The 46047-nt window shown below is 41.8% G+C and carries 36 protein-coding genes; 22 read left to right on the forward strand and 14 right to left on the reverse strand.

All coding sequences use genetic code 11. The features are described from left to right. Nucleotides 1-208: 208 nt before the first annotated feature. A complete protein-coding gene (locus G1O98_RS13435; RefSeq protein ID WP_163929268.1) occupies nucleotides 209-1180 on the reverse strand; it encodes an SGNH/GDSL hydrolase family protein in 972 nt (323 codons plus the stop codon). 357 nt (nucleotides 1181-1537) lie between these two features. Between G1O98_RS13435 and G1O98_RS13440 the strand changes: the two genes are divergently transcribed. The 3 genes from G1O98_RS13440 (at nucleotide 1538) to G1O98_RS13450 (ending at nucleotide 4506) form a co-directional block, all read left to right on the forward strand. Further along, entirely contained in the window at nucleotides 1538-2890 is a 1353-nt protein-coding gene (locus G1O98_RS13440; protein ID WP_163929269.1) for an OB-fold nucleic acid binding domain-containing protein, read from the forward strand. 201 nt (nucleotides 2891-3091) lie between these two features. Beyond that, nucleotides 3092-3688: a hypothetical protein gene (locus tag G1O98_RS13445; protein ID WP_163929270.1), complete on the forward strand. Its 597-nt coding sequence runs from the start codon at nucleotides 3092-3094 to the stop codon at nucleotides 3686-3688. A gap of 287 nt (nucleotides 3689-3975) precedes the next feature. Then, nucleotides 3976-4506 (forward strand): hypothetical protein, encoded by a 531-nt coding sequence (locus tag G1O98_RS13450; RefSeq protein WP_163929271.1) that lies wholly within the window; start codon nucleotides 3976-3978, stop codon nucleotides 4504-4506. A 447-nt stretch (nucleotides 4507-4953) separates the two neighbouring features. On the opposite strand, the gene G1O98_RS13455 is transcribed toward G1O98_RS13450, so the two are convergent. After that, on the reverse strand, nucleotides 4954-6693 hold the full coding sequence (locus G1O98_RS13455; protein WP_163929272.1) for an ABC transporter permease subunit: 1740 nt from the start codon (nucleotides 6691-6693) through the stop codon (nucleotides 4954-4956). A 57-nt stretch (nucleotides 6694-6750) separates the two neighbouring features. Continuing rightward, nucleotides 6751-8076: a nitrate/sulfonate/bicarbonate ABC transporter ATP-binding protein gene (locus tag G1O98_RS13460; protein WP_163929273.1), complete on the reverse strand. Its 1326-nt coding sequence runs from the start codon at nucleotides 8074-8076 to the stop codon at nucleotides 6751-6753. Between the two features lie 617 nt (nucleotides 8077-8693). Between G1O98_RS13460 and G1O98_RS13465 the strand changes: the two genes are divergently transcribed. Continuing rightward, the gene (locus G1O98_RS13465) at nucleotides 8694-9062 is read left to right on the forward strand and encodes a pentapeptide repeat-containing protein (RefSeq protein WP_114085344.1); all 369 of its coding nucleotides are present in this window, start codon (nucleotides 8694-8696) and stop codon (nucleotides 9060-9062) included. A gap of 367 nt (nucleotides 9063-9429) precedes the next feature. Here G1O98_RS13465 and G1O98_RS13470 read toward each other — a convergent pair whose 3' ends face one another. Continuing rightward, nucleotides 9430-10446 carry a LysR substrate-binding domain-containing protein gene (locus G1O98_RS13470; RefSeq protein WP_163929274.1) on the reverse strand — a complete coding sequence of 339 codons (1017 nt, stop codon included), beginning with the start codon at nucleotides 10444-10446 and terminating at the stop codon, nucleotides 9430-9432. 207 nt (nucleotides 10447-10653) lie between these two features. Here G1O98_RS13470 and G1O98_RS13475 point away from each other — a divergent pair, with 207 nt between their 5' ends. From G1O98_RS13475 to G1O98_RS13485, 3 genes are all read left to right on the forward strand, one after another. Beyond that, complete coding sequence (locus tag G1O98_RS13475) at nucleotides 10654-11364, forward strand: cadmium resistance transporter (protein WP_163929275.1); 711 nt, start codon at nucleotides 10654-10656, stop codon at nucleotides 11362-11364. A 79-nt stretch (nucleotides 11365-11443) separates the two neighbouring features. Continuing rightward, nucleotides 11444-12106, forward strand: coding sequence for a hypothetical protein (locus G1O98_RS13480; protein ID WP_163929276.1), 663 nt, complete (start codon nucleotides 11444-11446; stop codon nucleotides 12104-12106). Between the two features lie 232 nt (nucleotides 12107-12338). After that, complete coding sequence (locus G1O98_RS13485; protein WP_322745175.1) at nucleotides 12339-12896, forward strand: DUF202 domain-containing protein; 558 nt, start codon at nucleotides 12339-12341, stop codon at nucleotides 12894-12896. A 42-nt stretch (nucleotides 12897-12938) separates the two neighbouring features. On the opposite strand, the gene G1O98_RS13490 is transcribed toward G1O98_RS13485, so the two are convergent. Together G1O98_RS13490 and G1O98_RS13495 are read right to left on the reverse strand one after the other, a co-directional pair. Then, complete coding sequence (locus tag G1O98_RS13490; protein ID WP_163929277.1) at nucleotides 12939-13661, reverse strand: class I SAM-dependent methyltransferase; 723 nt, start codon at nucleotides 13659-13661, stop codon at nucleotides 12939-12941. Between the two features lie 196 nt (nucleotides 13662-13857). Beyond that, nucleotides 13858-14691 carry a mobilization protein gene (locus G1O98_RS13495; protein WP_228058012.1) on the reverse strand — a complete coding sequence of 278 codons (834 nt, stop codon included), beginning with the start codon at nucleotides 14689-14691 and terminating at the stop codon, nucleotides 13858-13860. 206 nt (nucleotides 14692-14897) lie between these two features. Here G1O98_RS13495 and G1O98_RS13500 point away from each other — a divergent pair, with 206 nt between their 5' ends. Together G1O98_RS13500 and G1O98_RS13505 are read left to right on the forward strand one after the other, a co-directional pair. Beyond that, complete coding sequence (locus G1O98_RS13500) at nucleotides 14898-15224, forward strand: hypothetical protein (RefSeq protein ID WP_163929278.1); 327 nt, start codon at nucleotides 14898-14900, stop codon at nucleotides 15222-15224. A gap of 219 nt (nucleotides 15225-15443) precedes the next feature. Then, nucleotides 15444-19205 (forward strand): tetratricopeptide repeat protein, encoded by a 3762-nt coding sequence (locus G1O98_RS13505; RefSeq protein ID WP_163929279.1) that lies wholly within the window; start codon nucleotides 15444-15446, stop codon nucleotides 19203-19205. Between the two features lie 380 nt (nucleotides 19206-19585). Here the strand turns inward: G1O98_RS13505 and G1O98_RS13510 are convergent, their stop codons facing one another. The 3 genes from G1O98_RS13510 to G1O98_RS13520 all read right to left on the reverse strand — a co-directional run bounded on the left by G1O98_RS13510 (nucleotide 19586) and on the right by G1O98_RS13520 (nucleotide 22504). Then, nucleotides 19586-20302 (reverse strand): pirin family protein, encoded by a 717-nt coding sequence (locus G1O98_RS13510; RefSeq protein WP_163929280.1) that lies wholly within the window; start codon nucleotides 20300-20302, stop codon nucleotides 19586-19588. A 394-nt stretch (nucleotides 20303-20696) separates the two neighbouring features. Further along, a complete protein-coding gene (gene dps / locus G1O98_RS13515; RefSeq protein ID WP_163929281.1) occupies nucleotides 20697-21269 on the reverse strand; it encodes a DNA starvation/stationary phase protection protein Dps in 573 nt (190 codons plus the stop codon). Between the two features lie 182 nt (nucleotides 21270-21451). Continuing rightward, nucleotides 21452-22504 carry an aldo/keto reductase gene (locus G1O98_RS13520; protein ID WP_163929296.1) on the reverse strand — a complete coding sequence of 351 codons (1053 nt, stop codon included), beginning with the start codon at nucleotides 22502-22504 and terminating at the stop codon, nucleotides 21452-21454. A 184-nt stretch (nucleotides 22505-22688) separates the two neighbouring features. Between G1O98_RS13520 and G1O98_RS13525 the strand changes: the two genes are divergently transcribed. Beyond that, on the forward strand, nucleotides 22689-22862 hold the full coding sequence (locus tag G1O98_RS13525; protein ID WP_163929282.1) for a hypothetical protein: 174 nt from the start codon (nucleotides 22689-22691) through the stop codon (nucleotides 22860-22862). A 247-nt stretch (nucleotides 22863-23109) separates the two neighbouring features. Continuing rightward, a complete protein-coding gene (locus G1O98_RS13530; protein ID WP_012411948.1) occupies nucleotides 23110-23517 on the forward strand; it encodes a DCC1-like thiol-disulfide oxidoreductase family protein in 408 nt (135 codons plus the stop codon). 64 nt (nucleotides 23518-23581) lie between these two features. On the opposite strand, the gene G1O98_RS13535 is transcribed toward G1O98_RS13530, so the two are convergent. Then, on the reverse strand, nucleotides 23582-23785 hold the full coding sequence (locus G1O98_RS13535; RefSeq protein ID WP_163929283.1) for a hypothetical protein: 204 nt from the start codon (nucleotides 23783-23785) through the stop codon (nucleotides 23582-23584). A 25-nt stretch (nucleotides 23786-23810) separates the two neighbouring features. Between G1O98_RS13535 and treZ the strand changes: the two genes are divergently transcribed. The 3 genes from treZ (at nucleotide 23811) to G1O98_RS13550 (ending at nucleotide 30706) form a co-directional block, all read left to right on the forward strand. Then, complete coding sequence (gene treZ / locus G1O98_RS13540) at nucleotides 23811-25658, forward strand: malto-oligosyltrehalose trehalohydrolase (protein ID WP_163929284.1); 1848 nt, start codon at nucleotides 23811-23813, stop codon at nucleotides 25656-25658. Nucleotides 25659-26041: 383 nt separating this feature from the next. Beyond that, nucleotides 26042-28840: a malto-oligosyltrehalose synthase gene (gene treY, locus G1O98_RS13545; RefSeq protein ID WP_163929285.1), complete on the forward strand. Its 2799-nt coding sequence runs from the start codon at nucleotides 26042-26044 to the stop codon at nucleotides 28838-28840. 348 nt (nucleotides 28841-29188) lie between these two features. Further along, nucleotides 29189-30706 carry a trehalase family glycosidase gene (locus G1O98_RS13550; protein ID WP_163929286.1) on the forward strand — a complete coding sequence of 506 codons (1518 nt, stop codon included), beginning with the start codon at nucleotides 29189-29191 and terminating at the stop codon, nucleotides 30704-30706. Nucleotides 30707-30887: 181 nt separating this feature from the next. Here the strand turns inward: G1O98_RS13550 and G1O98_RS38750 are convergent, their stop codons facing one another. Further along, entirely contained in the window at nucleotides 30888-31040 is a 153-nt protein-coding gene (locus G1O98_RS38750; protein WP_167306193.1) for a hypothetical protein, read from the reverse strand. A 456-nt stretch (nucleotides 31041-31496) separates the two neighbouring features. Here G1O98_RS38750 and G1O98_RS13555 point away from each other — a divergent pair, with 456 nt between their 5' ends. From G1O98_RS13555 to G1O98_RS13585, 7 genes are all read left to right on the forward strand, one after another. Beyond that, the gene (locus G1O98_RS13555) at nucleotides 31497-32912 is read left to right on the forward strand and encodes a nicotinate phosphoribosyltransferase (RefSeq protein WP_163929287.1); all 1416 of its coding nucleotides are present in this window, start codon (nucleotides 31497-31499) and stop codon (nucleotides 32910-32912) included. A 4-nt stretch (nucleotides 32913-32916) separates the two neighbouring features. Continuing rightward, on the forward strand, nucleotides 32917-33516 hold the full coding sequence (locus G1O98_RS13560) for a nicotinate-nucleotide adenylyltransferase (protein ID WP_163929297.1): 600 nt from the start codon (nucleotides 32917-32919) through the stop codon (nucleotides 33514-33516). Continuing rightward, nucleotides 33477-34223 (forward strand): NUDIX domain-containing protein, encoded by a 747-nt coding sequence (locus G1O98_RS13565; RefSeq protein WP_163929288.1) that lies wholly within the window; start codon nucleotides 33477-33479, stop codon nucleotides 34221-34223. Before G1O98_RS13560 ends, G1O98_RS13565 begins: the two co-directional genes overlap by 40 nt. A 252-nt stretch (nucleotides 34224-34475) precedes the next feature. Beyond that, a complete protein-coding gene (locus G1O98_RS13570) occupies nucleotides 34476-36194 on the forward strand; it encodes an NAD+ synthase (RefSeq protein ID WP_163929298.1) in 1719 nt (572 codons plus the stop codon). Between the two features lie 265 nt (nucleotides 36195-36459). After that, nucleotides 36460-37203, forward strand: a complete 744-nt coding sequence (locus G1O98_RS13575; RefSeq protein WP_163929289.1) for a toll/interleukin-1 receptor domain-containing protein — start codon at nucleotides 36460-36462, stop codon at nucleotides 37201-37203. A 37-nt stretch (nucleotides 37204-37240) separates the two neighbouring features. Then, nucleotides 37241-39256: a tetratricopeptide repeat protein gene (locus tag G1O98_RS13580; RefSeq protein WP_163929290.1), complete on the forward strand. Its 2016-nt coding sequence runs from the start codon at nucleotides 37241-37243 to the stop codon at nucleotides 39254-39256. Nucleotides 39257-39286: 30 nt separating this feature from the next. Next, nucleotides 39287-39595 (forward strand): hypothetical protein, encoded by a 309-nt coding sequence (locus G1O98_RS13585; RefSeq protein WP_163929291.1) that lies wholly within the window; start codon nucleotides 39287-39289, stop codon nucleotides 39593-39595. Between the two features lie 257 nt (nucleotides 39596-39852). Here G1O98_RS13585 and G1O98_RS13590 read toward each other — a convergent pair whose 3' ends face one another. Then, complete coding sequence (locus G1O98_RS13590) at nucleotides 39853-42927, reverse strand: COR domain-containing protein (RefSeq protein WP_163929292.1); 3075 nt, start codon at nucleotides 42925-42927, stop codon at nucleotides 39853-39855. Nucleotides 42928-43318: 391 nt separating this feature from the next. On the opposite strand from G1O98_RS13590, the gene G1O98_RS13595 reads away from it, so the two are divergent. Further along, a complete protein-coding gene (locus G1O98_RS13595) occupies nucleotides 43319-44227 on the forward strand; it encodes a peptidoglycan-binding protein (RefSeq protein ID WP_163929293.1) in 909 nt (302 codons plus the stop codon). Nucleotides 44228-44261: 34 nt separating this feature from the next. Here G1O98_RS13595 and hemJ read toward each other — a convergent pair whose 3' ends face one another. Both hemJ and G1O98_RS13605 read right to left on the reverse strand, forming a co-directional pair. Then, on the reverse strand, nucleotides 44262-44843 hold the full coding sequence (gene hemJ, locus G1O98_RS13600) for a protoporphyrinogen oxidase HemJ (RefSeq protein WP_114085322.1): 582 nt from the start codon (nucleotides 44841-44843) through the stop codon (nucleotides 44262-44264). A gap of 188 nt (nucleotides 44844-45031) precedes the next feature. Beyond that, a complete protein-coding gene (locus G1O98_RS13605; RefSeq protein WP_163929294.1) occupies nucleotides 45032-45883 on the reverse strand; it encodes an alpha/beta fold hydrolase in 852 nt (283 codons plus the stop codon). Nucleotides 45884-46047 lie beyond the last annotated feature (164 nt).

Here is a 46047-nt window from a genome sequence, read left to right on the forward strand (position 1 = left end):
TATTTTTTTGAGATTTAAGGTTAAGTCTTATTTGGATGGCTAGTATTCAAATTGTAGAAGATTGTCTGATTTAATTTAAATTAATAATTATTTCAACTATAAGAGTTACCACTCTATTAAGATAATGAGTACTAAACAAGCTATATAAATTAGTTTTCATGAGTGGAAAATCACTCAATACGAATATTTTCTGGTAGGATTGACGACTTTAGTAGGTCTGAGTAATTGGTATCTGCCTTAGTATTTCTAAAAGTGATCGCTCCAAAACTTCGCTGACAACTTTATTACCTTGCAAATTGAGGTGAATGTGATCGTGATACAAATCTTGCGGGTTGTTCGTTGAATTGAATATCGGTAAAAAGTCTACATAGTTAATTTGCTGGGCTTTAGTAAAATCGCTCAAGCGTTGGCGGGCTTTAATTTCGTAATCGCGGGGGCCTGGTTCAGCAATTTCTCGCAGTAAGGGAGTCATAACTAGTAAAAATTGGCTGTTGCTTTGGCGAGTCAGGGCTTGAATTTTGCCGATCGCTTCCAAATTAATCCCGACGCGATCGCCTGCTTCATTTTGCACCGCTTTCATTTCAGGAATTGGCTTCTGCTTGACGATATAACGTTGCCACACTTCCGCTAATGCTAGGGGAGGTTTACTATCGGGATAGTTGCGATCGCGTCCTACCGGTAAAGAAGTGGGAGGAGTAGCAAACAAATCATCGGTATTAATTAATAACACTACTGCTTGCGCGTTGAAATTGCTAAATTTCTCTAAATAAGCTAACTCGTTCCTTGGCCCCCAAGAGTTAGCTGAAGCATTCAGTACTTCCACTTTCTGATAATTACGATGAGTGGATGATGCTAAAGAACGCATAATGATCGCCGATATTGTATTAGTCTGATCTGTCCACCAACCACCATTCGCAATAGAATCCCCTAACAGTAAAACTCGCAACGTAGAAGGTGCGGGTGTTTTATTGATCGCACTACCTCGCATAGAATACTCATTAATTTCAATGCGATTACCAAAACGACGGGTACGCTGGTTAGGAGCCAATAAATAGCCAATCTGCTCATCACCAATGTAAATTAGGGGATTACCAAAGCCAAAGAGCGATCGCAGTCCGATCTCGACTATCATAAATAATCCCAGAACTACCGCCAAAATTACGATCAGCGCCACTTTCACCTACCCACACCCTTTAATACTGTGTTGCTTCTCAACGATACTAACTGACGCATTCGGCATTGGAAAGAGGTATAGGGGCAAGGTGTAGAAGGAAAAACTTTCTTTGTTCCCCTGATTTAATCCACTCTTCTAGCACCTGAATTAAGGTGATTAATATGTATTGGAATCTGTTTATAAGCTTTAAAAACAGCAATTACATGGCTATTAACTGTTTACCTAATATGTCTACTTTTGTGTAAGAGTATAGCAGTGTTTTCTAGTGATATAATTTTATATTACCAGTATTACTATGACTACAATTTTTATCATTTTATCAATTAATTAATTTTGCAAATTTTTTTTCGGGGGTAAGGTAGGATGATCAAAATAGCCACACGTAAATATTTAGGTAAACAAAATGTCTATGACATTGGAGTTGAGCGTGACCATAATTTTGCACTCAAAAATGGCTTTATAGCTTCTAATTGTTTCAATAAATCCCATTCGACCGCCTATGCTTATGTAACTTATCAAACAGCATATTTAAAAGCTAATTATCCATTGGAATATATGGCAGCCCTGTTAACGGCTAACAGTGGCGATACCGATAAGGTACAGAGATATATTACTAACTGTACAAACATGGGTATTTCCATAGATCCGCCAGATATTAATCGTTCTGGTGTTGATTTTACGCCGACATTGGGGAAGATTCTGTTTGGCTTTTCAGCGGTGCGTAATGTGGGACAGAATGCGATCGCCTGTATTTTAGAAGCGAGAAATGAGACAGGAGAGTTTAAATCTCTCGCTGATTTTTGCGATCGCGTGGATTTACGTGCTGTTAACCGTCGGACTCTAGAATCGCTGATTTACTGTGGAGCCTTTGACAAAATTGAATCCAACCGCCAACAGTTAATTAATGACTCAGAATTAGTGTATGATTGGGCACAATCTCGCGCCAAAGACAGAGCTAGTGGACAAGGAAATCTCTTTGACTTATTAGGCGATGGATTTTCTTCTACTCAGAATAAAAGAGCAAATAATGCCTTTGAAACTGCTCCTAAATCTAAACCTGTGACAGATTTGCCCCCACAGAAAAAGTTGCAGATGGAGAAAGAATTATTAGGTTTTTATGTATCAGACCATCCACTGAAATCTTTACGGCAAATAGCACCACTTTTAACTCCAATTAACCTTTCGCAATTGGGAGAGCAAAGGGAAGACACAAGGCTTTGTGCAGTTGTGATGTTAAATAACGTCAAAAAAGTGGTGACAAAGAAAGGCGATCAGATGGCCATTTTGCAAATAGAAGACCTAACCACACAATCAGAAGCTGTAGTTTTTCCTAAAACTTATGAACGCATTAGTTCCTTACTTCAAGTTGATACAAGATTGATTATTTGGGGGAAAGTAGACCGACGCGACGAGCAAACTCAATTTATTGTTGAAGATGCAGAGCCAGTGGAAACAGTACAAATGGTAATGGTAGAGTTAAATCCCCAGCAAGCAGGTGATATGGAAAAACTACATCTCTTGAAAACAATTTTGCAAGAGCATTCAGTAGACAAAGAAAAGGCAAAAATGCCAGTTATTGGAATTATCCAAACTGAAAAGTCTCGGAAACTTGTTCGCTTGGGTTGGCAGTTTTCCGTACAAGATTCAAGAATAACCGTCCAAGCTTTGCAAAATGCTAGTTTTCCTGCTCATATCAAATCGCTCACTGGTAGCTAATACCAGAAGTGAAAAATCTACTAATACTCAAAAGCATCTGAAAAATTAGTTTTATGAACTGTCAACAGTAAATTACCTTAAGTATTCAGGGTTAAAAGCGTTTTTTTAGTTACTTATGCGGATGATAATTTCCTTGAGGGAGTGGTATCTTTTTATGCTAATACCCTTAAGGCTGCGACCGGGGGAAGGAGTTAAAACTTGATGAGCGTAAATGAGCTACATAAATTTGTTTCATACTGTAAAAGGATTCAACCCCAAACTCACGAGGACATTCAAAAGTTTTTTGAAGGAGTGATCTTATTTCCTTATGATAAGGAACTTCTACTGCAAGCTTATTTATTTTTGAATATTAAAGAGTTGTTTCCCTCGTGCGCTGAATTGCTGTTATTTGAAAAATCTCCAATTTCAGATTATACAGATTTAGGAAAGTGTGATTTTGTCTACCTAACTTTTAAAGGTAGCCTGTATTTAATTGAAACTAAGTTTATTGATACGGAAGCAACAGGAGCTACAGAAAGAAAAAGAAGAAATAAACACAGAAATAAGGTATTTGAGCAAGTTATTACTTTAAAAGGCCGATTTAGTGAATATTGGAATATGAGGATAGAACAATTAGAGTGTGGGGTTTTCACAACAGATCCAGAAGTTGCTTGGCGAGGAAATGGTGTGAACGTCACATCTAAATCAATATCTATAGATCAGCTCGAAAAATGGCGAAGAAGTTATCACACTAGTGAAAGATTTTTATCTCATCAAGATGCGCCAAAATTTGAGGGAAAGGTTAATTTGAAAAGTTAAGCCTTGACTGAAGAGGCAAGATGTAAAGCAAGAATCCCATAGGATTTTAGCCGTGGAAATTTCAAATCGCCTAAGCTAAGTAGTCAGATAGAATTAATTCCCCAATGTCATTGCAAAGAGAAGCGAAGGCTCACAATGACTATAAATATTTCTGTCCGACTACTTATCGATTAAATTTGCCAGATAGTTAAGAGCAATTTCACCTTTGTCAAATCATCAGCAACCATAGCCCGGAAAACGTGTCAGATTACTTGAATAAGTACCAAAAGTCTGACAGGAAGATACTAATGAGAATTTGGGCTGCTACTGCTGTGCTAGCTTCCTCTTGGCTAATATCTGGGGTTATATGTTCTGAGCCAATCAACGCTACTTCTGTTGTGGTAGAAAATGCCATAGCATCCCCTGCGCCAACAAATACAAAACAGATTACTGTTAGCAAAGCTGAGTTTGGGCTGAAGAGAGTTGACTCCAAAGGTAACGTTACCATTTTCCAGACAACAAGAGTGCCACTTCAGCAGGGAAACGCCTACGGGTGGCGGATTAAACTCAAAGACTACCAAGGTGAAGTAAAATGGCGCGAAGTATTGTGTTTACCAAAACCTCCAGAAACTTGGGGTACAGATAGCGGTGAAGACTTCTCAATGTCACCAGACGGGATGACATCTGTGACACGGCGCACACAGTCGGCTCCAGAGGGTGTAATTGAGAATTTTTGGACAATTACTCCTGGCGATCCGGTTGGTAAGCATAGGATAGAAGTCTATATTGATGACCGTTTGATAAGTACTTTCGAGTTTGAAACTATCCCAGTTAAGTAAATGTAAGCTTTTCCACATTTAACTTGCATAAGTGGGGCGCTCATGTTGACCATCCCACAGAGTTTGATTTAATTCGATTATGTGAATTAAGTGTTTTTCAGCTAAAAAGAAGAGGCTTGCTCTGAGAGGATGTTTTAAAAATCCTCTTATCGGTATCAAAAGTTCTAGATCCCTCTAAATCCCCCTTAAAAAGCAATACAGTTCAGTTAAGCATTTCTTTCTTCTCTTTGCGTCCTACCCTGCGGGAAGCCACTTCTCTACGAGACGCTCCGCGAACGTGTCTATGCGTCCTTGGCGGTAGCCTGCGGCAAGCCGCTCCGCGTCTACGTTAAAAAAATTGACTTTGACAAAGAGCTTTAGCCTTAACTGAACCGTATTGCCTTAAAAAGAGGGACTTTGATTCCCGTTCTACCCTAACTCTAGGGCTGAAGCGCTGACTACAAACCTTTAAACCAATAATTGATATTTCTCTTGAGCTAGGTTGTAAAGAGGTCGCCAAACTAAACGATTGGTCAACACTACTAACAGAGACATGATCGCTGTCGAAGCTAATAATAGTGAGAAATTGCCTGTCGCGGTAGCGTGAGAAATCGTTGCCCCTAACCCAGAAGTACTAATTACTCGCCCTTGAAATGTAACGTACTCACTGACGATACTGGCATTCCAAGCGCCACCAACGGCGCTAATAATTCCTGTAATTAGGTAGGGGAAGATTGCAGGTAAAATTAAGGTTCGCCAACGTTGCAAACGTGAGAGTTTATACACCGAAGCTGCTTCGATCAGGTCTGAGGGAATCGACTGTGCCCCAGCAATGACATTAAACAGGATATACCACATTGTCCCTAGCATCATCAGAGCGATCGCACCAATCTGCAAACCGCCAGCGATGCGGGTTAAACCTAGCAGCAGCACCGGAAATAAGGCTGTTGCTGGCACAGAAGCGGCGATTTGTACCAATGGTTGCAATACTTGAGCCAACCGTCGATTGCGACCAATTGCTACTCCCACGGGTACAGTCCACAACAATGATAATATCAAAGCAATTATTACCCGCAACGCCGTTAACATAGCGCCTTTCATCACCTGTTGCCAATCATCCCAGCCTAGAGTCCGTAATAGTAGCACGGCTTCCCAAGTACCCCATAGGACAATTAAGCTGAAGCCACTAACAAATATCCAATTTAAAAAACTCGGCAAGTTGAGGTTGCCTTTGGCATTTATAGGTACTGAACGCACGGGAAACGACCGAATTAAACTGTCGTCTAAGGCTGTTTGTAATGGCTGAAAAACGCGATCGCTAATTGCGCGTAAAGTAGGCGATCGCCTGAAAGTATCCAATATCCACGATTGGGGTGCATTTTCAGTTTCAATCATCTCTAACTTAAATCTCTCTGCCCAAGCAATCAGTGGCCGCCACACAAAAAAATCAGTTGCCACAATGATCGCAATCAGTAACCCCAAGCCCCAAAATATCGCTTTAAAGTCTCCTTTGTTGGCTGCTGTGCCTAAAAAAGAGCCTAATCCTGGTAAACGAAAATCTTTATTCCCTAAAGTAAATGACTCAATGGCAATTAAAAAAAACCAACCTCCAGCCACCGACATTACACTATTCCATACCAAACCAATCACACCAGATGGTAACTCTAGTGTCCAAAAGCGTTGCCAAGGATTAAGCCGATAAACCCTTGATGCTTCTAGTAATTCTCGCGGAATACTTTGAAGAGATTGGTAAAAACTAAAAGTCATATTCCAGGTCATGCCAGTAAAAATTAGCAAAATGGCTGCTAGTTCTACACCAATTCTCTGACCCGGAAACAGGGAAATCAAAGCTAGTACCACACCTGGTAAAAAAGACAATACTGGAATCGATTGCAGAATATCCAACATCGGAATTAAAATCCGTTCTGCCATTCGAGAGCGATAAGCAGTATAAGCATACAAGAGGGTAAAAATTAGGGATAAAAAGTAAGCCAGTCCCATACGAATCAAGGTTTGGGCTGTATATCCTGGCAAAGCATTGATGTTTGTAGAAATTGTGAGTTCAGGTTCAAAAGTACCGGTAAATTTAGAAGCAGTTCTAATAATTGCCACAATGAAAGATAAAATTACCAGAATCAGCAATCCATCTTGCCAAGTCCAATTGCTACGTCCTAGAGTTTTATTAGCAGGAGTAAGAGGTCGAGTCATATAACTAGAGGGTAGGGGCAGATCAGAGGAGAATAACAAATGACTAATGACTAATGACTAATGACTAACAACAACTTGCTCTAAAAATATTTGTCCTGATGGCTCATCGTAGCCGTATATTTCGGCATAACGACCCCAATCTACGACGGTTTTTAATTGTCGTTCGGCTTCTTCTGGGCTAAAGTGACTTTCTAGGATATCTAAAACCAGTTCTTCTGGAATGCGTTGATTATTTTTAGCTTCGAGAAGACGGTAAATTTGCTGTACCAAGCGAATATTAGCTAAGAGTTGCGATCGCATGATTTGTTTGCGTTCATCAATATCACCATTGATAAATTCCTGGCCGACTGGTTTCAAGCTAATATCGCCTTCTGCAAGTTCTACAAAATCCATTAATTTTGCAGCTTCTACAATGGGCAAAATATCATCTACTTCTAATTGCAATTCTTGGGCCAGGCGATATAAGTCTTTTTCTTGACGATCTTCTAAAAGTTCCAAAAGACCGGCAATGGAACCAGTTCGCACAGATGGTAAAGACTGATATTTTGCTGGTGGGCTTGCAGGTTCTACAGAGGTAGTCGTTGGTAGCTCAATTTTTTCTAATTCGGGGTTGGTGATAATTGTATAAACCCGATCTACCAAGGCTTGAAAACTTGGATGTTTGCGATCGCGGTAATGGGGTAAAGTCACAGGTAAGTCAGCCCGAATTCTTCCCGGATTGCGTCCGAGAACAATAATTCGATCCGCCATAATTACCGCTTCTTCAATCCCGTGGGTGACAATGAGAATAGCTTGGGTGGGTATGCGACGTTCTAACCATAAATCTAATAATTCAAACCGCAAGTTTTCTGCCGTTAGCACATCTAATGCCGAAAATGGCTCATCCATACATAATAGTTCTGGTTCTACGGCCAAAGCCCTAGCAAATCCAACTCGCTGACGCATTCCCCCAGAAAGTTCTTTGGGATAGGCATTTTCAAACCCATCCAAACCAATAATATCAATCATTCGTAGCGCCTTTTGCCGTCGAGAATCTGGCGCTTCTCCTTTTGCTTTTAAACCTAGTTCCACATTCTCTAGTACAGTTAACCAAGGATAAAGGGCAAAACTTTGAAAAACAATTGCTACCCCAGGATTTAAACCAATTAAGGGACGGTTATGATATACGACTTCACCTTGACTAGGAGGAATTAACCCAGCAACTATCCGCATTAAAGTAGATTTCCCTGAACCGGAAGGCCCTAGCAGTGCAACGATCTCCCCTGGACGTAACTCAAGATTGATATTTTCTAGGATGACAATCTGTTGACCGTTGGGCTGCTGATAAGATTTGCTGACATTTTTTAGGACGATCAGCTGTTCGGTTGCTGTTTTAAATACCATAACTCTTTCTGTAAGAAAATAATTAAATATAATCTCATGTTGAGGTTATTTTACAGTTAAAGCAGACTAAAAATATTTGATTCTGACATTTGAACTGTACTCTAGCCTAACGAATCGTTTGCATAGTCATGAAATTAGCTACAAGATGGCTAAATGACCCGCTAATCCTAACAGGAGTCAGAAATCATAATTTCGAAAGTATTTAATATGATTGCTATATTGATTTTATGAAATTTTATCTTGATTGTTTGATGATCTTGGCTCAGAATTTATTACGATAAATCTATTAATTGCAGCAATATAATAATTGCATACCCAAATATTAAAAGGAAGAAATTACTATAACTGGTTCTATAAAACTCATATTTGATTTCTGAAAACATTCAGTACAACTGAAAGAAGCTTCTTGCTTATTGCCTCTTACCTCCTACGCAAATAATTATGGCTACGCTCCCGTGAGGGATACAGAAATAAAAGCGGATTGCCATATTAGATATGTGCATTTGAGTAAATTGGATGAATTGCAGATATTAAATAAACAACCTCTATTATGGCGGTTACAATAGAAGCACCTTATATATTAGAGATATAAATCTGATGCTTGTTGGGTGGCGATCGTGAATATAGAAGAATTAAAAAGGCGTTTTGCCGCAGGGGAAAGATATTTTCCAGCCGTCAACTTGAGTAGGAACAGGCTGATTGGAGTCTATTTGCCTGGAATAAATCTATGGGGATCTGACTTGAGTGGAGCTAACCTAGCTAAAGCTAAACTCTGGGGAGCAGATTTGAGTAGAGCTAACTTAGCTAAAGCGAATTTGACTAGAGCTAATTTGAGCGGTGTCAAACTGAATGAAGCCAATCTCCGGGGAGCCAAACTTAACTATGCCAAGTTATATGGAGCGAATCTGACTGGCGCTTACTACGATGAAAGCACTCGGTTTTCTAGAGGTTTTGACCCCATTAGTAGAAATATGCGGAAGGTGTGAGTTCCACCAACCTCTCCCTGCTTTGAACTTTCGTTCAAGTCTGTCCCTCTCTGAGTTGGCTACGGTGTACATACAAGTCTTTAAAAGCTTTTGATCTCCCCCACTCCCTTAAAAAAAAGGGGGCAAGAATCTCTCAAAGTCCTCCAATTTATCGGAGGATTTAGGAGGATCTACAACATTTTGGTTTTGTAGAGAGATGTGTGTACACCGTAGCTCCGAGCCGGAGAGGGACAGTTTTGTAAAGCAATTAGCATCTGAATGCTTAAAAACCGCAGAGACGCTGAGAACGCAGAGGGAAAGGAAAGAGGAATAATTCCGATACAAAAGGATTTGATATTACTAGATGAGCAGTGGAAATGATGTTATTTCAAATAAGTGATGTTGATATATGTTGATGTGAGCCATCTGACATAGATGAGATCAACATTTGTTCAAAGACTTTGGAAAGAGCAGTTTGAAAACGCTGACGATGCTTGAGTTTGAAAAAAGGTCGAACTATTTCTGCGTAGGTGTAGCCCGCACTTCGGCTGCGCTCACTGGCCCCCGTAGGCATCGCACCGTTACCGTCTCTATTATCAATGACTCGAATTGCTCGTAGAGTTCCCAGTTGTATTTCTTTTTTTACCATCAACTCAGAAATTCCGATCGCACCAACACCATCTTCGATCGCTGCTTTTGTCATCTCTCCGCTGTTGAATACTAAAATTACATCCAGTTCACTGAGATTGATTTCCCAATTTTGTAAGGCTTCCTCAAACCTTTGCTGGGTTCCAGAACCTGGTTCGCGCATCACCCAAGGGGTTTTAGTCAATTGGCTTAAGTCAATTTCTCCCCACTCAAACCAAGGGTGTTTTTGACCTACTACTATTTGTAAGCGATCGCTGCCCACTATTTCATACTCTAGAGTATTCTGGAGTGCTGGCTTCACATCTCCTTCTACCAAACCTAAATCAAACTGTCCTGTGGCTGTTCCTAGACAAATCTCTTCTGTATTGGCAAGGCTACAGTTAATCTGAATACCGGGATACCGGCTCTTAAACTCACTAATCTTACTTGGTAGCCAGTAGTTACCAATTGTCAGACTTGATCCTAATTTCAATTCACCCCGTTGCAGATTGTTCAATTCTCGCAATCCCCGTTCAGTCAAGGAAACTTGATCGAGAATTTTCTGCGCTTCCACTTGCAGTAATTTACCTGCCTCAGCAATCTCAATATGGCGACCAATCCGATGGAACAGTTTCACACCATATTCTTGCTCTAAATTGTGGATCGCTGCACTGACGGCAGGTTGTGTAATATAAAGCTCTTCTGCTGCGCGAGTAAAGTGTAAGTGCTGTGCCACAGCCAGAAAGATTTTTAGCTGCTCAAGGGTCATTCCTGCCATTTATGGTATCCCTACAACTTGGTGTCAAAAATTTAATCACTTTCATTTATCATTTTGACAAACAAAAGCATTTGATTCTATCGTTTAGTTTCACTAAAGTATAAATCAAAGCTTTTTACTTAGTCATTTGCCATTAGTCATTTGTCGTTTGTAAATGGCCAATGATTAATGCCCAATTGCCAAGCATCAAAATAAGGACTTCCAAAAATGAGCGGTTTAGTAACTGCAATTACCACAGGGATCACGGCATTCACTGCCACCAACATCGATGATATTGTGATTCTGACGTTGCTTTTTTCACAAATAAATAAAACGTTCCGCAGTCGTCACATCCTTGCTGGTCAGTATCTCGGCTTTGCTGCATTGATAGTTGCTAGCCTTCCTGGGTTTTTCGGTGGACTAATTATACCGCAGGACTGGATTAGACTACTTGGTTTAATGCCAATAATCATTGGTGTGAGTGGTTTACTAAAACGCGAAGAGGATTCACCAGAGGAAGGTGCAGAAGAAACCGAGCCATCTTGTCCCTCTATAGTTAGGAGTTTTTTCTCTCCCCAAACTTGCAACGTCGCTGCGATCGCCTTTGCCAATGGTAGTGATAATATCAGCGTCTACGTGCCTCTGTTTGCCAATTCGGAATTAGATAGTCTGCTAATTATACTCAGTGTATTCTTTTCGCTAGTGGGCGTATGGTGTTATACCGCTTATAAGTTGACCTACTTGCCTGCGATCGCAAATTTTTTAACTGAAAATGGCAACACTTTTGTACCTTGTATCTTGATTGGTTTGGGCGTGTTTATTGTCACAGAAAACGTAACCTGGACTCTTTTATCTGTAGTTTCTAGTTATATATTCTCATTAATCTTAGGTTTCAATACTCAATCTTCGAGTGAAGAACAAGAAAAGTTAAGTATCTAGAAAGATGTGCATCATGAATTTTCTTACCAAAATGAAATTAAAACTACAAAATATCTTCCCCATCAACAGGAATCAAAACATGAAAGTCTGGAAATCTCTGCTAATTGTCTTAATGATTTTCGCCAATCTAGCCTTCGCTCAACCTTCTTTTGCTGATAGACCAAAGTTTAGCAAAAACCCTGATTATATCGAAGTCACTAAAGCTCTTAACGAACTGTCTCAAACAAAAGATGCCCAAACTCAAGTTGAAGGTCTGACACCAGAAGAAATTCAAAAGAGAACCGAGGAATTAACATTGCAAAAATATGCTTTAGAGACGGGAATTAACTGGGGTAAATGCGAAAACCAAACAGGTAATACCATAGCAGTATACGGTAAAAGACCAAATGATGAAGACAATGAAGATGCCATATACGACAATGGTTTGTATTTTCTAGCTAATGGTCAGTCCACTAAAGATAACTGGGATTGTGATGGCATCTATCTACCGAATGATATCAAGGTAGCAAACTTTACTTCTAGTCCGAATGGGCAAGGTGAAGAATTGACAGGGCCTGCGGCTTTGAAGATCCTTGATGGAACTCAGTTGGTGATTAAGAGTAATCCAGATACTGGTGCGATTGAATTAAATGTTCCGACTGTGAAAGTTCTTAACAGCAATAAAGCTAACTGGTTTATCCCAGATATATCGCAGGCTATCATAGATACACGAGTTCCTAATGCACCTATTAAGAAGTCTTGAAATCTAACTGTATAGTCTACTTTTGAATGATTGTTCTCAACTTCAACAGAGTAACAGCCAAAATTAGAGAAAAAACCTGACTTACACTGGTGAAAAATCTCTCTAATTATTGGCTGTTTTTTATGACATCTTATTACTTATAACTGCTCTGTACCATCAATTACAAATTCTGAATTATTCAGTCAGGCTTGTTTTATTTCTATATCTGCATTAAAATATATTTTGAAAAAATATGTACAATCACAATAGGCATATTTCAGTAGCGCAACTATTGTGCTGGGTGCAAGTCATCTGGAAAGAGATTTCCTACTACCTCCGCATTTTTTTGAGAAGAGCCGCTTTGGGGATAAGGGTGTTATTGATGCAGTTAAAATTGAAATCTACAGAAGAAGATAAAGATCAAAAAAAGCCAGGACGACTCAATCCTTCTCGAATCCGAGATCACTTGGCAAATGAGCGTACCTACCTGGCTTGGATGCGGACAGGGATTGCTCTTTTAGGTTTTGGGGTGGTAATTGTGCGTTTGCGTGCCTTCCAAGTGCCTTTGATGCCGCGTCCTGGCAACGGCTGGAAGTTAGGTTTAGTCTTTTCGTTGGTGGGTTTGATTACGGTGTGGCTCTCAACTAGTCACTATTTCGCTGTCCGTCGTGATATCGAAGAAGATACTTATGAACCGACAGACAGATGGGTGTTGCTTTTCAGTCTCGCTGTGATGATTCTCGGAACTGGGGTAATCTATTTTGTTTTTACAACTTCTTTAGATCCATCAAGTCCACTTATCCCGGAATGATGACTAAGTAGATAGGCAGAATTAACGCCTAGCTACTTATTTTCAAAACCGCACTTTGTACATTTGGAATAATTCCCCTGGTTTTTGTGTGACTATTTTAGCGCCAGCAGCCTTAATAGCTTTTTCCCACTCAGCTACAGGCTCTAAAAACACCTCAGCCCCCAAATAAGTTTCTAAAACTGCCCAATCTTCTGCTAAAGGCTGTTCTGGGTTGAGGATGTCGAATACAAAATGTCCGCCTGGTTTTAAGACTCGCTTAACTTCTGCTAGTACTGCATTCCAATATTCCAGTGGAAAATAACAGCTAAATCCTGTGGCGATCGCTAGGTCAAACTGCTCTGGTGAATAGTTTAACTGATGAGCTGCTCCCAACTCAACACCTTTGAACAGCTTAGAATTCAACTGCGGCCCACGAGAGTTAAGGGTATCGCGTGCCACATTACTAATTTCTTGCCCATGAAAAAATGCTTGCCAATCCCGCCAAGGATAGATTAAAAAGCTGATACCACAGCCAATATCTAAACAGTGCTGGTTTTTTTGAGGTTGAGCAATTTCCCAAAAAGGGGAAGCAATTCTCCCTGAAAAACTACCTCCAATCCACTCACGGAATATCGGCATCGCCTGGACTTCGGTTGGAAGTTCAAAGGTTTCACGTTGATACTCTCGGTTAAAACGATAGGCTATTTGGCCTAATCTTTCGTCCCAGTTGCTTGATTTGGCTGAAGTAAAGAGATTTTGGAACTGCGAATCAGACTTTTTGGACATTAGATTTTTGCTACTCTTTCTAAGAATTGTAGTCAAATTTGTTTTGTGATCGCCTCCGGTGGGCGGGTACGCCATCGCATACCCATCCAATCTCCTGCTGGGGTTTGTCCTAAGTCATTGGTCATTAGTACCAATGAGTAATGACTAATGACCAATGAGTAATGACTAATGACTAATGACTAATGACTAACGAATGCTATTCAACTTTTTCATACCAGATACCTACTTTCTCAAAAGCACCATAAGCAAGCTTGAGAAAATTCACTACTCTCTGTTTTCCAATTACTCCAAATTCTTTATACTCTCTAGCCTCTGCAAAAGTCAGGCGATTTTGGTCAATTATGTTTCTTTCTCTGTATGCTAACTTGGGAAAATCTATAACTTTTATCTGATATTTATTGACTGTGTTCTGAAAGTTGGAGTCTAACTCTAGATGCTCCCAATCATCACACAGCCCCAAATTCCTCACCAGAATATGAGGGATTTTTTCGCCGTAAGTATTCACTGACTGAGTAAACAGGTTGATGCTGTCGTATCCTCCTGTTGATACAAACCATTTACAAAACATCACTCCTTGCGAACTTCCTAGTTCAAGTAATTGATTAGATTCAATCCACCCTTGTACTGCTCTATGCGATTGTGCAGCTAAATTCACAATTACTGGCCTCTCTATGGCCCACTCAAATATTCTATCTGCCTTATTTGCCTGTCGTTCGTTCTCACTAAACACAGCATACTTACATATTTCCTTATATACCCCTGCCACATCTGGATTCGATCTATCTGTCTCCACTGGTACAAATGGGATTCTCTTATCCAGACAATACTGAATCATTGTCCTGGCAAAGAGAGATTTTCCTACCCCGCCTTTTTCACCATCTACAAAATGAATCGTCGGCATTACAGCCACCTCTAATAACTTATTAAAGCCTGATACATCTTTCCCAAAATAAGAACTTTTTGGCCGTTGCCGCCTAGTTGTTTTGGTGGTTTTATGAGAAAGTATAACCGTGATTTGGATATATTCCAACAGTCTCATTTTACACAGGTAAAGTCTGTCTACGCGGACTAAAACAAAACAAGGGGCTTAAGCCTCTTGTTGTAAGTTGATTGAGAACTAAAAACGTAAAATTTACCTTTTCAGACATTCTTTACGACAAGAATTAGGAATTTTTAGAAGAAATTGCCTTGGGATGTTGTTTAAAATAAGCCTGGAGTTACTTGCAGATCAACACTATGGCAGAAATTCAGTTGGCGATCGCGGGAGAAGATGCGATTGCAGCAACAGAGGCGCTTTTGGCAATTCCTGGTATATCTGGTAACTATGCAGTGAGTTCAGATACACCGGAAAGAGAAGGAGTAACCGCAACAGTTGCTACCATCGTTGGTATTGTTGGGGGTGCGATCGCCATTGCTGAACAAATCCGCAAGTGGTATCAAGAGTATAAAGCTAAACAGTCTGGTAAAAGAATTGAAAAGGTGTTGATTGTCGGGCGCAATGGTAGGCGACTCCTTTTAGAGGATGCAACCCTGGAAGAGATTCGCCAAATTTTAGAATCGTAGAGACGCGATTCATCGCGTCTGTTGTTACGGAATTAGGGGTGGTAGACTCAATACTGCACGCTTTGTGCATTTTTAACTCGGAATTGGGTTTTGGGAAAAGGTTAAAGGGTAAAGGTTAAAGGTTTTTTCTTTCCCCTTTCCCCTTCCCCTTTTCCCCAAAATCCGACAAGTATTGGGTGGTAGACTTGGGGTAAATACTGAAGTCTCAAGATTGAGAACGTGCAAACCCTCCACCTCGACCTCAAGCCAGTTGATGAGAATTACGTAGAGCTACGTTACTTTATTGATAATCCAAACAAGTATGAAAGGCGATCGCTTCCTCTATCAGAAATCGCCGACTTGATTAAGTTGGCGGAACGAGATTATTATGTCTCGTTTTTCCCAGAGGATTATACGATAACTGGACGGCGGTTGTATAACTGGTTGGATGGGAGCGATCGCTGGTTGCAACCCTTGCTAGATAGGTATCGGCAGGAGGGGATTGTGTTAGCGATAACTTCGTTAAGCTCCGCTAACGCTGTAACAGAAAAACTCGCTCATCTGCCTTGGGAAGTGTTGCACGATGGCAATGGTTTTTTAGTGCAGCGTGTCCCGGCTATTGTCCCGGTGCGGTGGGTGTCGGATAGCACGGTAAAAAAATTGACCATTGAAGGGGAACCAGAAAACCAAGCGCTGCAAGTTTTGTTTATGGCGACTTCGCCGTTGAATGTCGAGCCTGTGCTGGATTTTGAGGGAGAGGAAGCACGGATTTTAGAGGCGACAAAGCGGCAACCTTTAGCGCTGACGGTGGAAGAAAGCGGCTGTTTGTCGGAGTTGGGTTATTTAGTTGATGGTTACGACAGGGATTATTTTGATGTTTTACACCTGACGGGTCATGCTACTTTACAAGATGGGCAACCCCGCTTTATTACAGAAACGGCAACAGGTGAAGCTTTCTATGCCAGTGCTGGGGATATTGCCCAAGAATTACAATTTCGATTGCCTAACCTCATTTTCCTCTCTGGTTGTCGCACTGGGCAAGCTGGTAATGGCGGTTCTGTGTCGTCAATGGCTGAAGAATTGCTGAAATCTGGTGCAAAAGCGGTTTTGGGTTGGGGTCAAAATGTTTTAGATGCTGATGCTACAGCCGCAGCTGCCGCATTATATGAGGAATTATCAGCCGGAAAGCAAATCATTGAGGCTGTTGCTTGTACTTATCAAGCATTAATTAAGAACAAAGCGCGGGATTGGCATTTATTGCGGCTTTATGCAGCAGGCAATTTACCGAGTTCATTAGTTACGCCTTTGCGGACTCGTGGACGGAAACCAGCGCCACTGCATTCTGTTTCTACCCAGTTTTTAGATCCTGCGGGTAAGGTAAAAGTCCCAACGCGAGAGAGTTTTGTTGGTCGTCGTCGTCAATTGCAAAATTGTTTGCGGGTGCTGAGTCAATCAACCGATGAAGTTGGGGTGTTGATTCATGGCATGGGCGGTTTGGGTAAAAGTAGTTTAGCAGCTAGGCTTTGTGACAGACTGCCCAATTTTGAGCGTGTTGTCTGGGTGGGGCGAATCGATGAAGCTAGTTTGGTGAATCGCTTAACAGAAAAGTTGGATGACAACGAACAACGCAAAAGCTTACAAAATTACGATGAAGAATTGAGATTTCGGTTGCGGCGAGTTTTTCAGCAGTTGCATGAAGAAGCGAAGCCGTTTTTGTTGGTGCTGGATGACTTTGAAGTGAATTTAGAACCTCGCGATCAGAATTATGTCTTGCAATCAGAAGCAGCAGAGGTAATGAAAGCTTTAGTTTGGGCAATTAGAGAAAATTCCACTTCCCACCGCATCATTATTACCTGCCGTTACGATTTTGAATTTACCCAGTTGCAGCATTTCTATAAACAGCCGTTGGAGGGGATGCGAGGCGCAGATTTGCGAAAAAAGTGTAATCTCCTCACAGCCTTTAGTGTTAAATCTCAGGTGGATGAGGCGTTAAAATCCCAGGCGCAGAAGTTAGCAGATGGTAATCCCCGCTTGCTGGAATGGTTGGATAAGATTCTGCAAAATAAAACTGTTGATGTGGCAACAATTTTGAATCGGTTAGCAGCAGATCCGGTGGAGTTGCGAGAGCTAGTTTTGGCAGAGACGTTGCTGGAACAGATGGATACAACCATGCGGGAGATGTTGTCACGGGGTTTGGTGTTTGAGTTGCCAGTACCGAGGGAAGCTTTAGCCGCAGTTTGTGATAGCATCGCCAATTTGGAACATTATATTAGTCGAGCAGTGGCGTTGGGACTGTTGGAAGTAAGCCATGATGAGGCGTTACGAGTGCCGCGCATTTTGCCAGTGCAGTTACCGGAAGATGGGGAAGTTTTGCATAAGCAAGCGGCTGAGGTGTTGTATCGCCTTTGGTGGGAAGAAGTAGATAGGGCAGAATTGCGTTGGATTGCAAAAATTCCAATGATATTTGATTATCCTTTCGACTGGGCAAAAGTTCCACAAAGTACAAGAGATGAAAGAGTTTTAGAAATTCATCGGTTAGCTTTGCAAGGACACGAAGAAATGATCGGGGTAAAAACCGGCTTGGCTATAGCAAAGCTAGGGAATTATCGTAACCAATGGCAAAAAGTGGTCAAAACTTGTGAAGATACTTTAAGAATTACTGAAGATTATCGTCTATTTAATAATTTAACTATAGCAGAGCAACGCCTTGGTAATGTTGATAAAGCACTTGAAAGCTGTCATAAAGCCCTAGAATTATGCCCACCAGAAGATGAAGAAGAAAAAGCTTCAATACTTAGTAATTTAGCAAGTATAAAAGCTATGCAGCACAACTTTGATGAAGCAATTTACCTTTATAAAAAAGTATTAGAATTTAATATAAACAGAGATGATATTGGAGAGATAGCAACTCAATTAAATAATATTGGTACTATCAAATTCAATCAAGGAAAACTTGATGAAGCACTCGACCTATATCAACAGACTCTTAGACTTGATAACCCTATTATGACTCCTGACTTCAAGTCAACAGTCCTGAACAATATCGCAAATATATATAGCCAACAAGGGCTACTGGATAAAGCACTCGTTTTTCTGGAGCAATCTTTAAAACTCAGCCAGAGTATTGGTAATACTGATGTACAAGCCTCAGCCTTACATGCAATGGGGCGTATCTATGATATGCAGGGTAAATTTGAAGAGGCAATTATCATTCTTTATGAATCTCTTAAACTCAAACAATGTAATGGTGACATTGAGGGCAAAGCAGCGACTTTATCGACGTTAGGTCAAATTTTGGCAGAAGAGCAAGAAGACTTTACAAATGGTTTGGCATATTTGGAAGAATCATTTGAGATTTACAAAAAACTTAAATCTCCCAATAAAGTACAAGAGATTAGAAGGATTATTACTTCAGTTCAGCAACAGCAAGCCATAGCCTTACACAATAGAGCATTAACTAAAATTCAGCAGGGGTATTTTGATGAAGCTATCATACTCTTTAGACAATCACTTACACTTACAGAATGTATTGATGATATGTATAACAACGCAAATACATTGGGAATGTTAGGGCAGCTATTGGCAGATGCAAAAAGAGACTTTCCCACAGGTCTGGATTATTTGCACAAATCCCTGGATATATTGCAGCGTCTCGAATCACCCAATGCCAAAATAACAACTCAAATCATCTTTAGAATACAGCGTAAACAGGCATTATCCTTGTACAAGAGAGCAAAAATAGAATTGGAACAAGAGCAACCTGAAAAAGCGATCACTCTGCTTCAAAAATCTCTTGCCATCACAAAACAAATCAGTGATTTCCAAGGTCAGGCAATAACGTTATGGTGCTTAGGACACATAGCAGAACAACAAGGGAATTACAATGAAGCACTAGATTATTTGCAGCCAGCTTTTGAGATATTGCAGCGTATCCAATCTCCTGATGCTGAGGAAGTTCGGCAATTGGTAGTGAGAGTGCAAGGTTTAATTCGTAATTCGTAGTTCGTAATTAAGAAATTTAGAATTTAATTCGGCTTTTTAAGTTGGCATCTGTGGTCTATTTTGAAGAATTTCTGTAAGCGATCGCCCCTTTTGCGTTCAGCTGACTCATCCACGAGTCTTTGATACTCATCCACGAGTCTTTGATACTCGTCGGCGAGTCTTTGATACTCGCGGTAGAGTCTTTGATACTCGCGGGAGAGTCTTTAATACTCGTTGGCGAGTCTTTAATACTCGTGCGGGAGCCTTTGATACTCGTTCAGCAGTTTTTTAGACTTGTGGCTTAATTGTCGGAGATTGCGATCGCCATAATTCACCCCAAAGCACATTATATTCTCTGTTAAAGGCTCATCTAAATGAGCCTTTAACAGAGAAAAGAGATATTAGCCTAAATCGAAAAGCAAGATTTCGCCGCCGATGTTGGTGCTAATTTCTAGCTGTTCTTCACCATTGATTTGCACACCATCGCCGGCTCTGAGTTCTTCTCCATTTAAATCGACTATACCTTGGGCTATTTGTAACCAGGCATAGCGATCGCTTTTGACTTGATAATTGACAACATCGCCTGACTCTAAAACAGATGTGTATAACTCAACATCTTGGTGAATTGTCACAGCACCATCGCGCCCATCTTTAGAGGCAATTAAGCGGAGTTTACCGCGCTTTTCTTCGAGAGGAAAAGCTTTTTGTTCATATCTTGGCGTTATTCCTTCTCGATCGGGAAGAATCCAGATTTGCAGTAAGTGCAGTGGTTCAGTTGGTGAAGGATTAAATTCGCTGTGGCTGATTCCAGTTCCAGCGCTCATAATTTGGGCATCACCGGGGCGAATTACCGAACCAGTACCCAAGCTGTCTTTATGCTCTACAGCACCTTCTAAGACATAAGTGAGGATTTCCATATCACGATGGCTGTGGGTAGGGAATCCCGCACCAGGGGCGATGCGATCGTCATTAATCACGCGCAGAGAGCGAAATCCCATACGGTTGGGATCGTAAAAACTACCGAAAGAAAATGTGTGATAGCTATCGAGCCAGCCCATTTTCGCGTGACCACGGGCATTGCGATCGTGAATTAAGTGGGTAATTGTATTTTGAGACATAAATTTACCTCTTTGTTAATGAGTATTTAGTTAGGAACGACTCAATTTTGAATTTTAGATTTTAGACTTTCCTGCGGAACGCTACGCGTTAGCGAAGCTTTCGCTTTAGCGATACGCTCACTGAACGATTTTAGATTGCAGGAAAAATCTAAAGTTGGGATTTGAAATCAAAATGGAATTAGCATACTTTTTCACTCACCTAATAACTTCTTAAAGTTTAAGTATTAATTTTAATGGCTCGCTTGTTGAAGATATTGGTGAATTTCCTGACTTCGTTTTGAACTATTTCAATAGTAAGGTATATACATATAAATGAAAAGTACGCACTTAAAAGTGACGTACTTACCAAAAAGATACTATTAGATTTAAGAAAGACTACTTTTCTCAGAAGTGCTTATTTTACAGCAGCAGGAATCTTTTGAGTTTTAGTAGTACCAGCGTTACCATTCTCTTCTTTGATTTCTGCTATTTGTAGATGAGCTTCTAAGAACCAGAGTCGTTTGTCAATAGTACGAGAAATTTCGGTGTAAAGATCGGCGGTATCGAGGTCGTTTAATTCATCAGTCTTTGCGATCGCTTCTCTAATATGTTTCGCATAGAGTGCAAAGCGATCTGCTAAGGCTGTCACATGATCTTTACCATCCAAAATATCTAAGGGATATTCTGGCAAAATTGAATTACTAGCTGCGGCGCGGGCTGTTCCGAAAGCGTATCCGCCTAAAGCTGTGACGCGTTCAGCTACTAAATCGATGTATCCTTCCAATTCCCCAGCAAGTTCATCAAATAATAGATGTAGCTGATAGAAGTCAGTTCCTTTAACATTCCAATGCGCTTGCTTTGCTTGGGTTTTTAAATCCGAAGTAGCTGCTAAGGTTTGGTTGAGAAGTACCACGATTTGAACTCTCGCTTTGGCGGGAATGTCAATGCGGGTAGGGTACAAACGTGATGTAATGCTGTTGTCGCTCATGGGTCTACGTTGTTAATGCCTTTTAAATCTAACTTTACAGATATTGGCTGGTTGTGCGAAACTCTCTGACGATGGATTGTATTAATGCCTGAATGTGTTACTGTTTAAGGCTTTATACCATTTGAAATTTTAGATTTTGGATTGAGACTTTTTTCTGTGAAAAGTGAAGTTAAAAATGATATTTAGATGTGATGGTTTTCTATGGTATTAAATGTACCACCGAAAAGGCGATCGCGAATTACATCATTCTGCAAAAAGTCATGGGGAAAACCCAGTTCAATTTTGCTAACTTCATCTAAGCGTTGCAGATGTTCGGGCGAAAGGCTGACATCTAAAGAAGCTAAGTTATCTTGAAACTGTGTTAATTTACGTGCCCCAATTATGGGAATAATCACACCACTTTGAGCTAGTAACCAAGCTAATGCTACCTGTGAGGGTGTGTGGCCAATTTCTGCTGCAACTTCACTAACAACTTGAGCGATCGCTAAATTCCGTTCTGAAATACTTCCTAAGCCTGGATTTGTTAATCGTCCTTGTTCATCGCCTGCTTGAGGAGGCTGATTATACTTACCTGTTAGCACACCGCCACCCAAGGGCGACCAAGGCGTTACCGCCAAATCAAAAGCTTTAGCCATCGGTAGCAAATCACGTTCTGGTGTTCGCTGAATTAAACTATACTCAATTTGAAGCGCGACAAACTGCGTCCATCCTTGAAACTGAGCAATAGTATTTGCTTGAGAAACGATCCAAGCTGGTGCGTCAGAAATGCCAATGTAAAGTACTTTACCTTGACGAACTACATCATCAAGCGATCGCAAGACTTCTTCAATAGGTGTTGTAAAATCCCAAGCGTGTAACCAAAATAAATCAATGTAATCGGTGTTCAGCCGTTTCAGGCTACCTTCCAAAGACTGAATTAAATTCTTGCGATGGTTTCCACTGGCGTTAGGGTCGCCCTTTTTGTCATTCATCTGCAAGGGAAAGGAATATTTTGTCGCAACTACAAAGCGTTCTCGTTCTTTTGCGATCAACTCACCGACAATTTTTTCACTACTACCATCGGTATAACCGTTGGCGGTGTCAATGAAATTTCCCCCTGCTTCTGTATATGTATCAAAGATTTTACGACTTTCGTCAACAGATGCACCCCAACCCCAATCTTCACCAAAGGTCATGGTTCCCAAGGAGAGTTCAGAGACTCTTAATCCGCTTTTGCCTAAGAGTTTGTATCTCATGAATATTTTCTCTTTAACGAAAAAACAACGCGAATACCATTCCAAAGGCATCATAACAAAGGTTGTCATTTGTCCTTTGTCATTGGTCATTAGTAAGGGCTTTAAGCCTCTTTACGTTTTGTAATATACTTGGGTTTTTTCGCGCTAACTTAACTTTAGCGAAGCAAAAGCGATCGCTTACATTGTGAATGCATTAGCCCGCTTTGTGAATGCATTAGCCCGCTTTGTAAATGCACTAGTCCGCTTTGTGAATGCGATCGCCTGCATTGTGAATGCACTAGCCCGCTTTGTAAATGCGATCGCTTGCATTGTGAATGCATTAGCCTGCTTTGTTAATGCGCTATTAGAGGTTGTTTGAAAAGTTTTAGGCGAATAGGGCGAATAGAATGATGCCTCCGGCACGCCAAGGGCGAACGCTACTACACAAACTAAGTCCATCTCCGTGGACTAAGAGAAAATCAATGGTTTTAACCCACGGAGGTGGGTTTTGACTGTGTAGCCGTGACTTCCAATCGCCTGGTGAGTAATAAATTAGACTTTTTAAACAACCTCTTACTGAGGCAAGAGCGATCGCTACAGTTTTCTACGCTAAAATAATTATTTTTATGAACTACTATGTAATCTACGACGGAAATTGTAATCTCTGCGTTACTTTAGTGCAATTGCTAGAAACCTTAGACAAGGGAAAGTTATTTCGCTATGCTCCGATGCAAGATGAGCAGACACTTTTACAGTGGGGAATTACAGCCCAAGATTGTGAACAGGGGATGATTTTAATTGATGGCAATGAACCTCAGAGACGTTGGCAAGGTAGTAACGCAGCTGAAGAAATTGGGCGATTATTGCCAGTAGGAAGTGTATTTGTAGACGCTTATCGAGCCTTACCGGGGATGAAATGGGCAGGCGATCGCTTTTACGAACAAATTCGCGATAACCGCTACACCATATTTGGTAAGCGTTCTAATACTTATGAGTCGTCTTATTGTGTAGATGGTAGCTGCAAACCAATTTAAACCGCGACAAGCAAAAGACGCGATCCATCGCGTCTTTGCAATCTAAAATTTTTATCAAGAAACCTTAACCGAACAGTATTGCGCTGCCTCTTTCACAACTAAATTTATCATTAGACAGAATTTGTCCTGTAAAAAATCCGCCTCCAGGTGCTAGCAAAAAGTCTGGTAGACGAACCATTATGCTATCTGGCGTGTTTGTAAACATTGTGCAATCAATGTTGTGATCGCCTCCGGTGGGCGGGTACGCCATCGCACGACAATTCGGCACAACATACTGACGGGAGGGATACTGCGTGAGAATTGGTGCTAACTACTTGGGTAATGGAGAATGTGAATTTACAGTTTGGTCGCCGCTATTAGATAGCGTCACTGTAAAAACTTTGACACCACAGGAGCAGGTTATTCCCCTCAAGCCTCAGTCTGAGGGATATTGGCACGCGAAAGTAAATGATGTGTATCCAGGCACGCTTTATCGGTATGTCTTGAATGGCCAAGACGCTTTTGCCGATCCCGCGTCGCAGTATCAACCTGAAGGAGTGCATGGCCCGTCTCAAATTGTCGATCATCAGTTTGAGTGGACTGATGAAGGGTGGACTGGTATCCCTGTGGAGTCGATGATTTTTTACGAACTCCATGTTGGTACTTTCACACCTGAAGGAACTTTCACCGCCATCATTTCTCGTCTACCGGAACTTAGGGAACTGGGAATTAATGCGATAGAAATCATGCCCATTTCCCAGTTTCCGGGAGACACCCATATAGAAGCGTCTCTGGCATACCGCAACTGGGGCTATGATGGCGTTTACCCTTTTGCCGTCCAAAATTCCTACGGTAGCCCAGCCGAACTGAAGCAACTGGTAAATGCTTGCCACCAACACAATATCGCTGTGGTGTTGGATGTGGTGTATAACCACTTTGGGCCAGAAGGCAACTATATGAGTCAGTTCGCCCCCTACTTTACTAAAACCTATAAAACGCCGTGGGGCGATGCGATGAATTTCGATGATGCCCATAGTCAGGGTGTGCGAAATTATTTTGTCGAAAATGCGCTTTACTGGTTGCGCGAGTTCCACATTGATGCGTTGCGGCTTGATGCTATTCAAGCAATTTACGATTTAGGAGCAAAGCATTTTCTTTGGGAACTGGCGGAAGCAGTTCATCATTTTTCACAACAAGGGCAAAAATGGAAACGCCATTTAATTGCTGAAAGTGACTTGAATAATCCGCAAATCATTCGTCCAGCAGAATTAGGTGGATATGGTCTTGATGCCCAATGGAGTGATGATTTTCACCATTCATTGCACGCACTCTTGACAGGCGATCGCCAAGGATATTATCAAGATTTTGGGCAAACAGCTCAGTTGGCAAAAGCTTATGAACATACTTTTGTCTACGATTGGAAGTATGCACCACACCGCAAGCGATTTCATGGCATATCTTGCCGCGATCGCAATTTATCACAGTTTGCAGTCTGCATTCAGAATCACGATCAAATCGGCAATCAAATGAAAGGAGAACGCCTCACTCAGAGGATCTCTTTTGAAGGATTGAAGTTAGCTGCTGGCGCTGTGCTGCTTTCACCCTACTTACCCCTGTTATTTATGGGTGAGGAGTATGGAGAAACTGCACCCTTCATTTATTTTGTCAGTCACTCCGATCCCGATTTAATTCAAGCAGTTCGAGCCGGACGCAAAGAAGAATTTGAAGCATTTCACTATGCAGACGATCCCCCAGATCCCGAATCGGCAGAAACTTTCCTAAAGTCTAAACTCAATTGGCAATTACGCCATGAAGGAAATCACAAAGTTCTGTGGGATTGGTATCGTCAGTTAATTAATTTACGCAAGACGCATCCAGCACTTTTAAATCAAGACCGCAATTTCATCGAAGCGACTAGCGATGAAGACAAGCAGTTAGTTATTGTGCGTCGTTGGTGTGAATCAAGTGAACTAATATTTGTGATGAATTTTAATTCGTCTCCAGTCACAATAACTCTGCCGTTTAAGCATAATGCTAATAAATTGTTAGACTCTGCTGATACCTCATGGTCTGGGCCTGGTTCTGAAACAGATGAACATCTGTCTATGGGAAAAGAAGTGAAATTGCAACCTACTAGTTTAGTACTGTATGAAAAAGGATGAGGGGGAGAGTTAGAACTTCAAGTTTCAGCCTCATAACCTCAACGTTCGAGCAAAAAGGTTCAACGTTCAAGTAAAAAGGTTCAACGTTCAAGTAAAAAGACTCAACGTCCGAGTAAAAAGACTCAACGTCCGAGTAAAAAGGTTCAACGTCCGAGTAAAAAGACTCAACGTCCGAGTAAAAAGGCTCAACATTCGAGCTAAAAGGTTCAAATTCCCCCACCTGTCAATAGGTTTCAGATAAGATCCCCCCGCCTGCGGCGACCCCCTTAAAAAGGGGGTAAAGATCAGGAAAAGCTCCCCTTTTTAAGGGGGGTTGGGGGGATCTTCCAAAGACAAACACGTTAACCGAACCGTATCGCCCCATCTCTTATCACAACAAACTCATGCGAATTCCTACCGCAACTTATCGAATTCAGTTTACACCCCAGTTTGGCTTTGACAATGCTAAAGCGATCGCGGCTTATCTAGCAGATTTGGGTATTTCTGATTTATATGCTTCCCCCATTTTCAAGGCACGATCTGGGAGTACCCACGGTTACGATATAGTAGATGCCACTCAACTTAACCCAGAACTGGGAACTAATGAATCTTTTGATGAATTAGTTAGCGAAGTCCAATCCCTTGGTATGGGTTGGTTACAAGATATAGTGCCCAACCACATGGCCTATAGCAGCGAAAACGATTATTTGATGGACATACTGGAACACGGCCCAGATTCCAGCTATACTGACTACTTCGATCTTTCTTGGAATGCTCCCTTTGGCGATCGCCAAGAGCGAATTCTTGCTCCTTTGCTGGGAGATTTCTACGGTGCATCCCTAGAAAACGGACACATTCAACTACAATACGAACAAAACGGTTTAACCGTAAATTATTACAGCTTAAAACTGCCGCTACGATTAGAGTCTTATACAAAATTTATTACCCATAATCTGGGCAAACTCACACGCACACTCGGACGCAATCACCCCGATTTTATTAAACTATTGGGTATTTTGTATATTCTCAAAAGTGTGCCTTCAGAAGTTGCTGGAAAACAGCGACAAGACCAAATTGCATTTATTAAAGGATTAGTTTGGGAACTTTACACCACAAATGATGCTATCCGCGAGTTCATTGACGAAAATATCCAAACTTTCAACGGAGAACCAGGTAATTCAGAGAGCTTTAACTTGTTAGATGAATTACTCAACGATCAATTTTACCGTCTCGCTTTCTGGAAAGTTGGGGCGGAAGAAATGAACTATCGCCGTTTCTTTACTGTCAACGAACTGATTTCCGTTAAAGTTGAAGAAGTGCGGGTTTTTAATAATACCCATAGCCTCATTCAAAAGCTGGTTGAGGAGGGCAAATTTACAGGCTTACGCATCGATCATATTGATGGACTCTATAACCCAATCCAGTATCTACAAAGGCTCCGAGAAAAGACGGGAGATGTTTATATTACGGTCGAGAAGATTTTAGAAATAACCGAAGACCTGCCGGAAAACTGGGAAATTGAAGGTACATCGGGATATGACTTTCTTAATTATGTAAATGGGGTATTTTGTCAAACAGAAAATGAATCATCCTTCGATAAAATTTATCAAAACTTTATTGGTTCCAGAGTAGATTATTCATCGGTAGTGAAGGATAAAAAGCACCTGATACTAGAAAAGAATTTAGCGGGTGATATTGACAATTTGGCTCTTTTGTTAAAGAACATTTCCAGCAAATACCGCTATGGCAATGACTTTACCCTGAATGGCTTGAAAAGAGCGATCGCAGAAGTTTTAACTCTGTTCCCGATTTACCGCACCTATATTACACCAGATGGGATTGGGGATAGCGATCGCGCTACTATTCAAGAAGTAATTCGCCAAGCCAAAGAACAAACGCCCTTGTTGCAGCATGAACTGACCTTTATTGAAAAGTTAATGGTGCTAGATTTTGATAATTCTCTGACTCAAACAGAACGCGAACAGTGGATATATTTTGTCTTGCGGATGCAGCAATATAGCGGCCCGCTAATGGCCAAAGGTGTAGAAGACACCACATTATATGTTTACAATCGGTTGCTATCGTTAAATGAAGTCGGGGGAAATCCCGGTCACTTTGGTATCGATTTAGCCAAATTTCATGCCTTTAATAAACAGCACCAAGCAACCTGGCCTCACACAATGAACACCACAGCTACCCACGACACCAAACGCGGCGAAGATGTGAGGGCTAGATTGAATGTATTGTCAGAAATCCCTAATGAATGGGATCAGCAGGTAAATACCTGGAGTGCTATTAATCGAGGAAGTCGCAGTCATCGCCACGGGTTTGCTATGCCCGATCGCAACGATGAGTATTTTCTCTATCAAACCCTAGTAGGGGCGTTTCCCTTTGCAGAACAGGAACACGCATCCTTCGTGGAACGGGTGAAGGATTATATAATTAAGGCAATTCGAGAAGCGAAAGTGCATACAGCATGGTTGCGACCTGATAGCGAGTATGAAGAAGCCTGTACTTCCTTCATTGAAAAGGTACTAGACCCTTCTATCTCCAAAGAATTTCTAGAAGCCTTTCGTCCCTTTCAGCAGCGAATTGCAGAGTATGGTATCTTCAATTCCCTTTCTCAAACTCTGCTGAAGATTACCGCACCCGGCGTACCCGATTTATACCAAGGAACAGAACTTTGGGAACTCAGCCTAGTCGATCCAGACAATCGCCGTCCCGTAGATTTTGAACAGCGACGTACCTACTTAAACGACATCCGCGAACAAGCCAAAACAGATATTCTCGGACTAATTCAGGAGTTGCTAAACGATAAAACAGATGGCAAAATCAAACTGTTTTTAACGGCTCAATTACTCAAAGCCAGAACAAACTATGTCTCCTTATTCCAGGATGGCGACTATCTGCCCTTAGAAGTTCAGGGAACTTACGCCAATCACATAATCGCCTTTGCACGGCAAGAAGGGAATCAAACAGCGATCGCGATCGCGCCTCGCTTTTTAACCAGCCTCATCCAGCCTGGAGACAACCCCTTGGGTGAGTCAGTTTGGCAAGATACTCACCTACAATTACCCTCTGGAACTTCCCCCACCTGGACAAACGTTTTAACTGAACAACCTTTACAGGCTACAGAAACCCTATCTATCGGATCTGCCCTTGCCCATTTTCCAGTTGCTCTGTTAGTTAGTAGTGCAGAATGAATCTGTTTTACGTCTGACAATTTAGCAGTCCACGAAAAACCTAACCCCCAACTCGTCGCGGGAAGGGGGAAAATTTAAAGTCTTTCTCCTTCTAGGCTACGGTGTACATACAAGTCCTATTACCCCCCTCAATCCCCCCTTATAAAGGGGGGAAGCCGGAAATCTAGTTCCCTCCCCCCTTATAAAGGGGTTAGGGTGGGGTAAAACCTTGGTTAATCAGCTATTTCAGGCTTGTGTGTACACGGTAGCCTTCTAGGAGAGACGTTTTCCAGATACCGTAAAAACTCCGCGTCCCTCTGCGTTAAAAAAATTCCTCCAAAACTCCTCAACACCCCGCCAAATTAAATTATGACCACTCCCCCACAACTTAGTACCACGCAGATAAACAAAGTGCGCTTCCATATCAAAAAAACGTGGAAAACCTTAACGCGATCGCACGAACACCTATTACAATCTGCCAAAGATACCAAACTAGACCACAAAACCGACACTCCCTGGATTGTCTACATTTCCCCCTTAGAAGATTATCCCAACATTCAGCGTGTGTTAGAGCGATCGCTATATCCCAAAGATATGCAACAGCTACAAATTCGCACTTTGCCGTCAGAAGTGGAAGCGATTAAAGAGCATGGCTTACTATACCTACCAGGCCCTTATGTCGTACCAGGTGGTCGATTTAACGAAATGTATGGCTGGGACAGCTACTTTATATTACTGGGACTTTTGCACGATGAAGAATGGGATCTAGCGCAAAGCCAGGTAGACCAATTATTGTACCAGGTAAAGCATTACGGTACTATCCTCAATGCTAACCGAACTTATATGCTGTCGCGATCGCAACCTCCAGTCCTCAGCATGATGGTTTTAGCACTATTCCAGCACACCCAGGATGAAGAGTGGTTGAGGACAACCGTACCACTGCTAGAACAATTTTACTATTACTGGGTAGTACCGCCCCATTTGAATCCCGGAACCGGCTTATCCAGATTTTATGCCTTTGGCGAAGGCCCCGCGCCAGAAGTAGTGTTCTCTGAGCGAGATGAGGAGGGAAAAAGCCACTACGATCGCGTCAAGGAATATTACCAAACCTTTGACGTTGAAGATTACGACGTTAATCTTTACTACGATCGGGAAAATGACAAACTGACCCACCTATTTTACAAGGGCGATCGCACCATGCGCGAGTCCGGTTTTGATATCACCAACCGATTTGGCCCCTTCAGCGCTGATATCCTCCACTACGCTCCTGTGTGCCTCAACAGTTTGCTGTATCAGGTAGAACAAGACTTGGCGCAAATTAACGCTGTTTTGGGGAACGAACAACTAGAAAAACAATGGCGCGATCGCGGCGAATATCGGCGTGATCGGATCGATCAATTTCTCTGGAATGAAGAACGAGGACTCTATTGCGACTATCACTTCCAGAGTGGAAAACGCCGTTGCTACGAATTTGCAACCACATTCTATCCCCTATGGCTGGGAATTTCTTCTCAAGCCCAAGCCCAGCGTGTCGTGGAAAATCTCTCTTTGTTTGAAGCCCCAGGCGGAATTCTTACCAGTACTCATATCACCGGGAACCAGTGGGATGCTCCCTTCGGTTGGGCACCATTGACATTCATTGCTGTCCAGGGACTTCACCGTTACGGGTTTCATACAGAAGGCGATCGCATTGCTAACAAATTCCTGGCTATGGTAATTAAAGAATTCGAGCGTCACAACACCTTAGTTGAGAAATATGATGTTGAACGCTGTTCTGCCAACGTTTCTGACGAAATTTCCTTTGGATATAGTTCTAACGAAGTTGGCTTCGGCTGGACAAATGGAGTCATCCTGGAACTTTTAGCAGGCGGTGGGAAAAAAGTTTAAATAAAAAGGCGTGAGTTTTTTCCTCACGCTTTTATCTGTATTTATTTAAAATGGTAAAACCTGTTAGCCAAAAAGCCACATTAATTCAACTAGATCAAGATATTAGAGATATAAAACACCGATAATAAGTAGTGCGGGCATCTTGCCCGCTCCTATCAGCAGAGATTTTTATATTCAGCACCTAATTATTATCATCTTTACGCTTATCGTAAGGTTCACCTGTAAAAGGTTGTACGCCTGTAGCAGGATAAGCGTCATCATTCGGCCCAAAAATCCGCATTGCAGCTTCAGAAATATACTTGGTTATGTTTGCAATGATGTTGGAAATAGCCATGATATTTGACTCCTTATTTTCGATCGAGTCGCTATATTAAGTGATAGCTATACTTTAATGCTGATATTCTTCGGTGGCTCATGTTCTCAATATATTGAGATTATATGCAATGTTTATTCAGATAACTTCGCAATACTTTAGCTTGTCAGAAAGCCAAACTTTTCTCATTAATTGTAATTGTAACTTAGCCTTTTTTCAACCCCAGTCTGGGAAAGAGGTTCGTAAACAAACTTGCCCTACAGGATCTTATTTCTTTTCATTAGCCGCCTTATCCTATTAACATTATTACTAGCTATTACTATTAAAAAACATTAAGTATTCTATGAAGTTAGTATTAATTTGCCGATAAATCTATTGGTATACGGCAATCTCAGAAAATATACTTGCCGGGAGTTGACATTATTTATGGTAAATATTACCATAAATAAAAGAAGCATCTTGTAAGGAAGCTCTTGCATGACAACTTTGCCAGATTTGGACTATGTATATAAACAGCAAAGCCAGCAGAACCAGGAACTAAACCTCTCGGCTGATGACTACAGCTTGCTGACCGACCTTTACCAGTTGACGATGGCAGCTTGTTACACAGGCGAAGGTATTGAACAACGACGGGCCAGCTTTGAGTTGTCTGTCAGAAGATTACCAGAGGGTTTTGGTTATTTAATTGCAATGGGGCTGACGCAGGCATTGGAATATTTAGCCAAAATCCGCTTTAGTTCCGCGCAAATTGCGGCATTAAAGGCAACGGGAATTTTCGCTCATGCAGGCGATCGCTTTTGGTCACTTTTAGCTGAGGGGAAATTTACTGGTGATGTTTGGGCAGTACCAGAAGGGACAGCTGTGTTTGCCAATCAACCACTGTTACGAGTGGAAGCACCCCTTTGGCAAGCGCAATTAGTAGAAACTTACCTTTTAAATACGATTAATTACCAGACTTTGATTGCCACAAAGGCAGCACGCTTGCGGGATGTAGCGGGGGAATCAGCAACACTTTTAGAATTTGGCACAAGACGAGCATTTAGCCCCCAAGGGTCTTTGTGGGCGGCGCGGGCGGCTTTGGCGGGTGGTTTAGATTCCACCTCAAATGTGTTAGCAGCGCTACAACTGGGACAACAGCCAAGTGGTACGATGGCGCACGCCCTGGTGATGGCATTGTCAGCAATAGAAGGCACTGAAGAACAAGCCTTTAGTGCATTTCATCGATATTTTCCGGGTGCGCCGTTGCTGATTGATACTTACGATACCGTTGCTGCTGCCCAGCGCTTGGCTGAAAAAGTAAGTTCCGGGGAAATGCAATTAACAGGAGTGAGATTGGACTCAGGAGATTTAGTTACCTTATCAAAGCAGGTGCGATCGCTCCTTCCCGGTGTACCAATTTTTGCCAGTGGCGACTTGGATGAGTGGGAAATTGCCAGATTAAAAGCTGCTGGGGCTGAAATTGATGGTTACGGATTGGGAACCAGATTAGTTACAGGTTCGCCTGTAAATGGAGTCTATAAACTTGTAGACATTGATGGTATCCCAGTGATGAAGCAGTCAAGTGGTAAAGTTACTTATCCAGGGCGCAAGCAGATTTTTCGTTCATTTACGGGAGGTAAGTTAAAAGCAGACAGGTTGGGACTCTTAGGTGAAATTCCTTTGGATGAAGAGCCTTTGTTGCAATTGGTAGTGCAGGAGGGTCAACGGGTGCAACCGTTAGAGTCTTTGGCAACAATTCGTCAACGTACCACAGCCTCAGTTGCCAGTTTGCCACAACAAACACGGCTTTTGGATCATCCTGTGGCTGTAGATGTGGAAATTTCTGAGGGGTTACGGGTGTTGACTGAAGAGACTAAGAAACGAACCGCCAAGGACGCCAAGGACGCAAAGTAAGATGATGAGAGTTGCTTTGTTTGGTACTAGTGCCGATCCACCAACTGCGGGACATCAAAAAATTCTGAGTTGGTTGTCTGAGCGTTATGATTGGGTAGCGGTTTGGGCGGCGGATAATCCGTTTAAGTCTCATCAAACACCCTTAGAACATCGGGCGGCAATGTTGCGACTGTTAATTGCGGATATAGACGCGCCAAGGCACAATATTGCTTTGGAACAAGAATTAAGTAGCTTCAGAACACTGGAAACAGTAGAAAAAGCCAAGCTTACTTGGGGTGAAGACGCTGAATTGACGTTGATTATTGGTTCAGATTTACTGAGTCAGCTACCACGTTGGTATCACATTGAAGATTTGTTACAGCAAGTGCAACTACTTATTGTACCGCGACCCGGATATGCCATAGATGAGTCTAGTTCAGAGGTAGTACAAAAGCTGGGAGGGAAAATTGCGATCGCTAGTCTGATCGGTCTAGATGTTTCCTCAACAGCGTACCGCGAACATGGAGATTCTCAAGCCCTCACAGCCCCTGTAGTTGCCTATATTAATCGAGAGCATTTGTACGAATGCCAGGACGTTCACCAAAAAAGATACCAACTCCGTTAAACCAACAACCTTTGGCCGATTTCAAGGTTGGTGTTGATAATGTAATTTTTTCTGTAGATACTGTACAAAATCGGCTGTTAGTTCTACTCGTAATGCGACAGCAAGAACCATTTCTAAATCATTGGAGTCTTCCCGGTACTTTAGTGCGTCCCGGAGAGTCTTTAGAAGATGCCGCTTATCGAATTATGGCGGAAAAAATTAAGGTCAACAATCTCTACTTAGAACAACTCTATACATTTGGCGGGCCAAATCGCGATCCACGGGAAGCAACTGATAGTTATGGTGTGCGTTATTTATCAGTTAGTTACTTTGCCCTAGTGCGATTTGAGGAAGCCGAATTGATTGCCGATCGCATGACTGGCATCGCTTGGTATCCAGTAAAACAAGTGCCGCAATTAGCTTTTGACCATAATGAAATTTTGGCTTATGGACACAGGCGATTGCGAAATAAATTAGAGTATAGCCCGGTGGCTTTTGAAGTCTTACCAGAAATGTTCACCTTGAATGATTTATATCAGTTATACGCCACAGTTTTAGGTGATAACTTTTCCGATTATTCTAATTTTCGGGCGCGTCTACTCAAGTTAGGTTTTTTATGCGATACCGGAATTAAGGTATCACGAGGTGCTGGTCGTCCGGCTAGTTTGTATAAGTTTGACGCGGAAGCTTTTGCTCCCTTAAAAGATAAGCCTTTGGTGTTTATTTAACCAATCACTTTACAAAGTCCAAATTCCTGTAATACCTTTCGGTTAAGATCCCCCCGCCTGCGGCGACCCCCTTAAAAAGGGAGTAGAAGAGGATTATAAGCCACTTTTTTTAAGGAGGTTCGGGGGATATTCAAAATATTAAAACGTTAACCGAACCGTATTGCAAAGTCAAAAGTCATAACTGACTCTTGACAAATGATATAGGCGCTTCGCCTTCCCGCAGGGTATGACCAATGACTAATGACAAATAATATGAAAATTGCGATCGCTCAAATTAATCCTACTATTGGTGATTTGCTTTTAAATGCTCAAAAAATCCTAGAGGCGGCACAACGCGCAGCATCTAGCGGTGCGCGTTTGTTGTTGACACCAGAACTTTCTTTATGTGGCTATCCACCACGAGATTTATTACTAAATCCTAGTTTTGTGGAAGCGATGGGCATCACTTTACAAAACTTGGCTCAAGATTTGCCACCAAATTTAGCTGTGTTGGTAGGAACTGTTGAACCGAACCCCAATGCACATATTAGTGGCGGTAAAACCTTATTTAACAGCATGGCTTTGTTAGAGAATGGCCAGGTTAAGCAAGTTTTTCACAAACGACTTTTGCCTACTTACGATGTATTTGATGAACGTCGCTATTTTGAACCAGGTTTGCAAGCTAATTATTTTACTTTAGATAATATCGATATTGGTGTAACTATTTGCGAAGATTTATGGAATGATGAGGAATTTTGGGGCAAACGGAGTTACGCAGTAAATCCAATTGCTGACTTAGCAATTCTCGGTGTAGATTTGATTGTCAATTTGTCTGCTTCTCCCTACACAGTCGGCAAGCAACAGTTTCGAGAAACAATGCTCAGTCATAGTGCAGTGCGTTTTCAACAACCGATTATTTATGCTAATCAAGTTGGCGGAAATGACGATCTAATTTTTGATGGGCGGAGTTTTGCATTGAATCGTCAAGGTGAAATTATGTCTCGCGCCTGTGGCTTTGATACCGATTTAATGGTAGTTGAATTTGATGAGGTACAAAGCGATTTACTATTGGGTTCTGTAGCACCTGTTTATGAATCAGAAGATGAAGAAATTTGGCAAGCTTTGGTTTTAGGAGTGCGAGATTATGCTCGTAAGTGTCGCTTTTCTAAAGTAGTTTTGGGTTTAAGTGGCGGGATTGACTCGGCAATAGTAGCTGCGATCGCCACGGCTGCACTTGGTAAAGAAAATGTCCTTGGTGTCCTCATGCCTTCCCCTTATAGTTCGGAGCATTCCATTAGTGATGCTTTGGCATTAGCTGAAAATTTGGGGATTAAGACTAATCTTTTACCAATTGGCGAGTTAATGCAAGGCTTCGATCAAACTTTAGGCGATTTGTTTGCGGGTACTGAGTTTGGACTGGCTGAAGAGAATATCCAATCTCGGATTCGCGGTAATTTATTAATGGCGATCGCTAATAAATTTGGCTATCTGCTTTTATCTACAGGTAACAAGTCAGAAATGGCTGTTGGTTACTGTACTCTTTACGGCGATATGAATGGCGGGTTAGCGGTAATTGCAGATGTTCCTAAAACCCGTGTGTATTCACTTTGTCATTGGTTAAATCGCAACAATGAAATCATCCCGCAAAACGTTTTGACTAAAGCACCCAGCGCCGAACTCAAACCAGGTCAAGTAGATCAAGACTCTCTGCCGCCTTACGAAATTTTGGACGATATTTTGCAACGCCTGGTTCACAACCACCAATCAGCAGTACAGATTGTTGCAGCCGGTCACGATGCGGTGATTGTAGATAGAGTAATCCAAATGGTGGCGCGGGCTGAATTTAAACGGCGACAAGCACCCCCCGGCTTAAAAATCACCGATCGCGCCTTTGGAACTGGTTGGCGAATGCCAATTGCTAGTAACTGGGTAGGTGTTAAAAAGGCTTACCAGGCTAAAACTACAGCTACACCTAACCTTAGTTTGTTGTGATGGACAAGATGCTCATCCGCAAATCAAGTAATTAGTTATCAAACCTCTCTCTGCCTTGAACTTTTATTAAAACCTGTCCCTTTCCGCATCGGAGAGGGACAGGTTTTGCGTTGTAAAACCTCTTAGTGATCTTTTTATTAAGAGGATTAGGAAAACACTATATAACTGTCGAATTCACTTTAAATAAATAATCTGTATTTGGGCTTTTATTTTGCGAAAATTAACTTACTCCTATACAGCTATTTAATTAAGTAGATTCAAGAATATGTCTAATCCAGTTAAAGTATTTTTTTCCTACTCCCACAAAGATGAAGCGTTGCGAGACGAGTTGGCAACTCATCTCAGCATGATGAAACGTCAAGGAGTTATTGAAGCTTGGCATGATCGCGAAATCACTGCTGGTAGTGAATGGGCAAATGCGATCGATGACAATCTTGAACTTGCAAATATCATTCTGCTGTTAGTGAGTGCTAACTTTCTGGCTTCAGATTATTGCTACGACAAAGAAATGACACGGGCAATGGAGCGACACGAAACGCGAGAAGCTCGTGTAATTCCAATTATTCTCAAGCCGTCAGACTGGGATGGTGCGCCTTTTGGGAAACTGCAAGCACTCCCTAAAAATGCTAAACCTGTGACAACCTGGCCAGACCAAGATGAGGCTTTTTTAAATGTCGCTCAAGGAATTCGCAGAGTAGTTGAAGACATTGCTAAATCTAAACCTTCTTCCTCAAATGCTTCTGGAACTACTACACCAGAGACTTCTAGCGCTGCTGCAACTAGTGGGGGTTTAACTGAACGCCAGCGTCGCCGATTCGAGCAAGAACGGGATTCATTGCAACAACAATATGACCAACAGAGCGAGAAATTAAGTCGGTTACGCCAAGCTTACTCCATTGAAACCGATGTATCTACAAAGCTGAAGCTAGAAGTGCAAATTCAGCAAACCCAAACTGAACAGAGTAAATTAGATCAGCAGCTTGAGGAAATCGAGCAAAAGCTTTTGTAGTTTTCTTTTAAACCAGCCAGCGTCTTGCCATATCACTATGACATCTATTGAAGTTTTTATTTCTTATCACCAAAAAGATGAAGAACTGCGCGAAGAGTTAGAGAAGCATTTAGCGACTTTGCTGCGGGAACAAACTATTACCAGTTGGCACAAGCGCGAAATTATTGCTGGGCAAGAGTTTCAAGATGAAATTAATAAATACCTCAAACGGGCTGGGCTAATTCTACTGTTAGTGAGTCCAGATTTTATTGCTTCAGACTATCACTGGACAGTTGAAGTTACACGAGCCTTAGAACAAAATGCCGCAGGTAAGGCTCGTGTGATTCCGGTATTGCTACGCCATGCAGATTGGGACAATCCTCCCATTGATAAATTGTCACCCCTGCCTAGTAATCGCAAACCGATAAAAAGCTGGAATGACCGAGATGAAGCTTTCTTAGAAGTTGTCAAGGGAATTCGGCAAGAGGTAGCGCGATTAGTTGCTAGCTCGAATTACTCACCTCCCAAAGACAGTTCAGCAAACCAAAAGCCTCTTGCTCTCAAACCCGCAGCAGATAATGCTCCATCTCAGCCTGGTAATCAAATTGAAACTGACTTAACCCTAGAACTCCCTCTGAGTATTGTTGAATTGACATACGGTACAGAAAAGAAGATTGCACTGGATGATGGCTCAATTACTGTGACTGTTCCATCTGGTTTTAGTCCTGCTAAGAAGTTGCGGATTCGAGGTAAAGGTAAACTTAACCCGATAACCAATCAACGAGGAGATTTGTATCTAAAGGTTGTCAGTGTTCAAAATGTAGAGGCATCGCTGGAGGACTATCAGCAAAAGTTGCGACGATATGAGCAAGAATTAATCAAAGTCCTGCAATGGGAGTATCCACTCAGAGACCATAGCCGTGAAGGACTAAAGAATTATCAGCACATCTTAAAACTCAGCGATGATGATGTAACTCTGCTTGAGGAGCAAGTCACTGCACAAGAGCAAGAAAAGCGTCAAGATAAAGTCACCAGCCTGATTAATAAAGCAGATCATTTACGCGAAGCCAAAAAGTTCGAGGAAGCAGCCGTCAAGTACAAAGCAGCCCTCCGTCTTTACCCGAACTCTGTACTCGCTCACAATAACCTGGGGTTAGCGCTGTCCGAGCAAGGGAAGTTGTCAGAAGCGATCGCCGCCTACCAACAAGCTCTGCGCCTCGACCCAAACTATGCAATTGCTCACAATAACCTGGGGACTGTGCTGTCCGAGCAAGGGAAGTTGTCAGAAGCGATCGCTGCCTACCAACAAGCCCTGCGCCTCGACCCAAACCTTGCAGCCGCTCACTGTAACCTGGGGACTGTGCTGTCCAAGCAAGGGAAGTTGGAACAAGCGATCGCCGCCTACCAAAGAGCTTTGCAAATCGACCCAAACGATGCAACCGCTCACAATAACCTGGGTTTTGCACTGTACGAACAAGGGAAGTTGGAACAAGCGATCGCCGCCTACCAAAGAGCTTTGCAAATCGACCCAAACGATGCAAACGCTCACTATAACCTGGGTTTTGCACTGTACGAACAAGGGAAGTTGGAACAAGCGATCGCTGAACTAAAAATAGCTGTTAGCCTCGAATCTAGCAATACTCTGTTTCGCCACAACTTAGAGTTTGTTAGGAATAAGAAGAATAAGGACGATGCAATAGAGCAAAATAACCTGGGGTTGGCGCTGTACAATCAAGACAAACTGGAAGAAGCAATTGTTAAGTATCGCCAGGCTCTCAGCTTTGACCCCAACCTTTCAAATGCTCACAATAACTTGGGGCTAGCGCTGTCCGAGCAAGGGAAGTTGTCAGAAGCGATCGCCTGCTACCAAAGAGCTTTGCACCTCGACCCAAATAATGCATATGCTCACAATAACCTGGGGCTGGCGCTGAAAGCTCAAGGGAAACTAGAACAAGCGATCGCCGAACTGGAAATAGCTGTTAGCCTCGATCCTAGTAGTACTCTTTTTCGTAAAAACTTAGAGATTTATAGAAATGAGAAGAAGGGTTTTCGAGGACGTTTTTTTGGTGGATAGAATATTCTCAGTTTTATTCATCTCAACGGTTTGCATTCAACTGTTGTTGATGATGCGATCGCTTCACCTCAAAGCTTCATCATTCCACCTCTGAACTCGAAGCTTGCACCTTTGAACACGAGTTGTCGAGTTAAAAGGGCGATCGCTCTACCTCTGAACTCGGAAGTTGCACCTTTTTACATGAACTGTCGAGCAAAAAGGGCGATCGCTCCACCTCTGAACTCGGAAGTTGCGCCTTTTTACACCAACTGTCGAGCAAAAAGGGCGATCATTACACCTCTGAACTCGAAGCTTGCACCTTTGAACATGAGTTGTCGAGTTAAAAGAGCGATCGCTTAACCTTTAACCCTCGCAGTTGCGTCTTTTATCCTCGCAGTTGCGCCTTTTATCCTCGGACTTGCGCCTTTTATCCTCGAACTTGCGCCTTTTAAGTAGTCGGACAAAAATATTTACTGTCATTGCGAGCAAAGCGAAGCAATCGCAAGGGCTGGGATTGCTTCGCTTCGCTCTCTACGAGACGCTACGCGAACGCAATGACATTGTGTGTTGCGATCTGAGACATTGATCTACCTAAAAACATTACCAGTAGGCTATTTTTACTCATCTAAACGCTGTGCGATCGCATTCAGCAATTCCTCAAAGTCTGATTTGCTGTGAATATCAGGGGTGAGCGTGTTCATATCTTTTAGCAGGTTAGTGAGTTCTGCGATCGCATTGCGAATCTCTGTGTATTGGTCAATTTCTTCACGAAATCCCTGCAAATTAGCTGCACCAACTTCTCTCATACCTTCGTCTAATTCTTTAATTTCGTCTTCCCAATGCTTAATATATTTAAGTCTGGCAACAGGTTTATAAATTTGGGCATCCGCTAACACAATCGGGAAAATTCGATCATAAAATTTACCATTTTTAGCAATTTGTACTAGCTCAAACATACAATTGGGAGATTTTAAATACTTGTCACTAATAACTGCGATCGCACATTTACCGCGTCCAATCCGTTCCATGAAGGCTTTAATCAGTCCTTTGTAGCCCAAATCGCGTTTATCTCGGATAATTTTGATTCCTTTTGCCTGCAAAGTCTCATCCAGTTGATTGACAAATTGCTCACTTTCTCCACCCCAAGCATAAGAGATGAAAATTTCCTTCTCGAATTCCATTGCAGATTGACTATTAATGATGGGTTTTTCTTCTTGGTTGCTATCTCGTAACCGATGTGTCAATGATTCATCTCGCTTTCGTTCTAGTTCATTTTGCAACTGTGCAACCTGGGGGTTGAGTTCCCCATCTGGTCTATCGGATTGGAACATGACATCATCAATTAGCCTGCGGACATTTACCATTTGACGGCTTTTCCTACATTGAATCAGGTAAGCACCATCATCTAGGAACTCACGCAGTTCGTTCAGAGGATAACTATAAAGAGTTTGGCTACCTTCACATTTTTTGCAGTTACAAGGAACTAGGGTTTGATATTGCAAACGTTCATAAGAGTTGTGGATTTTTTCGAGTTCATGGGTGATTACAGCCATCAATTCTTTTTTGCGATTTCCGGCTACACGAATTTTAATTTCCCGTTGATTGTAGTTTTCAATGATTTCAGCACAAGTTTGGTCTTTGTTGAGAACAACACCGTTTTTCCAAACGAGTTTTTGCTCTTCAATCCAAGGGTGCGTTTCGACAATAAAACGGGTGAGGATGCCTTTGGGCATGAATGTATAGGTGTAGCGCAGGATAAGGTTATTGCAATCGTCCCAGGTATAATCAGCTTTTTCAATAGAGAGCAATTGCGGCGCAATATAGGTGTTACAATGACCGGGAATTTCGTAGCAAAGCTTAAACCGCATCATTAATTGCAGGAGTTCATCGTGCATTTCAGCATATTCGCCGTCTTGCCAAATATCTTTGAGGTTTTCTTTGGTAAAACAACCTAGCTTTTGTTTGACAGTTTGACTGTCCAAAACTTTGTAAACGGCAGTTGTCCCCCATTTCGGTTTGAGGATAACGTAGTGTTTAAGTGTAGAATCGTCTTGAAAATGGAGGCAAACGCCGAGGTCATGTAAATAGCTACTCAAGCGCAGCATATCTTTACGGTCAGTTAAATTATTGACTCGGCAAAGGGTACAGTATTCTTCAAAGCTGATGTAATTTCGGGAATCATTCTCTAGAGCGGCTCTGACTCTTACCCAGAGTTTTGGTAGAGGTGTACCAACATGGTCAAGATTGCTGATGTATAGCTGAATAGCGTCTTTAATCTGGGCTAAACCGCGATTAGTATCTAAATTGGTTGCCAGTATTTTCTCCAGATTGCTGAATTCTCCTCGTAACTGGCCCCCATCGACTTCGCATCGACGATCTTGTTTTTCGTTTTTGATGATGATAACTGGACTCTTGTCGCTCAAGAGTTCGACAACTTTCAGCCACCAATAAAAGTCAGTGTTTTCTTTGCGGGTATCGGCAACTAAGGCATATAGAGAACGCTTGCTGAGGAAAAACTGATGGGTTTGATGGTAGATTTCCTGACCGCCAAAATCCCAGATGTTGACGCGAAAATCTTTGCCATTGGGCAGTGTAAAGTCCCACCGGATGACTTCAATGCCTTCCGTTGATTCCTCATCTGGCTGGAGTTTGTAGGTTTCATCTGCAATTTTCTTGGCTAAAGAGGTTTTACCCGCTCCTCCTTCACCAATAATCAAGAATTTTGCTTCGTAGAAGGGTTCGGTTTCGGCTGGATCTTGCACCCGGAAATAGAAATCGAGAATTTCATTCACATCACCCGAATCTTGATATAAACTCTTCGACCCCAAAATCTCTGGTGGAATAGGGAGTGGATTTCTACGAAGATCCAGCTTTTTTAGGTTTGACAGTTGTCCAATTTCCGATGGCAGACTACTCAGTTGATTGTTGCAGAGGTCGAGGAATTGCAGGTTGGTGAATTGTCCAATTTCCGATGGCAGACTGTTCAGTTGATTACTGTGGAGGTCGAAGTCTTGCAGGTTGGTGAATTGTCCAATTTCCGATGGCAGACTGCTCAGTTGATTATTGCGGAGGTGAAGGGATTGCAGGTTGGTGAGTTGTCCAATTTCCGGTGGCAGATTGCTTAGTTCATTGAAACTGAGGTGGAGGGATTGCAGATTGGTGAGTTGTCCAATTTCCGGTGGCAGACTGCTTAGTTTATTGTTCTGGAGGTGGAGGAATTGCAGATTGGTGAGTTGTTGGATAATTTCTGGTGGCAGACTGCTCAGTTGATTACTGCGGAGGTCGAGGGATTGCAGCTTAGTGAGTTGTCCAATTTCCGATGGCAGACTGCTTAGTTCATTGAAACTGAGGTGGAGGGATTGCAGGTTGGTGAGCTGGAAAATTTCCAATGGCAGGGTTGTTAAGTCTTTGGCAAAAAGGTGGAGCGATCGCAGGTTGGTGAGTTGGCCAATTTCCGGTGGCAGACTGCTTAGTTCATTGAAACTGAGGTAAAGGGATTGTAGGTTGGTGAGTTGGCCAATCTCCGGTGGCAGACTGCTCAGTTGATTCCTGTAGAGGTAAAGGGATCGCAGGTTAGTGAGTTGGCCAATTTCCGGTGGCAGGGTTGTTAAGCTGTTGCCTGAAAGGTCTAATTCTGTCACCTTGTCTCTGACAGCTTGTTCAATAATTTGCAGCAGTTCTTCGTTAGTCATTTCGGGTTTTACAGAGGCGATGTCTGACGACGAGTTGCTGCTTGGACGCGCAGCAGAGAAATTGAGCTAATTAATAATGTAGCCTGTATGAAGTATTGCATTGAAGCAATATGCGATCTAGCAGCCAGAGAATATTTTTCACATCTTCCAGTACAACTTTATACTGATCATTTTTATGTATATCTTCTAAAAATTACGGAAAATATTTCATATATATTCCCAATAAATAGTTTTTTCTTGAGTATCATCCCTGTGAATTTTTGCGTACTCAATCATAAATTAATAGTAAAAATTGTGACATCTTGTTTCAGGCTAGAGTATAGTTTCGGACAACATCAATTTTTAAAATGATGTTTATACTTAGAAGTAAGTAAATGAAGACAGGTGCATAATGAAACTACAAGATTTCTTGGGAAAAGATGAAAAATGGGGATTTGAGGCGATCGCAGAAGATGCAGACTTGGCTCGTCAGATTCAGATATTGTTAATCGGCTTAGGTTTGCTAGAACCTCCAGCCGATGGGAAATTTGGCCCTGTTTCTGTAATAGCTCTCAAAAAATTTCAAGAATTAACAAAGACTGAAGAAAGTGGCTTTTTAGGAGCAGTCACAGCCAAGGAACTGATTGAAACCAAAATAGACGATCTTCCTAAACCCCCTTTAAAACTAGGCAATGACATCGCTAGTAAGATTGTGAAATATATGCTAGCCAAAGGTTATCAGGTATTTACCAATCCCAAAGAGTACAACATTGTTTATGTAGAGGGCATAGATGCAGACTGGACTCTCAACAGTGATACACCCAATCAATTTAACGATCGCCGGATTGTGATTGAAGTAGTAAATGGTGTTCCCAAAATCGTAGACCACTGGGAAGCAACTACAGAACCAGGAAAGTATTACACTTATAACCCGATGAATTCCAAAGGAGCCGCTAGGATTCAATTTGGACAATACAAAGCTTGGGCTGTTGGCACTCACGGCACAGCAGAGCCTCATGAAGCGTTAGTGCAAGTTGGAGATATCACTGTTTGTAGAGATTTCAATAAAGATTTTACACGGACTGGCGACAAACTTGATACAGGTGATAATTTTTATGTTAATCAACACTACGGCTTTGATTTTCCCCGGAATGATATTCGCCTTGCTAGTGCAGGTTGTTTAGTGGGACGGACTCGTGAGGGACATAGAGAGTTTATGGCGATTGTTAAACAAGACCGCCGTTATGTCGCTAATCGCAAATATACTTTTTACACTACTGTGATTCCTGGCGATGATTTACTGAAAACGTTTCCAGGATAAGGCAGGATAGCACAGATATGCTACCCCAATTTTTCTAACTTTGTTCTTGTGGTTGCCCTATCTGTGCTGTCAGCTTCTCTTTATCTTGTCTGCGTTTTTTGGCGTAAAGTTGAATAGTGACTGCCATCAAAATAATCATGGCGAAAATAGCCCAAGCAGCGATATCTGTAGGGAGATTATTCTTAAATACAGCCAGCAGAACGATCGCTACTAACATAACTGTAGGTGCTTCATTTAAAGCACGTAATTGCTGACCACTCCAGCCACATTCGCCTACTGCTAATTTCTTCATCAGTCGAGCGCAGTAATGATGATAACCAATTAAAATAGCAACAAACAGCAGTTTTATATGTAACCAGCCCTCTTTTAAAACGTCTGGTTCAGTGGTTACTAAACCAATGGCCATTGCGATCGTCACGTACATTCCTGGATTCGTGATGATGTAGTAGAGACGCTTTTCCATAATTTGATATTGATTTTTCAATATCGTTTGCGCTGGCTCAGGTTCAAGGTTCGCTTCAACGTGATAGATAAAAAGGCGTACTAGGTAGAACAAACCGGCAAACCAAACTACAAATCCGACAATGTGAAATGCTTTAAACCAAGAATAAGCCATGAATACTCATCTCCTTTACTTGTGGTTGTGAGCCATTTTTAGTGGTAGTAAAAAGTTCACAAATGCAGTCTGGAATAAAATTATAAGTCTGGCAAAGATCCAGAATTTATTTCTTTTCCACAGATAAATCATCAGTGTTTATCTGTGGTTTCATTTTTATAATATCGATTTTTGCCAAAGGTATATTGTCAATGAGCATCTTTACGACGCACAAAGGGTAAAAGGTCTTCCAAAATCACCTCGTGGTAATGTTCTTGAGGATAATGTCCAACGTTATTAAGTTTTATTAATTCGGTATTTGGTGCTAAATCTGTAAATTTTTGGGCAACGTCTACAGATAACCAAGGGTCAATCATTCCCCATTGAATCAGAATTGGCTGTTGCCATTCTTTAAAACCAGATTCAATTTCGGTCATTGCTGAATCAAGCTGTAAATTGCGAATACTTGATAACAGACTCCGCCCAGATGAAGAACTTTGCAAAAATGGTTTTCGATAAATATCTAATTCCTTATCTCCTATGCGATAACGGCTACCACCTTCTAGGGTTCGGTCAACTAATAAGGGGTCTTGAGTCATTACTTCACCTACCAAAGGTAAACCCATTTGTTTAATTTTCCAGGGTAATTTGGCAGCAGTTGATATTGGTGTATTTAAAATAGCTAAGTTGGCAATTTGTTCTGGATGACGCAAAGCATATTGCAATCCTACAGAACCTAAAAAGCCTTGGACAACTAAAGAAAAATGTTCAAGTTCTAGGGCTTTGACAAATCCTTCTAAAGCTGTAATAAAAGCATCGGGAGTATAAGCAAAATCTCGTTTTTCTGGTTTTGCAGAAAAGCCGTAACCAATCCAATCTGGTGCGATCGCTCTTGTACCTTGATTCGCTAAAGCCGGTATAATATTACGCCAACTATAACTTTGTGAAACCAAGCCGTGTAACAACAACACAGGCGCTAAGTCTGTTCTGCCGATTGGTAAAGATTCTCGATAAAACCATTCAAGTGAATCTACATTGATTTTATGTTCTGTTATTGACACGTTATTTTCCTATATTGGGCATTTGTCATTTGTCATTGGTTAGGAATTATTATTCTCTTCTGCTTCCCCTGCTCCCCTGCTCCCCTGCTACCAAAGGTAAACCCATTTGTTTAATTTTCCAGGGTAATTTGGCAGCAGTTGATATTGGTGTATTTAAAATAGCT

It is taken from the genome of Nostoc sp. UIC 10630 (genome assembly GCF_010747425.1).
Lineage (GTDB): Bacteria > Cyanobacteriota > Cyanobacteriia > Cyanobacteriales > Nostocaceae > Nostoc.

Coding starts and splice junctions, on each gene's coding strand:
- G1O98_RS13490 (WP_163929277.1), bottom strand. CDS start 13,661: ATGTCCAAAAAGTCTGATTCGCAGTTCCAAAATCTCTTTACTTCAGCC.
- G1O98_RS13450 (WP_163929271.1), top strand. CDS start 3,976: ATGAGAATTTGGGCTGCTACTGCTGTGCTAGCTTCCTCTTGGCTAATA.
- G1O98_RS13575 (WP_163929289.1), top strand. CDS start 36,460: ATGTCTAATCCAGTTAAAGTATTTTTTTCCTACTCCCACAAAGATGAA.
- G1O98_RS13580 (WP_163929290.1), top strand. CDS start 37,241: ATGACATCTATTGAAGTTTTTATTTCTTATCACCAAAAAGATGAAGAA.
- G1O98_RS13565 (WP_163929288.1), top strand. CDS start 33,477: ATGCCAGGACGTTCACCAAAAAAGATACCAACTCCGTTAAACCAACAA.
- G1O98_RS13530 (WP_012411948.1), top strand. CDS start 23,110: ATGAACTACTATGTAATCTACGACGGAAATTGTAATCTCTGCGTTACT.
- G1O98_RS13475 (WP_163929275.1), top strand. CDS start 10,654: ATGAGCGGTTTAGTAACTGCAATTACCACAGGGATCACGGCATTCACT.
- G1O98_RS13440 (WP_163929269.1), top strand. CDS start 1,538: ATGATCAAAATAGCCACACGTAAATATTTAGGTAAACAAAATGTCTAT.
- G1O98_RS13470 (WP_163929274.1), bottom strand. CDS start 10,446: ATGGCAGGAATGACCCTTGAGCAGCTAAAAATCTTTCTGGCTGTGGCA.
- G1O98_RS13520 (WP_163929296.1), bottom strand. CDS start 22,504: ATGAGATACAAACTCTTAGGCAAAAGCGGATTAAGAGTCTCTGAACTC.
- G1O98_RS13445 (WP_163929270.1), top strand. CDS start 3,092: ATGAGCGTAAATGAGCTACATAAATTTGTTTCATACTGTAAAAGGATT.
- G1O98_RS13590 (WP_163929292.1), bottom strand. CDS start 42,927: ATGACTAACGAAGAACTGCTGCAAATTATTGAACAAGCTGTCAGAGAC.
- G1O98_RS13555 (WP_163929287.1), top strand. CDS start 31,497: ATGACAACTTTGCCAGATTTGGACTATGTATATAAACAGCAAAGCCAG.
- G1O98_RS13510 (WP_163929280.1), bottom strand. CDS start 20,302: ATGTCTCAAAATACAATTACCCACTTAATTCACGATCGCAATGCCCGT.
- G1O98_RS13500 (WP_163929278.1), top strand. CDS start 14,898: ATGGCAGAAATTCAGTTGGCGATCGCGGGAGAAGATGCGATTGCAGCA.
- treY (WP_163929285.1), top strand. CDS start 26,042: ATGCGAATTCCTACCGCAACTTATCGAATTCAGTTTACACCCCAGTTT.
- hemJ (WP_114085322.1), bottom strand. CDS start 44,843: ATGGCTTATTCTTGGTTTAAAGCATTTCACATTGTCGGATTTGTAGTT.
- G1O98_RS13460 (WP_163929273.1), bottom strand. CDS start 8,076: ATGGTATTTAAAACAGCAACCGAACAGCTGATCGTCCTAAAAAATGTC.
- G1O98_RS13480 (WP_163929276.1), top strand. CDS start 11,444: ATGAAAGTCTGGAAATCTCTGCTAATTGTCTTAATGATTTTCGCCAAT.
- G1O98_RS13560 (WP_163929297.1), top strand. CDS start 32,917: ATGAGAGTTGCTTTGTTTGGTACTAGTGCCGATCCACCAACTGCGGGA.
- G1O98_RS38750 (WP_167306193.1), bottom strand. CDS start 31,040: ATGGCTATTTCCAACATCATTGCAAACATAACCAAGTATATTTCTGAA.
- G1O98_RS13595 (WP_163929293.1), top strand. CDS start 43,319: ATGAAACTACAAGATTTCTTGGGAAAAGATGAAAAATGGGGATTTGAG.
- G1O98_RS13550 (WP_163929286.1), top strand. CDS start 29,189: ATGACCACTCCCCCACAACTTAGTACCACGCAGATAAACAAAGTGCGC.
- dps (WP_163929281.1), bottom strand. CDS start 21,269: ATGAGCGACAACAGCATTACATCACGTTTGTACCCTACCCGCATTGAC.
- G1O98_RS13570 (WP_163929298.1), top strand. CDS start 34,476: ATGAAAATTGCGATCGCTCAAATTAATCCTACTATTGGTGATTTGCTT.
- G1O98_RS13485 (WP_322745175.1), top strand. CDS start 12,339: ATGTACAATCACAATAGGCATATTTCAGTAGCGCAACTATTGTGCTGG.
- G1O98_RS13455 (WP_163929272.1), bottom strand. CDS start 6,693: ATGACTCGACCTCTTACTCCTGCTAATAAAACTCTAGGACGTAGCAAT.